A 57,671-nucleotide genomic window follows, 5' to 3' on the forward strand; every position below is an offset into this window, starting at 1 on the left:
CCTGCTCAAGACGCTCGTCACGGTGGCCCGGCTCGGCTCCTTCTCCGCGGCCGCGCTCGAACTCGGCTACACCCAGTCCGCGGTCTCGCAGCAGATCGCCGCGCTGGAGGGCGAGTTGGGCGCCCCGCTGCTGCACCGGCGGCCGGTCGGACCGACCGCGGCCGGGGAGCGGATGATCGAGCACGCCCGGCTGCTGCTGGAGCGGATGGACGCCGCGCGGGCCGACGTCCGGCGGCTCTCCCGGCCCGAGCGGCCCGAACTGCTGCTCGCGGTCTCCCCGTTGGGCATGGACGCCGCGGTCGCGCGGGCCCTCGCCCGGGTGCGGGAGGCGGAGCCGCGGGTACGGGTCAGGGTGCGGGTGCTGGCGCGGCGGGCGGTGGCCGTCGAGGTCGCGGCCGGGCGGTGCGCGGTCGGTGTCACCGACGGGTACGCCGCCCCCGGCGGGCCGCTGGCGCTGGGCGACCTCGGGTCGGTCCGGCAGGCCGGGGCGGGGGAGGAGCCGTGCGCGGTGCTGCTCCCGGCCGGGCACCCGCTGCGCCGCCGGACCGCCGTCGACCTCGTCCGGCTCGCCGACGCGGGCTGGCTGGACGCCTCCGGCATCGCCGCCCCGCTGGCCGACCTGCGGGCGCTGACCGGCGGCGCCTTCCCGGCCGCCGCCGGGTACGAGGGCCAGGACGCGGCCGCGCTGCTCGCCCTGTGCGCGGCGGGCCACGGCCTCGCAGTCCTGCCGCGCTCCCTGGCCGCGAGCGCGAGCGCGAGCGGTGGCGGTGGCGGTGGCGCGGGGACGGCGGAGGGCACGACGGCGCTCCCGGTGCGTGCGCCCCGGCTGGTGCACCGCCGCGAGGCGCTGTTCACCCCGGCGCTGGACGGCCCGGCCCGGACGTTCCTGGACGCGCTGCCGCGCGGGGCGTGAGGAGGCGGCCCCGTCCCCGCGGGTGGCGGGGACCGTGCCGGGCGGTTCCGCCGGGATGTCGGGGCGGGGCGTCGCCGTGCTCCGCCGCGGAGGGCGGGCGGGGGACGCGGAGGCCCCCGGCCACCGTCGCCGGGTTGGGGCCGGGGCGGTGGTCGGGGGCCGGGTGCGGGTCGGTCGGCCGGGCCGGGCGGCCCTCCCCCACAGGGGGCCGTCGGTCGGTCGGTCGGCTCGCGGGTGGTTCAGGGTGCGTCAGCAGGCGCCGAGGTCGTCCCAGACGCCCCACTGGCCGGTGGTGCCGGGCTGCTCGCCCTGGGTCCACCACTTGGCGCGCCAGTTGTGGCCGCCGTAGGAGACGGTGGCACCGCCGCTGTAGGCCGCGGTCGAGTTCCAGGCGGCGGCGGTGCAGGTGCCGGTGCCGCCGGTGCCGCCCGTGGTCCCGCCGGTGGTGCCACCGGTGGTGCCACCGGTCGTCCCGCCGGTCGTGCCACCCGTGGTGCCGCCGGTGGTCCCGCCCGTGGTCCCGCCGGTGCCGCCGATGTTGACGTCGATGCAGGAGTAGAACGCGTTCGCGGTGTCCGACACGTTCCACACCGCGAGGACCTTCTGGCGGCCGGTGAAGCTGCCGAAGTTCACGGTCTGGCTCAGGTCGGCCGGCGGCTGGGCGTTGTTGCCCGGGAACGTGGCGATCAGCTGGTTGCCGATGTAGTACTGCCAGTTCGAGGTGGAGTGCCGGGCGGTGAAGTGCCAGGTGAAGGTCTGGACGGAGGACACGTTGGTGACCTTCCAGCCCAGGTTGTCGTTGTCGAGCTCGGCGTACTCGGCGTGGCCGCCGGAGCAGCTGGTCAGGCCCTTGGGGCCCTCGACGCTCTGCGGCTCGTACTTGATCTGGCCGCAGCTGACCACGTTGTTGGCGCACTGGTCCTGGCGGCTCGCCGGGTTGGTGACCCAGCCGTGGGCACTGGCGGTGCCCGCGGTCATGGTCAGGCCGAGCAGCGGGGCGACCAGCGCGCCGACGGCGGCGGTCACCTTCCTCTTGGTCTGCATGTGGGGTGCCTTCCTGATGTGGGGGTTCAGGTCCGCCCGGGCCGTCCGGGCACGTCGGAGGCCGCCGTGGCGCGGTGGGGCGGACACGAGCGGTACTCCTCCGTACGACCGGTGCGACAGGTCGGGAGACGGCCATAGGTCTAGACCGGATACTTGAGGGAGACGATAGCGATGTCCCGGACGCGGTCAAGTGGTTGGACGAAATGTCCGGCTCGGTCGGGCGCAGTTCGCCGAAGATCTGACCGTACGTCACCGGACCTGCGCCGAAATGTGCGTGACGGTGACCGGAGCGGTGAACCCGACGCCCGGTGGACGCCGTGCCCACGATGCGGACCGCCCCCGGCCCCGACCGGCCGGGACGTGGTAGCTTCCGGCGCATGCCGCAGCGCGTCCTGCTCACCACCCGGGGTCACATCGACCTGCTCAGGGTGTGCTCCGCGGCCTGTCGCCGCGCCTGAGCGCCGCCGCCCCCTCCCCCCCCGCCCGTACGGGCACCGGGCACCGCGTCCGCCCGCCGGTACGTCCGCAGGCGGTGCCGTCGGTACGTCCGTGCCGCCGGGCCCGCCCCGCACCGGCCGCACCCGCCGTACGACCGCCCGCGCGGGGGCCCCGTCCCTATGTCCCGCCCCGGCCGCCCCCGCCCGGAGAAGAGGAGCCCCCGTGTCCGACCGCACCCCCGTGTCCGACCGCGCCCCCGCGTTCCACTGGTTCCTGCCCACCGGCGGTGACGGCCGCGACCCGGGCGGCGTCACCGCCGTGCAGGGCCGCACCGGCGCCGCGACCCGCAGGCCCGCCGACGTCGGCTACCTGGCGCAGGTGGCCCGGGCCGCCGAGCAGGCCGGGTTCGGCGCGCTGCTCGCGCCGGTCGGCCTCGGCTGCGCGGACCCGTGGATCCTCGCCTCCGCGCTGACCCAGCACACCGACCGGATCGGTTTCCTGGTCGCCTTCCGGGCCGGGTTCGCCAGCCCGACCCTGCTCGCCCAGCAGGCCGACGCCTTCCGGAGGTTCGCCGGGGGACGGCTGCGGCTGAACGTGGTCACCGGCGGCGACCCGGCCGAACAGCGGGCCTACGGCGACCACTTGGCGCACGACGAGCGCTACGCCCGCACCGACGAGGTGATGGCCGTGCTGCGCGACCTGCTGGAGGGCAGGCGGGTCGACCACCGCGGCGCGCACCTGCACCTGACGGACGCCCAGCTGGTCGACCCGGCGGTCGAGCACCCCGTCCCGCTGTACTTCGGCGGCGCCTCGCCCGCCGCCGAGCAGGTCGCCGCCCGCCGCGCCGACGTCCAACTGCTGTGGGGCGAACCGCCCGCGGCGATCGGCGAGCGGATCGAGCGGCTGCGCGCGATCGCCGCCGGGCAGGGCCGCACCCTGCGCTACGGGCTGCGGCTGCACGTGATCAGCCGGGACACCGCCGAACAGGCCTGGGCCGAGGCGGACCGGATCCTGGCGGGCATCGACCCGGCGGCCGTCCGGGCCAGCCAGGCCCGGTTCGCGGCCATGGACTCCACCGGTCAGGCCCGGATGACGGCCCTGCACGGCGGCGGCACCGCCGCGGCCCGCGAGCTGCTGGTGGCCCCGAACCTGTGGGCGGGCATCGGCCTGGTCCGGGAGGGCGCGGGCACCGCCCTGGTCGGCTCGCACGACGAGGTCGCGGCCCGGCTCGCCGAGTACCGGGCGCTGGGCGTCGGGGAGTTCGTCCTCTCCGGCTACCCGCACCTGGAGGAGGCGTACCGGGTCGGGGAGGAGGTCGTCCCGCGGGTGCGGGCCCTGCTCGCCGACCGCGCGGCGGGCTGAGCGGTCCCGGGCCGTCGGCCCGGGACCCTCCCGTTTCCGCGGAGGGAACCGGGAGGGGCGGGAAGGGAGTCGAAGAGGCAGGGGGAAACCGCAACGGGAATCCCGTTGATCAATTCCGCCGGGTGGCGCGGGGGCGGCCGGGAGGGGGGATCGTCGGGGTGCGTGTGCGTCCTTTCCGGGCAGTCGGCCGCGGCTCTCCGAATGTCCATTTCCGGCCCGCACTTTGTCGACACGGGCATGGAAGGGAGATGACCTTGGGTGGTACGTTGGGCCTGCCTGCGGCACTGCTCCGTCGCCGGAGCGCGTGGTGGGGGAATCGGGATCCAGTGCGGCCCTCGGCGCGCGGCGGCCCGACCGGCCGGTGGCGGAACCCTGCACCTGCACCTCGCACCTGTTCTGCCCGCAGTCGCCCCACCGAAGTGAGAACGCGGAACGGCACCCTCGGCGTCACCGAGCACCACTCATCCTGAACTCCTAGCTGCAACGGGGGACTTGCAGTGTCTGAACGGTGCATCGGAGCGGCGGCGAGGACCTCCGGCGCGGCCCCTCGGCCGAACCCCCCGCGGGCGGCGCGCCCGCGCCGGTGCGCGGACCCCTCCCCACTACCGTCGCCGGCCCGGTCGGCCGGCGGGACGGACTGAACCCACCGTTCCCGTCGGCCCGACTGGGTCGGCGTCCCCCTGCGCGGGCCCGCCGGGCGCGGCCCCGGGCACAGCTCCGACACACCTTCGATACGCCGCCGACACGTCGTCGACGCGGCTTCGATGCAGTCGGGTGCTGGACTTCGAGGGCCGCTTCGTCGGTCGATCGGGCGTTCTGCACCACTTCGCCCGTACGGGGCGGATAAGCTGCCGATGCGGCGCGGCAGTGCAAGTGCACGTGCGGATGCAGACGCAAGCGCGGGTATCTCGGGGGAGAGCGTGACGGGAAGAGGCCATCCAGCACCGGGTGCGGCCGGTGGGCGCGGCACCGACCGGCCGATCAGGGGCGGCTCCCGCGGGGACTTTGCCGAGGCTTGGGGGAGCCGGTCGGCGGACGGTCGACTCCCGGGCCCCGCGCGGACCGGGGCGGGCCCGACCCCGGTGCCGCGCCCGGCGGGACCGGGCCACCGATTACCCGGGCCGCGTCGGCACCGGGACCCTCGACCACAGGGGACCGCGTCGACGCCGGGCCCGCAGGGCCGGCCACGGGTCGGAGCGAGCGGCGGAACGCTCCTGGGGAACCGGCGCGGGGGCGCCGGACGGCACCGGGTTTCCCACCCATCCATTGGCAGACATTCTCTGAACCCAATGAGTAGGATCATGCTTTCGATCAATACGGGCGAGTATTCCAGACTCCTGCGAGAGCGCGGCCTGCGCCTTGTCCCAGGCCCCGCGAACGGACGGGCCGCGTGGTCCTTCGAACCCGAGCAGGCCCTGGAATTCCTCAAGGACCTCCTGCCCGGCACCGCCGCCGGGCCCGGACAGGTCGTTCTGGTCAGCGGCGGCATCGCCAGCGGCAAGACCCAGTTATTGCACGAATTCGGCCACGCGGCGGCCCAGTCGGGCGCGCTGACGCTCCACGCCACGGGGGCCGCCGACGAGCAGTACACCTTCGGCGTGATCGAGCAGTTACTCGCCTCCTCCAGGCGGTCGGCGGAGGCGGCGCAGCAGGTGGCCGCGCTGCACGGCCCGGCCGGCCGACGGCTGGAGGACTGGCAGGGCCTGCACAGCGCGATCGACCACGCCTCGGTGGTCCGCGGCGTGCGCCAGGTCCTGCTGGAGCTGGCCGAGGAGCAGCACACGGTCGTCCTCGTCGACGACCTGAACTTCGCCGACCGGCTCTCGCTGCAGATCCTGATGCAGCTCCAGCGGCGCATCAAGTCGTCCAGGCTGCTGATGGTCCTCACCGGACCCGACCGGCCCACCGGCGGCCCCCGCACCCAGTGGGTCGGCACCGGCCTCCACCCGCAGCACCACATCCGGCTCGCCCCGCTGGCCGAGTCCTCCATCCGCACCTGGGTGCACACCGCCCTCGGCGGCGCCCCGGCCCCGGCGGCCCCCGTGCTCAAGCCCGTGCACACCGCCGCCCCGGACGGCCCCGGCGACCGCGGTCCCGCCGACCTCATCCCCACCCAGGGCACCCGCGCCGGGGACAGCCGCGACGGCGGCCTGGACGGCAGCCCGACCGAGGCCGTGGTGTACGCCGTCGGGACCGGCTCCGGCCGCCGCCGGGTCGACCTGCCCGCCCGGATCCGCGAACTCAGCGGCGGCAACCCGCTGCTGGTCGAGGCGCTCGTCGACGACTGCACCGACCTCGACGGGGACGACCCCGACGCCCTCCCGGGCGCGGGCTACGCGCACGCCGTCTCCCTCCTCCTCGACCGGCGCGACCCGCTGCTGCCGATGGTCGCCGGAACCCTGGCGGTGCTCGACCGGTACGGCTCCCCGGACGCCGTCGCCGAACTCGCCGGGCTGGAGGCCGACTCCGCGGCCGAGGTCCTCGACACCCTGACCGGCGCCGGGCTGCTCGCCGACGGCGCCTTCCGCCACCCCGCGGCCGCGGCCGCCGCCCTCGGCTGCCTCTCCGCGGAGGTGCTCTCCGACCTGCACGTGCGGGCCGCCGAGCTGAAGTACCGGCGGGCGGCACCGGTCGGCGAGATCGCCCGGCACCTGGTCGCCTCGGCGGACGCGCCCGGCGACTGGGCGTTCCCGGTGCTGTGCGCGGCGGCCGACCACGCGATGCTCGGCGACGAGCTCGACTTCTCGCACCGCTGCCTCAAACTCGCCCTCGACCTGGCCGCCGGGCACGAGCAGCGCCGCGAGGTGCTCAGTCGGCTCGCCAGCGGCACCTTCCGGATCAACCCGCTGATCACCCAGTCCTACCTGTCGGCACTGCGCCAGGCCGCCGCGGAGGAGAGCGCGGAGCGGGCCGCCCGGGCCGCCGTCGCGGGCGCTCGCGGCAGCACCGCCCCGTCCGCCGCCGTCCCGTCCGCCTCCTACGGCGTCACCGGCACCGGTTCGGGCTCCGCGTCGGCCGTCCCCTCCGACGCGGGCCGGATCGAACAGGCGATGCTGGCCCGGATGGCGCTGTGGAACGGCGACGAGGCCGGGTTCGAGGAGGCCCTGGAGAGCCTGCGCAGCGGCCCCGAGGCGCTCGACCCGCAGACCGAGGCCGTGCTGATGCTCGCCCACCAGTGGTACTTCGGGCCGCCCCGCGGGCAGCGCGGCGACGACACCGACCTCGCCGACCTCGACCCGTGGATCGGCACCGCCCGCACCCTGTCCGGGATCTGGTCGCACGGCGGGCCGGCCAACGCCAGCGCCAAGCAGATCCTGCGCAACTGCCGGCTCTCCGACCTCACCTTCGAGGCGCTGCTCACCGCGATCACCGCCCTCGACCACGGAGGCAAGGCCGAACTCGCCGAGCAGTGGTGCGCCGTGCTGAGCAGCCGGGCGGTCGCCCACGGCGCGGTCACCTGGCAGGCGATGATCGACGGCGTCTGGTCCGGGATCAGCCTGCGGCGCGGGGACGTCCCCACCGCCGTCGCGCTGGCCGAGTCCTCGCTGCGGATGCAGAGCTGGGGGGTGCCGGTCGGCTACCCGCTGACCACGCTGCTCACCGCGCACACCGCGACCGGGGACTTCGACAAGGTCGAGGAGGCGCTGCGCCACCCCGTCCCGGACTCGGTCTTCAACACCGTCTGCGGCCTGCGCTACCTGCGGGCCCGGGCCCGCTACCACCTGGCCGCGGAACGGCCGCTGGCCGCGATCACCGACATCCACGACTGCCGCCGGATGATGATCCGCCGGGACCTCGACCTGCCGGTGCTGGTGCCGTGGCGCAGCGACCTGGCCGAGGCCTACCTGAAGATGGGCGACACCGCGCTGGCCCTGCGGCTAGCCCGGCAGCAGCTCGAACTCTCCGCCGAGTCGGACGCCTGCTCGCGCGGCGCCGCGCTGCTCGTGCTGGCCCGGGCCGGGGCGGGGGACGAGCACCAGGAACCCGCCAGCCAGGCCGTGGAGTGCCTCACCGCGGGCGGGGACCGGCTCGAACTGGCGCGGGCGCTGAAACTGCTCGGCCTGTCCGTCCCGCAGCAGCCGCAGCCCGCCGCGGCGTCCGACGTCGACCTCGACGACACCCGCCGCAGGCTCCAGGCCACGGCGCTGATCTCGGACGTCACGGCCGAGCCGGAGAGCGAGCAGGTCGACTCGGCGGCGCTGAGCGAGGCCGAACTGCGGGTGGCCCGGCTGGCGGTGCTCGGCTGGACCAACCGGCAGATCAGCAACGCCCTGTTCATCACCGTCAGCACCGTCGAGCAGCACCTCACCCGGATCTACAAGAAGCTCGGCATCCGGGGCCGCAGCGACCTGCCGGCCTCGCTCACCGTCTGACTCCCGCACCGTCCCCTGTCACCGCGCCCCCGGCCGTCCGGCCGGGGGCGCGGTGCGTGCGCCCCGCGCTCAGGAGGACTCCAGCTCCTCGTCGAGGATGCCGAACAGCTCCTCGGCGGTGACCGCGTCCAGGTCCTCGGCGGGCGCCGGGTCGGCCGGGGCGCCCGCGTCCGGGCCGGTCGCCGCGGCGGCCAGGGCGCGCAGGGCGGCGGTGGCCTCCGCGCGCTCCGGGTCGGTGAGCGCCCCGGACTCCAGCAGGGCCCGGACGGCCGCCAGGTGGTCGGCCAGCGCGGAGCCCGCCCGGGGCAGGTCCTCGCCGAGCCGGGCCGCCAGGGCGGAGACCGCCGGGTAGTCGAAGACCACGGTGGCGGGCAGCCGGTTGCCGGTGACGCCCTCCAGCCGGTTGCGCAGTTCGAGCGCGGTCAGCGAGTCGAGGCCGAGCTCCAGGAAGCCCTTCTCCGGGTCGACGGCCCCGGGGCGGTCGTGCCCGAGCACCGCCGCGGTGGCCTCCCGCACCAACTCGACCAGGGCGTCCTGCCGTTCGGAGCCGACCAGGGCGCCGATCCGCGCCCACGCGCCGCCCGCCGCGGCCGGCCCGTCCGCGCCGTCGCCGCCCGCCGCGGCCCCGGCCGCCGCCCGCGGGCGCACCGGCCCGCGGACCAGGGCGCGCAGCAGCGGCGGCACCTCGCCGGTGCGGACCGCGTCGGCGGCGAACGCCGGGAGGTCGAGCCGGACCGGCAGCAGGACCGGTTCGGCGCCGCGGACCGCCGCGTCGAACAGGGCCAGGCCCTCGTCGACGGCCAGCTCCAGCACGCCGCCCCGGGCCAGCCGGGCCCGGTCGGCCTCGCGCAGCGCGGCGCCCATGCCGCCGCCCGCCGCCGCGTCGGCCCACAGGCCCCAGGCCAGGCTGTGCGCGGTCCGGCCACCGGCGGACCGGTGGGTGGCCAGCGCGTCCAGGAAGGCGTTGGCGGCGGCGTAACTGCCCTGCCCGGCGGCGCCGAGGGTGCCGCTGACGGAGGAGAACAGCACGAACGCCGCCAGGTCGAGGCCGCGGGTCAGCTCGTGCAGGTTCCACGCCGCGTCGACCTTCGGGCGCAGCACGGCCGCCAGCCGCTCCGGGGTCAGCGAGCCGACCACGCCGTCGTCGACCACGCCCGCGGCGTGCACCACGCCGGTCAGCGGCCGGTCGGCGGGGACGGCGTCGAGCAGCCGCCGCAGCGCCTCCCGGTCGGCCGCGTCGCAGCTGACGACCGTCGCCTCGGCGCCCAACTCGGCGAGTTCGGCGGTCAGTTCGGCCGCACCGGGGGCGTCCGGGCCGCGGCGCCCGGTCAGCAGCAGGTGCCGGACGCCGTGGCCGGTGACCAGGTGCCGGGCCAGTGCGGCCCCGAGCGCGCCGGTGCCGCCGGTGACCAGGACGGTGCCGGACGGGTCCAGGCCGGGCCGCGGCGCCGGTTCGGGCCGGGCCCGCACCAGCCGCGGCACCAGCAGCGCGCCGCCGCGCACCGCGAGGTTCGGCTCGTCGCCGCGCAGCGCGTCGAGCAGGCCGGGCGGCAGGGCGGGCGGGGCGTCCGCGGGGCCGTCCTCCAGGTCGAGCAGGACGAAGCGGCCCGGGTACTCCTGCTGGACGGTGCGCAGCAGGCCCCACAGCGGGGCGTGCACCAGGTCGGTGACGCCCTCCCCTGGGGCGGCGGCGACCGCGCCCCGGGTCACCACGGCGATCCGGTGCCCGGCCGGGACCGGCTCGGCGGCCCAGCCCTGGACCAGGGCGAGCACCCGCTCCGCGGCGGTCCGGGCGGCGGCCGCGTCCTGCTCCTGCGGCGGTGCCCAGCACGGGACGAGGACCAGCGGCTCCTGCGCACCGGGCCCGGTCGACACGGTGTGCCCGGCCGCCGCCAGCGCCGGGCCGAGCCCGAGCCGGTCGGGGCCCGGCACGGCGCAGGCGGCGGCCCCTCCGCCCGCCGGGGCGGGCAACGGCACCCAGTCGAGGCGGAACAGCCGGTCGGCGCCGGCGGCCCGGTCGGCGGGGGCGGGCAGGGCGCGGAAGGCGAGCTCCGCGACGCTCAGCACGGCCCGGCCGTCCGGGTCGGTGGCGGTGAGGGCGGCGGCGTCGGGGCCGCGGAAGGAGACCCGCACCCGCAGGGCGGCGGCGCCCGCCGCGTGCAGCCGCACCCCCGTCCAGGAGAACGGGACCATGCCCCCCTCGGTCCGCGGACCGGCGTACCCGACGGCGTGCAGGACGGCGTCCAGCAGGGCCGGGTGCAGGCCGTAGGCGTCGGCCTCCGCCCGGGCCGGGTCGGGCAGGGCGACCTCGGCGTACAGGTCGTCGCCGTCGCTCCAGGCGGCGGTGAGGCCGCGGAAGGCCGGGCCGTAGGCGTAGCCCTGGGCGGCCAGGGACGGGTAGGCGCCGGAGACGTCCAGGGCGGTGGCCCCGGCCGGGGGCCAGGCGGGCGGGGGAGCGGCCGCCGGGTCGGCCGGGGCCGCGGCGAGGGTGCCGACCGCGTGCCTGGTCCAGGGCGCGTCCGCGTCCGCCGCCGGGCGGGAGTGCACGGCGACGGCGCGGCGCCCGGCCGCGTCCGGGCCGTCGACGGTGACCCGCAGGTCGGTGCCGTCGGGGGCGTCCAGCGGCAGCGGCGCCTCCAGGGTGAGTTCCTCCAGCAGCGGGCAGCCGACCTCGTCGCCGGCCCGGACGGCCAGCTCGACGAACCCGGTGCCGGGCAGCAGGACGGTGCCGTGCACGGCGTGGTCGGCCAGCCAGGGCCGGGAGGTCGCGGAGATCCGGCCGGTCAGCACGACCCCGCCGGTGCCGGGCAGCTCCACCACCGCGCCCAGCAGCGGGTGGGCGGCCGCGCCCTGCCCGGCCCCGGCCGCCGCCCCGGCGTCCTGCGCGGGGCGGCCCAGCCAGTAGGCGCGCCGCTCGAACCCGTACGTGGGCAGCTCGGCCCGGCGGGCGCCGCTGCCCGCGTAGTAGGCGGCCCAGTCGATCGGCGCGCCGTGGGCGTGCAGGGCGCCGAGGGCCGCGGCGACGGTGGCCTCCTCGGGGCGGCCCCGGCGCAGCAGCGGCACGGCCAGCACCTCGGCGGCCGCCGGGTCGGCGTCCAGGCACTGGCCGACCAGGGCGGTCAGCACGGCGTCCGGGCCGAGCTCCACGAAGCGGGTCACGCCCTGCTCGCGCAGCGCGGCGACGGCGTCGGCGAAGCGCACCGCCTCGCGCGCGTGCCGCACCCAGTACTCCGGGTCCTGGAGCTCGCCGGGTCCGACCAGGGCGCCGGTCAGGGTCGACACCACCGGGATCCGGGCGAGCCGGTACTCCAGGCCGCGGGCGACCCGCCGGAACCCGTCGAGCGCCGGCTCCATCAGCGCCGAGTGGAAGGCGTGCGAGACGGTCAGCTCCTTGGTCCGCCCGAAGCCCGCGGCGACCTTCGCCACCGCCTCGGCCTCGCCCGAGACCACCACCGCGCGCGGCCCGTTGACCGCAGCGACGTCGGCCCCCGGCACCAGCGCCGCCCGGACCTCGTCCTCGGTCGCCGCGACGGCGACCATGGCGCCGCCGGCGGGCAGCGCCTGCATCAGGCGGCCGCGGGCCGCGACCAGGGCGCAGGCGTCCTCCAGCGACCAGACGCCGGCCGCGTGCGCCGCGGCCAGCTCGCCGATCGAGTGCCCGGCGACGAAGTCCGGGCGCAGCCCCCAGGACTCGGCGAGGCGGAACAGCGCCACCTCGACGGCGAACAGCGCGGGCTGGGTCAGGCCCGTCGCGTCCAGCTCCGCGCCGCCCGCCGCGACCACCGCGCGCAGCGGCCGCTCCAGGTGCCGGTCCAGGACGGCGCACACCTCGTCGAAGGCGGCCGCGAACGCCGGGAAGGCCGCCGCCCCCGCGCCCATCCCGGCCCGCTGCGCGCCCTGCCCGGTGAACAGGAACGCGGTCGCCGCACCGGGCCGCACCACGCCGACCGGCACCGCCGGGGACGGGCGCCCCCCGGCGAGCGCCGCCAAGCCGTCCAGCAGTTCGCCGCGGTCCGCGCCCAGCACCACCGCGCGGTGCTCCAGCGCGGCCCGACCGGTGGCCAGCGAGAACCCGACGTCCACCGGCTCGGCCGCCGCACCGGGCCGCAGCAGCGCCGCGCGCAGCCGGGCGGCCTGCACCGGCAGCGCCTCGGCGCTGTGCGCCGACACCGGCCACAGCAGCGGCCCGGCCGGGGCGAGGACCTCCCGCGCGGGTTCCTCGGCCCGGAACTCCTCCAGCACCACGTGCGCGTTCGTCCCGCTGATCCCGAACGAGGACACGCCCGCCCGGCGCACCCGCTCCCCGGCCGGCCACGGCACCGGCTCCCGCAGCAGCTCGACCCGGCCCGCCGCCCAGTCCACCTGCGGGGACGGCTCGCCGCTGTGCAGGCTGCGCGGCAGCACCCCGTGCCGCATCGCCATCAGCATCTTGACCACGCCCGCGACCCCGGCCGCGGCCTGGGCGTGCCCCATGTTCGACTTCACCGACCCGAGCCACAGCGGCCGTCCGTCCTCCGGCCGCTCCTGCCCGTACGTGGCCAGCAGCGCCTGCGCCTCGATCGGGTCGCCGAGCCGGGTGCCGGTGCCGTGGCCGTCCACCGCGTCGACGTCCGCCGCGGACAGCCCGGCGTCGGCCAGCGCCGCCCGGATCACCCGCTGCTGGGACGGCCCGTTGGGCGCGGTGAAGCCGCTGGAGGCGCCGTCGGAGTTCACCGCGGTGCCGCGCACCAGGCCCAGGATCCGGCGCCCGTGGCGGACCGCGTCCGACAGCCGCTCCACCACCAGCACCCCGGCGCCCTCGGCCCAGCCCACGCCGTCGGCCGACGCCGCGTACGACTTGCAGCGCCCGTCCGCGGCCAGGCCGCGCTGCCGGGAGAACTCGACGAACGCCTCCGGCGTCGCCATCACCGTCACCCCGCCGACCAGGGCCAGCGCGCACTCGCCGCGGCGCAGCGCCTGCCCGGCCAGGTGCAGGCCCACCAGCGAGGACGAGCAGGCGGTGTCCACCGTCAGCGACGGGCCCTCCAGGCCCAGCGCGTAGGAGACCCGGCCGGAGACCACGCTCAGCTCGGTGCTGGTCAGCAGGTGGCCCCCCGCGTCGCCCGCGTCGGCGCCGCGCACCCCGTAGTCGGAGAAGCTGCACCCCGCGAACACGCCGGTGGCGCTGCCGCGCAGGCCGACCGGGTCGATGCCCGCGTCCTCCAGCGCCTCCCAGGAGCACTGCAGGAACAGCCGCTGCTGCGGGTCCATCGCCAGCGCCTCCCGGGGGGAGATGCCGAAGAACCCGGCGTCGAAGTGCGCCGCGTCCGCCACGAACCCGCCGGACTTCGCGTACGTCCGGCCCGGCTGCCCGGGCTCGGGGTGGTAGAGGCCCTCGACGTCCCAGCCGCGGTCGGCCGGGAACTCGCCGACCGCGTCGACGCCGCCGTCCACCAGCTCCCACAGCGCGTCGGCGCCGTCGACCCCGCCCGGGTAGCGGCAGCCGACGCCGACCACCGCGAGCGGCTCGGCCGCGGCGGCGGCCAACTGCTGGTTCTGCCGCCGCAGCCGCTTGGCCTCCTTGAGGGACGCCCGCAGCGCCTCTTCCAGACGTTCGGTGGAGCCGGTCACGTGCGGGCCTCGCAATCTTCAAGGGGGACGATCAACGGGAGGTGCCGTCGCTGAGCGCGAGGTCGATCAGGCTCTGGGTGTCCAGGTCGTCCAGGTCGTCCTCGTCCTCGTCGTCGTCCGGGGACGCGACGGCGACGGCGGCGGCAGCAGCGGGGGAGGCGGCGGCGGGCGCCGGGGCGCCGTCCGGCCCGACCAGGCCGAGCAGCGCCTCGTACACCCCGGCCGCGCGCAGCCGCTCCACCGGGATGGAGCCGAACGCCCGGCGCAGCGCCGCGAGTTCGTCCGGATCGGCGGCGGACGGACCGGCCGCGTCCGGGGCGGGCACGAAGCGCTCGCGCAGGTGGGCGGCCAGCTCCACCGGGTTCGGGTAGTCGAAGACCACCGTCGCCGGGAGCCGCAGGCCGCTGGCCGAGGCCAGCCGGTTGCGCAGCTCCACCGTGGTCAGCGAGTCGAAGCCCATGTCCTGGAACGGCTGGCGCGGACCGATCGCGGCCGCCCCCGCGTGCCCGAGCACGGTCGCGGCCAGGCCGCGCACCAGGTCCTCGAACACGCGCTGCGCACCGCCCGCGTCCAGGCCCGCCAGCCGGGCCGAGAGCACCGCCGGGCCGTCGTGGGACGCGGCCGCCGCCGGACGGGCCGCCCCGCCCCCGGACGGCGGACCGGCCAGGTCGTTCAGGATCGAGGGCAGCTCCTCGCCCTGCGCCCGCAGCGCCCCCCGGTCCAGGCTGATCGGCACCAGGACCGGCGTGCCCAGCTCCAGCGCCGTGTCGAACAGGGCGAGGCCGTCCTCGGTCGACAGGCCCAGCACACCGGCCCGCGCCATCCGGATCAGGTCGGTCTGCGGCAGCTCGCCGGACATCCCGCGCTCGGCCCACATGCCCCAGGCCAGCGACTGCCCGGCCAGGCCCGCGGCCCGCCGGTGCGCGGCCAGCGCGTCCAGGAAGGAGTTCGACGAGGCGTAGTTGGCCTGCCCCGGCGCGCCCCAGGTGCCGGCCGCCGAGGAGAACAGCACGAACGCCGCCAGGTCCAGGTCCTTCGTCAACTCGTGCAGGTGCCAGGCCACGTCGGCCTTCGGACGCAGCACGGTGTCCATCCGCTCCGGGGTCAGCGACCCCAGCACGCCGTCGTCCAGGACGCCCGCGCAGTGCACCACGCCGGTCAGCGGCCGGTCCGCGGGCACCGCGGCCAGCAGCCCCGCCAGCGCGGCCGGATCGGCCGCGTCGGCCGCCGCGAAGGCGACCCGGGCCCCCAGGCCGGTCAGCTCCGCGGCCAGTTCGGCCGCACCCGGCCCGACCGCGCCGCGCCGACTGACCAGCAGCAGGCTGTCGACGCCGTGCCCGGTGACCAGGTGACGGGCGATCAGACCGCCCAGCACGCCGGTGCCGCCGGTCAGCAGCACGGTGCCGGAGGACAGCTCCGGCCCGGCCGCCGGAGCCGGCCACACCGTCGGGTCGTCCGCGGCCCGGGCCAGCCGCGGCACCAGCACCCGGTCGCCGCGCAGCGCGACCTGGTGCTCGTCCAGCGCGAACGCGGCGGCCAGCGCCTCCGCGTCCTCGCCACCGGCCAGGTCGACGAGCATCGCCCGGCCCGGGTTCTCCACCTCGGCCGTGCGCACCAGGCCCCAGACGGCCGCGGCCGCCAGGTCGGTGACCGCCGGGTCGTCCGGCCCGGTCGCCATCGCGCCCCTGGTCACCACGACCAGCCGCGAACCGTCCAGCAGTTCCTCGTCCAGCCAGCCCTGCACCAGGGCCAGCATCCGGTGCACCGCCGCGTGCACCCCCGCGACGCCCGACCCGTCGCCCGCGGCGGGCAGGCACGGCACCACGACCAGCTCCGGCGACGGCGCCCCGGCCGCCAACGCGGCCCGCAGGGACGGCAGATCGGCGTGCACCGCACCCGCGCCCGACCGCTCCAGCGCCGCCGCCAGGCCCACGGCGTCCGCACCGACCACCGCCCAGCCGCGGCCCGTCCGCCCGGACGGCGCCGCCCCGGCCGGAACCCAGTTCAGGACCAGCAGCGAGTCGTCCGCGGACTCCTGCACCGGCTGCGGCGCCGGACGCACCGACAGCGACTGCGCCGAGAACACCGGCGACCCGGTGCCGTCCGCGCAGTGCACGCTCACCGCACCGCCCCCGGCCGGACGCACCCGCACCCGCAGCGCACCCGCGCCCCCGGCGTGCAGGGCCATCCCGCCCCACGAGAACGGCACCATCGGCGGCCCGTCCGCCGCCTCGGCGTCGCGCAGCGCACCCGCGTGCAGCGCCGAGTCGAGCAGCGCCGGGTGCACGGCGAACCCCTCCGCCCGCGCGCCCTCCGGCAGCGACACCTCCGCGAACAGCTCCTCGCCGCGCCGCCACGCCGCCCGCAGCCCGCGGAACACCGGGCCGTAGCGCAGCCCCGACGCGGCCAGCACCGGGTACACCTCGGAGACGTCCAGCTCCTGCGCGCCCTGCGGCGGCCACACCGCCAGGTCCGTGAACCCGTCGGCCCCGGCCGCCGCGAGCCGACCGCTCGCGTGCCGCAGCCACGCGTCCGAGGACGGCGCGTCGGCCGCCCGCGAGTACACCGCGACCTCCCGGCCGCCGTCCTCCTCGGCCGCGCCCACCCGCACCTGCACGGCCCGCGCCGAGGAGACCCGGCCCGGAACGTCCGCGCCGAACACCAGCGGGGCCTCCAGGACCAGTTCCTCCACCTGGCCGCAGCCCACCCGCGCCCCCGCCGTCAACGCCAGGTCGGCGAACGCGGTACCCGGCAGCAGCACCTGACCCGACACCACGTGGTCGACCAGCCACGGGAACGCGTCCAACGACACCCGCCCCGTGAACACCCACCCCTGCCCGTCCGCCAGCGCGGTCCCCGCCCCCAGGAAGGGGTGCGCGACCGCCTCCAGCCCCGTGCCGGTCACATCGCGCCCGGACTCGGAACGCAGCCAGTAGCGCTGCCGCTGGAAGGGGTAGGTGGGCAGGTCGGGGTGGGGGCCGGTGCCGGGGTAGAGGGCGTGCCAGTCGACGGGGGTGCCGTGGCTGTGGAGGGTGGCGAGGGCGGTGACGGCGGTGTGCGTCTCGGGGCGGTCGCGGCGCAGGGCCGGGACGAGGAGGTGGTCCTCGGTGCTGTGGGCGGCCGCCGCGGTCAGGACGGCGTCGGGGCCGAGTTCGAGGAAGCGGGTGGTGTTGAGGGTGGTGAGGGTGGTGATCGCGTCGGCGAAGCGGACGCTCTCGCGGACCTGGCGCACCCAGTAGTCGGGGGAGGTGAGTTCTTCGGCGACCTTGCCGGTGAGGGTCGAGACGACCGTCAAGGTCGGCTGGTGGTAGGTGAGTTGGGCGGCGATGGTGTGGAACTCGGCGAGCATCGGTTCCATCAGCGCGGAGTGGAAGGCGTGCGAGACGGTCAGTGCCTTGGTGCGCTCGAAGGCCGCCGCGACCTTCGCGACCGCTTCGGCCTCGCCCGAGACCACCACCGCCCGCGGCCCGTTGACGGCCGCGATGTCCACGCCCGGCACCAGCGCGGCGCGGACCTCGTCCTCCGCCGCCGCGATGGCGGTCATGGCGCCGCCGGTGGGCAGGGCCTGCATCAGGCGGGCGCGGGCGCCGACCAGGGTGCAGGCGTCCTCCAGCGACCACACCCCGGCTGCGTACGCCGCCGCGTACTCGCCGATGGAGTGCCCGGCCACCGCGTCGGGGCGCACGCCCCAGGAGGCGTAGAGCCGGTGCAGGGCGACCTCGACGGCGAACAGCGCGCACTGCGCGTAGCCGGTGAGGTTGAGCGCCTGCGCGTCGGACCACATGACGTCCTTGAGCGGACGCTCCAGGCCCTTGTCCAGCAGCGCGCACACCTCGTCCAACGCCGCCGCGAACACCGGGTACGCCCGGTACAGCTCCTGGCCCATGCCGAGGCGCTGCGAGCCCTGTCCGGTGAACAGGAACGCGGTGCGCCCGGGGGTGCTGACCTGTCCGGGCTCGTCGCCCTCGGCGATCGCCCGCAGGCCCGCCAGCAGCTCTCCGCGCTCGGTGCCGACGGCCACCGCCCGGTGCTCGAAGTGCGTGCGCGCCGTCGCCAACGCCCGCCCCACCGCAGCGGGTTCGCAGCCCTCGACCGCCTCCAGCAGCCGCTGCGCCTGCGCCCGCAACGCCTGCGCACTGCGCGCCGACACCGGCCAGGCGAGGACGCCGGACGGGGGCGGGGTGGTGTCGTCGGCGGCCAGGGGGGCGGCCTCCTCGACGATGACGTGCGCGTTGGTGCCGCTGAGGCCGAACGCGGAGACGGCGGCCCGCCGGACGCGTTCGCCCGCGGGCCACGGCACCTCCTCGGTGAGCAACTGCACACCACCACCGCTCCAGTCCACGTGCGTGGAGGGCGCGTCGACGTGCAGGGTGCGCGGCAGGACGCCGTGCTGCAGGGCCATCACCATCTTGATGACGCCCGCGACACCCGCCGCGGCCTGGGTGTGGCCGAAGTTGGACTTCACGGAGCCGAGCCACAGCGGCCGACCGTCCCCCGGCCGCTCGCGCCCGTAGGTGGCCAGCAGCGCCTGGGCCTCGATCGGGTCGCCCAGCGTGGTGCCGGTGCCGTGCGCCTCGACCGCGTCCACGTCCGCCGCGGACAGGCCCGCGTCCGCCAACGCGGCCCGGATGACCCGCTGTTGGGCAGGACCGTTGGGCACGGTGAAGCCGCTGGAGGCGCCGTCCTGGTTGACGGCGGAGCCGCGCAGCACCGCGAGCACGCGGTGGCCGTTGCGGCGGGCGTCGGAGAGGCGTTCCAGCAGCAGGACGCCGACGCCCTCCGAGCAGCCGACGCCGTCCGCGGTGTCCGCGAAGGCCTTGCAGCGGCCGTCGGGGGCCAGGCCGCGCTGCTCGCTGAAGTAGACGAACATGTCGGGCTCGGTCATCACCGTCACGCCGCCCGCGAGGGCGAGGGTGCACTCGCCGCGGCGCAGGGCCTGGGCGGCGAGGTGCAGGCCGACCAGCGAGGAGGAGCAGGCGGTGTCGACCGAGACCGCCGGGCCCTCCAGCCCCAGGGTGTAGGAGATCCGGCCGGAGATCAGGCTGCCGTCGCTGCTGCCGGGGCCGTAGTCGTGGTACATGACGCCCGCGTAGACGCCGGTGGCGCTGCCGCGCAGCGCGCCGGGGCGGATGCCGGCGCGCTCCAGGGCCTCCCAGGCGGCCTCGAGCAGGAGCCGCTGCTGCGGGTCCATGCCGAGGGCCTCGCGGGGGGAGATGCCGAAGAACTCGGCGTCGAACCCGTCCGCGCGGTCGACGAAGCCGCCGTCCAGTGAGTAGGTGGTGCCGGGGGTGTAGGGCGCGCCGGGGGCAGCGGAGCCGGGATCGTAGAGCCGCCCCAGGTCCCAGCCGCGGTCGGTGGGGAAGCCGCCGACGGCGTCGCCGCCGTCGGCGACCAGCCGCCACAGCTCCTCGGGGGAGGTGACGCCGCCGGGGAAGCGGCAGCCCATGCCGATGATCGCCACGGGTTCGCCCTGGGCGGCTGCGAGCCGGTCGTTCTCCCGGCGCAGCACCGCGTTGTCCGAGACCGCCTGGCGCAGGGCCGCGACGATCCGCTCGGTGGATTGGGACTCGCTCACGACTGCTCTTCCTGTCCGCCGTAGACCGACTTCATCAGTTCCTCGACGCTCATCTCGGCGATCTCCTGCCGGATCGACGCGTCCTCGGCGGCGGTGCCGCCGTCCGCCCGGTCGGCCGGGGCCGCGGGGGCGTCCGGGACCAGTTCGTCGAGCAGGTAGTCCGCGAGCGGCTGCGCCGTCGGGTAGTCGAAGACCAGCGTCGCGGGCAGGCGCAGCCCGGTCTCGGCGCCGATCCGGTTGCGCAGCTCGACGGCTGCCAGGGAGTCCAGGCCCAGGTCGGTGAAGCCCTTGTCGGGGTCGATCTGGGAGGCGTCCTCGTAGCCGAGGACGCCCGCCGTGTGGCGCAGGACCACCTCCAGGACGGCCGCCGTCCGCTGCTCGGGGGTCATCGCCGCCAGCCGCGCGTCCAGGGCCGCCACCGGGGCGGCGCCGGCCGCCGCGGCGGCCAGGGTGCGCCGGGCCGGGCCGCGCTGCAGGCCGCGCAGCAGGGCCGGGGGTTCGGGCAGCGCCTGCCCGGCCGGGGCCTGCGGGCGCGGGGTCAGCTTGATCGGGGCCAGGGCCGGGTCGGCGGTGCCGAGCGCGGCGTCGAACAGGGCCAGGCCCTCCTCGGCGGTCAGCTCGGCGACGCCGGAGCGGGCGAGCCGCTCCAGGTCGACCTGGTCCTCGCTGCCCTGCCACGGGCCCCAGGCCAGGGCCTTGGCGGGCAGGCCCTGGGCGGCGCGGTGCTCGGCGAGGGCGTCGAGGAACACGTTGGCCGCCGCGTAGTTGGCCTGTCCGGCGGTGAGGACGAGGCCGCCCGCCGAGGAGTAGAGCACGAAGGCTGCGAGGTCCAGCCCCTTGGTCAGCTCGTGCAGGTGCCAGGCGGCGTCGACCTTGGGCCGCAGGACGGCGTCGACCTGTTCGGCGGTCAGCGAGCCGAACACGGCGCTGTCCATCAGGCCCGCGGCGTGCACGACCGCGGTGAGCGGGTGCTCGGCCGGGACGGCGCCGAGCAGGGCGGCCAGCGCGTCCGGGTCGGCCGCGTCGCAGGCCGCGACCGTCGCCTCGGCGCCCGCCTCGGCGAGTTCGGCGACCAGCTCGGCGGCGCCGGGGGCGTCCGGGCCGCGGCGGCCGGTCAGCAGCAGGTGCCGCACCCCGTACCGCTCGGCCAGGTGCCGGGCCAGGTGGCCGCCGAGCAGACCGGTGCCGCCGGTGATCAGCACGGTGCCGTCCGGGTCCCACCCGGCCGGGTCGGCGGGGAGCGCCTCGGCCCGTTCCAGGCGCGGCAGCCAGACCGCGCCCGCGCGGACCGCGGCCTCCGGCTCGCCCGCGGCGAGGACCGCGGGCAGCGCCCGCAGCGACTCGGGCGTCCCGTCGGTGTCGACCAGGACGATCCGGCCGGGGTTCTCGGTCTGCGCGGAGCGGACCAGGCCCCACAGCGGCGCCTGCACCAGGTCGGGGCCCCCGCCGTCGGCCGGGGCGGTGACGGCGCGGGTGGTCAGCACGACCAGGCGGGCGTCCGCGTACCGCGGATCGGCCAGCCAGTCGGCGACCTGCGCCAGCGTCCGCCGGACCAGTGTCCGGGCCGCGTCCGGGACGGAACCGGAGTCGGTGCCCGCTTCGGCGCCGGGGGCGCAGGCCAGGACGGCGACCTCGGGGCGCTGCGCCCCGTCGGCGGGGAGCAGCGGGAACGGCAGGGCGGCTGCGCCGCCGAGCAGCGCCCAGCCCGCGGGGGCGGCCGCCGGGTCGGCGACGGGGCCGCGCTGCCAGCCGATCCGCAGCAGCGCGTCCCGGGCCGGGTCGGTGCCGCCGAGGCGGTCGGCGGTGACCGGGCGGACCACCAGCGAGTCGATCCGGCCCACCGGGGAGCCGGTCGGGTCGGCCAGCTCCAGGGCGGTGCCGCGGGCGCCGGGCCGGACCGTGACCCGCAGCGCGTTCGCGCCCGCCGCGTACAGCCGCACGCCCGTCCAGGCGAACGGGATGGTGGCCTCGCCGACGGCCTTCGGGCCGCCCTCGGTGAGGAAGTCCGTCGCGCCCAGGGCGGAGTCCAGCAGCGCCGGGTGGATGCCGAAGCCCGCGGTGTCGGTGCCCTCCGGGAGGGCGATCTCGGCGAAGACCTCGGCGGGGGCGCCGTCCGCGTCGCGGCGGCACCAGACCGCGCGCATCCCCTGGAACACCGGGCCGTAGCCGAAGCCGAGTTCGGCCAGGTCCGGGTAGACGCCGCCGATGTCCACCGGCTCCGCGCCGACGGGCGGCCACGGGTCGGTGCCGGGGGCGGGCGGTGCGGCCAGGTCGCCGCGGGCGAGGGTGCCCGCCGCGTGCTGGGTCCACGGCGCGCCGACGGCCGCCGCGTCCCGCGAGTACACGGCCAGCGTGCGCCGACCGCCCTGTTCGCCGCCGAGCACCACGCGGACGCTGGTGGCGGCGCCGTCCCGCAGGACCAGCGGGGCCTGCTGGGTCAGCTCCTCCAGCAGGTCGAAGCCGACCTCGTCCCCGGCCCGGACGGCGAGCTCCACGAACGCGGCGCCGGGCAGCAGCACGGTGTCCATCACCCGGTGGTCGCGCAGCCAGGGCTGCCGGGCGGTGGAGAGGGTGCCGGTGAGCACCACGCCGCCGGTGTCCGGGAGTTCGACCACGGCGCCCAGCAGCGGGTGCCCGGCGCGGTCGACGCCGACCGAGGTCGCGTCCCCCGCGGGGGCGGTGGCGTTGAGCCAGTACTCCTTGCGCTGGAAGGCGTAGGTCGGCAGCGCGACCTTGCGGGCGCCGCGGCCCGCGAACACGCCCTGCCAGTCCACCGGGACGCCGCGCACGTGCAGCCCGGCCAGGGCCTGCAGGACCGTCCGGGCCTCCTCGCCGGTGCGGCGCAGGGCGGGCAGCAGCACCTGGCCGTCGCCGGTGGCGTGCCCGGCCATGCCGGTCAGCACGGCGTCCGGGCCGAGCTCGAGGAACCGGGCGGTGCCGCTGGCGGTGAGGGTGGTGACGGCGTCGGCGAAGCGGACGCTCTCGCGGACGTGGCGCACCCAGTACTCCGGGGAGCCGAGCTCCTCGGCGGTGGCGAGCCGGCCGGTGAGGGTGGAGACCACCGCGGTGGTCGGCGCGCTGTAGGTGAGCCGGGCGGCGACCGCGCGGAACTCGTCCAGCATCGGCTCCATCAGGGCCGAGTGGAAGGCGTGCGAGACGGTCAGCGCCTTGGTGCGCCGGAAGCCCGCGGCGACCTTGGCAACCGCTTCGGCCTCGCCCGAGACCACCACCGCCTGCGGCCCGTTGACCGCCGCGACGTCGACGCCGGGGACGAGGGCCGCGCGGACCTCCTCCTCGGTGGCGGCGATCGCGGTCATGGCGCCGCCGGCGGGCAGGGCCTGCATCAGGCGGGCGCGGGCGCCGACCAGGGTGCAGGCGTCCTCCAGGGACCAGACCCCGGCGGTGTGGGCGGCGGCGAACTCGCCGATCGAGTGCCCGGCGACGTAGTCGGGCCGCACGCCCCAGGACTCGTAGAGCCGGTACAGGGCGACTTCCAGGGCGAACAGCGCGCACTGGGCGTAGCCGGTGAGGTTGAGCGCCTCGGCGTCCGACCACATCACGTCCTTGAGCGGACGCTCCAGGCCCTTGTCGAGGAAGGCGCACGCCTCGTCGAGCGCGGCGGCGAACACCGGGAAGGTCCGGTACAGCTCCTGGCCCATGCCCAGGCGCTGCGAGCCCTGGCCGGTGAACAGGAACGCCAGCCGCCCGGTCGAGCGGGCGGTCGCCTTGACCAGGCCCGCGGCCGCGCCGCCCGCGGCCAGGTCGGTCAGGGCGCGCACCGCCGCCGCGCGGTCCGCGGCCAGCACCACCGCGCGGTGGTCCAGGGCGGAGCGGGTGGTGGCCGCGGAGTAGGCCGCGTCCAGCAGCGAGGTCGAGTCGTCCAGCCGTGCGGCCAGCCGGGCGGCCTGCTCGCGCAGGGCGTCCGCGGTGCTGCCGGACACCGCCAGCGGGACCAGCGGCAGCTGCGGGGCGGACGCGGCGGCCCGCTCCGGCTGCGGGTGGCGCACCGGCGGGGCCTCCTCCACGATCACGTGGGCGTTGGTGCCGCTGATGCCGAACGAGGAGATGCCGGCCCGGCGCGGGCGGCCCTGCGCGGTCCACGGCCGGGCCTCGGTCAGCAGCTGCACGTTGCCGGTGCTCCAGTCCACGTGCGGGGACGGGGCGTCGACGTGGATGGTGCGCGGCAGCAGCTCGTGGCGCAGCGCCTGCACCACCTTGATCACGGCGGCGGCGCCGCCCGCGGCCTGCGCGTGGCCGATGTTGGACTTCACCGAACCCAGCCACAGCGGCCGGTCCCCGGGCCGGTCCTGGCCGTAGGTGGCCAGCAGCGCCTGGGCCTCGATCGGGTCGCCGAGCCGGGTGCCCGAGCCGTGCGCCTCGACCGCGTCCACGTCCGCCGGGGTGAGGGCCGCCGCGGCCAGCGCCGCCCGGATCACCCGCTCCTGGGACGGGCCGTTCGGGGCGGTCAGGCCGTTGGAGGCGCCGTCCTGGTTGACCGCGGAGGCGCGGACCACGGCCAGCACCTCGTGCCCGTTGCGGCGGGCGTCGGAGAGCCGCTCCAGCAGCAGCAGGCCCGCCCCCTCGGCCCAGCCGACGCCGTCGGCCGCCGCCGCGAAGGACTTCGAGCGGCCGTCGGGCGACAGCACGCCCTGGCGGCTGGAGTCGACGAACAGGTCGGTCGCGGACAGCACCGTGACACCGCCGGCCAGCGCCAGCGAGCACTCGCCGTTGCGCAGCGACTGGGTCGCCAGGTGCAGGCTGACCAGCGAGGAGGAGCAGGCCGTGTCGACCGTCAGGGACGGGCCCTCCAGACCGAACAGGTAGGAGATCCGGCCGGAGACCACCGCGCCGGAGCTGCCGTTGGCGAGGTAGCCCTCGACGTCTGCGGGCGCGTCCTTCAGGCGGCTGCCGTAGTCGTCGTACATGGCGCCCGCGAAGACGCCGGTCAGGGTGCCCTTGAGCGACCTCGGGTCGATCCCGGCGTGCTCGATGGTCTCCCAGGCGGTCTCCAGCAGCAGCCGCTGCTGCGGGTCCATGGCCATCGCCTCGCGCGGGCCGATGCCGAAGAACGCCGGGTCGAACATGGCGGCCTCGTGCAGGAACCCGCCCTCGTGGGCGTAGGTCTTGCCGCGCTTGCCCGGCACCGGGTCGTAGACGCCGTCGACGTCCCAGCCGCGGTTGGTCGGGAACGCGGTGACCGCGTCGACCTCGTCGACCAGCAGGCGCCACAGGTCCGCGGGGGAGGCGACGCCGCCCGCGTAGCGGCAGCCCATGCCGATGATCGCGATCGGCTCGTCGGAGCGGCCGCGGGCGGTGGTCGCGGACTTCGCCGCGGCGACCGGCTCGGCGCTCTCCAGCAGCCGGCCCATGATGAAGTCGGACACCGCCCGGGCGGTCGGGTAGTCGAAGACCATGGTCGCGGGCAGCGCCAGGCCGGTGGCGGCGTTCAGCGCGTTGCGCAGCTCCACCGCGGCCAGCGAGTCGAAGCCCAGCTCCTTGAACGCCCGGTCCCCGTCGATCGCCGAGGCGTCGGCGTGGCCGAGCACCGCGGCGATCTGCCCGGACACCAGCTCCAGCAGCACCCGCTCGCGCTCCGCCCCGGCCAGGCCGGCCAGACGCCGGGCCAGCGCCAGCCCGCCGCGGGCCGGGCCCGCGGTGCGCGCCGCGCGTCGCGCCGGGGCCGGGGCGAACGCGCGCAGCAGGGCGGGCAGTTCGTCGGCGCGGGTGCGCAGCACGGCCTGGTCCAGCCGCAGCGCGGCCAGCACCGCCGCCTCCGTGCCCAGCGCCCGGTCGAACAGGGCCAGGCCCTGGTCGGTCTCCAGCGCGGGCATGCCCTGGGCGGCCATCCGGCGCAGGTCCCCCTCGCCGAGCTCGCCGCCCAGGCCGGTGTTCAGGTTCCACAGCCCCCAGGCCAGCGCCGTGGCGGGCAGCCCGGCGGCGCGGCGGTGCTCGGCCAGCGCGTCCAGGAAGGTGTTCGCGGCCGCGTAGTTGGCCTGGCCGGAGGCCAGCACCAGGCCGCCCGCGGAGGAGAACAGCACGAACGCGGACAGCTCCAGACCCGCGGTCAGCTCGTGCAGGTGCCAGGCCGCGTCGACCTTCGGCGCCAGCACGGAGTGCAGCTGCTCGTCGGTCAGCGAGCCGACCAGGGCGCCGTCGGCGGTGCCCGCGGCGTGCACGACCGCGCTCAGCGGCCGGTCGGCGGGGACGGCGGCCAGCAGCGCCGCGACGGCGGCCCGGTCCGCGGTGTCGCAGGCCGCGACCGTCACCTCGGCGCCCAACGCGCCCAGCCGGTCCGCCAGTTCGGCGGCGCCGGGCGCGGCCGGGCCGCGGCGGCTGGTCAGCAGCAGGTGCCGCACGCCGTGCGCGGTGACCAGGTGCTCGGCGAGCAGGGCGCCGAGGCCGCCGGTGCCGCCGGTGACCAGGACGGTGCCGTCGCCCAGCGGCCGCTCGGCGGCCGCGGCGGGCGCCGCCTCCTCGACCAGGCGCGGCAGCAGGACGGCGCCGCCCCGGACGACCGCCTCCGGCTCCCCGGCGGCGAGCACCGCGGGCAGCAGGTCGAGCGCGCCGCCGTCCTGCGGGTCGGCGTCGGAGTCGACCAGGACGAACCGGCCCGGGCTCTCCGCCTCGGCGGCCCGGACCAGGCCGGGCACCGGGGCGTGGCCCAGGTCGCCGGTGCGGGTCAGCACCAGCAGGCGGGAGCCGCGCAGCCGCGGCTCGGCCAGCCAGCCCTGCAGCTCGGCCAGCACCAGGGCGGCCACCAGGTGGGCCCGCTCCGGCAGGTCGGCGCCGGTGGCGGCGGACTCGGCCGGGCAGCGCAGTACGGCGACGGCCGGGGCCGCGGCGCCCGCGTCCAGGGCGGCGACCAGGGCGGCGACGTCCCGGTGCGGGTCCGCGCCCGGGGCGTCCCCGGCACCGATCAACGCCCAGTCGGCGGGCAGCGGCGCCGCGGTGGCGGCGGGCAGCGGGGTCAGGTCGATCCGCAGCAGCGAGCCCTGCCCGGCCTGCGGCCCGGCGCCCAACGGCTGGGTGCCGGCCGGCCGGGAGACCAGCGAGGCGACCGAGGCGACCGGGTTGCCCTCGGCGTCGGCGACCTCGATGGCGGACAGCTCGTCGCCGTCCAGCCGGGTGATCAGCACCCGCAGCTCCCGGGCCCCGGCCGCGTGCAGGGTCACGCCGTTCCAGATGAACGGCAGCAGGGTCGCGCCCTGGCCGTCGTCCAGCAGGTCGGCGTGCATCGCGGCGTCGAGCAGCGCCGGGTGCAGGCCGAACGCGGCGCCGGTGGCGCCGATCTCCTCGGGCAGCGCGACCTCGGCGAACACCTCGTCGCCGCGCCGCCAGGCCGCCCGCAGGCCCTGGAAGGCCGGGCCGTAGCCGTAGCCGCGGGCGTTCAGCCGGGCGTAGGCGTCGGTGACGTCGAGCTCCTCGGCGCCCGGCGGCGGCCACTCGGCCAGGCCCGCGGGCTCGACGGCCCCGGCCCGGGTCAGCAGGCCGGAGGCGTGCTTGGTCCACGGGTGGTCGGGCAGGTCGTCGGGCCGCGAGTGCACCTCGAACCGGCGCCGCCCGTCCTGCTCGCCCTCCACCAGCACCTGCAGCGCGACGCCGCGGTGCGCCTGGTCGCCGCCGGGCAGGACCAGCGGCGCCTCCAGGGTCAGTTCCTCCAGCGTCCGGTGGCCGACCTGGTCGCCCGCCCGGATCGCCAGCTCCACGAAACCGGTGCCGGGCACCAGGATCGCGCCGTTGACCACGTGGTCGGCCAGCCAGGGCTGGCGGCGGGCGCTGATCCGGCCGGTCAGCACCACCGAGTCGGTGCCGGGCAGCGGCACCACCGCGCCCAGCATCGGGTGGTCGGCGGCCAGCTGGCCCACCGCGGAGACGTCCCCGGCCGGGACCGGGTCCAGCCAGAACCGGCGGTGCTGGAAGGCGTACGTCGGCAGGTCCAGGCCGCTCGGCGCGTCGCCCAGCAGCGCCGGCCAGCGCACCTCGGCGCCGCGGGCGTGCAGCAGGGCCAGCGCGGCCAGCAGCGCCGGGGCCTCCGGCCGGTCGCGGCGGCAGGACGGCACGAACACCGGCGCGGCCGCGCCCCCGGACGCCTCCGTGCAGCGGGCGCCCAGCGCGCTCAGCACCGCGTCGGGGCCGAGCTCGACGAAGGTGCGCACGCCGTCGGCGGCCATCGCCCGCACCGCGTCGGCGAACCGGACCGCCCCGCGGGCGTGGCGCACCCAGTAGTCGGCGGAGCACAGGTCGGCCCCGTCGGCGGGCGCACCGGTCACGGTGGAGACCACCGGGATCCGCGGCGCCCGGTACGCCACCGACTCGGCGACGGCGCGGAACTCCGCCAGCGCCGGGTCCATCAGCGGCGAGTGGAAGGCGTGGCTGACGTTCAGCCGGTGGGTCTCCGCGCCGCGCCCGCCGACCAGGCGCACCAGCGCCTCGACGGCCTCCGCGGCCCCGGAGACCACCACCGAGCGCGGTCCGTTCACCGCGGCCACGTCCACCGGCCCGACGCCCTCGGCGAGGCCCGCGAGCAGTTCGGCGGCCTCCTCCTCGGTGACGCCCAGCGCGGCCATCGCGCCGCCCGCGGGCAGCGCCTGCATCAGCGCGCCGCGGGCCGCGACCAGCCGGGCCGCGTCCGCCAGCGAGAGCACGCCCGCGGCCTGGGCCGCGGCCAGCTCGCCGATCGAGTGCCCGGCCAGCACGTCCGGGGTCACGCCCCAGGACTCCAGCAGCCGGAACAGCGCCAACTCGACCGCGAACAGCGCGGCCTGGGTGTACTCGGTGCGGTCGAGCAGGCCGTCGCCGTCGCCGTCGCCGAGGACCACCTCGCGCAGCGGCCGCCACCGCTCGGGCGCCCACGCCTCGCCGCCCGCCCGGGCCGCGTGCACGGCCCCGTCGACGGCCGCGGCCACCGCGTCGAACGCCGCCGCGTACGCCGGGAAGGCCGCGTGCAGCTCGCGCCCCATCCCGACCCGCTGCGCGCCCTGTCCGGAGAACAGGAAGCCGACCCGGCCCTCGCCCGCGGTGTCCAGCACCAGCTGGGTGCCCGTCCCGCCCGCGGCCAGCAGCTCCAGGCCGGCCAGCAGCTCCTGCCGGTCGCCCGCGAGCACCGCGCCGCGCTGCTCGAACGCCGAGCGGGACGCGGCCAGTGCGGCGGCCAGCGCGGGCAGCGGCAGCTCCGGGCGCTCCGCCAGGAAGCCCCGCAGCCGCTCGGCCTGCCCGCGCAGCGCCCCGGCGGTGCGGCCGGACAGCAGGAACGGCAGCACCTGCGGGTCGGCGGCGGGCGCCGGCTCGACCGGCTCGACCGGCTCGGCCGGTCCGGCCTGGTACTCGCCGACGATCACGTGCGCATTGGTGCCGCTGATGCCGAACGAGGAGACGCCCGCCCGGCGCGGACGGCCGTCCGCCGCCCAGTCGCGGGCCTCGGTCAGCAGCCGCACGTTCCCGGCGCTCCAGTCCACGTGCGGGGACGGCGCGTCCACGTGCAGGGTGCGCGGGAGGACGCCGTGGCGCAGCGCCATCACCATCTTGATGACGCCCGCGACGCCCGCCGCGGCCTGGGTGTGCCCCAGGTTGGACTTGACCGAGCCCAGCCACAGCGGCTGCTCGCGCTCCTGCCCGTACACCTCCAGCAGCGCCTGCGCCTCGATCGGGTCGCCCAGCGTGGTGCCGGTGCCGTGCGCCTCGACCGCGTCCACGTCCGCCGCGGACAGCCCGCCCGCGGCCAGCGCCTGCCGGATCACCCGCTGCTGGGCCAGCCCGTTCGGGGCGGTCAGGCCGTTGGAGGCGCCGTCGTGGTTGACGGCGCTGCCGTCGACCACGGCCAGCACCCGGTGCCCGAGCCGCTCGGCGTCGGACAGCCGCTCCAGCAGCAGCACGCCCGCGCCCTCGCCCCAGCCGGTGCCGTCCGCCGCCGCCGCGAAGGACTTGCAGCGCCCGTCCGCGGCCAGGCCGCGCTGGCGGCTGAAGTCGATGAAGGTGTCCGGGGTCGACATCACGGTGACGCCGCCCGCCAGGGCCAGCGCGCACTCGCCGCGGCGCAGCGCCTGGATCGCCCAGTGCATCGCCACCAGCGAGGAGGAGCAGGCGGTGTCGACCGTCACGGTCGGGCCCTCCAGGCCCAGCGCGTACGAGACCCGGCCGGACACCACGCTGGCCAGGCTGCCGTTGCCCAGGTAGCCCGCGGTCTCCTCGGAGACCGCGCCCCGGCCGGTGCCCCAGTCGTGGTACATCACGCCCGCGAACACACCGGTGTCGCTGCCGCGCAGCGACAGCGGGTCGATCCCGGCCCGCTCGATCGCCTCCCAGGAGACCTCCAGCAGCAGCCGCTGCTGCGGGTCCATGGCCTGCGCCTCGCGCGGGCTGATCTCGAAGAACTCGGCGTCGAACTCGGCCGCGTCGTGCAGGAACGCGCCCTCGCGGGTGTAGCTGCGGCCCGGACGGCCCGGCTCCGGGTCGTAGATGGACGCCTCGTCCCAGCCGCGGTCGGTCGGGAAGCCGCTGACCGCGTCCACCCCGTCGTGCACCAGCCGCCACAGCTCCTCGGGGGTGGCGACGCCGCCGGGGAAGCGGCAGCTCATCGCGACGATCGCGATCGGCTCGTCCTCGCGGACCGCCACCTGCGGGCGCACCGCGGCCGCGGTGGCGGCCGGGCCCGCCAGCTTCGCCAGGATGTGGTCGGCCAGCGCCCGCGGGTTCGGGTGGTCGAAGACCAGGGTCGCGGGCAGCCGCAGGCCGGTCGCCGCGTCCAGGCCGTTGCGCAGCTCCACCGCGGACAGCGAGTCGAAGCCCAGGTCGCTGAAGGCCCGGCGGACGCCGATCGCCTCCGGACCGGAGTGGCCCAGCACGGCCGCGGCCCGCGAGCGCACCAGCTCCAGCACCGCCCGCTCGCGCTCCGCCTCGGGCAGCGCGGCCAGGCCGCTGACCGCCCCGGCGGGCCGGGCCGCGGACGCGGCCGGGCCCCGGCGGCGGGCGTGCGGGCCCGCGACGTCCAGCAGCAGGGCGGGCAGCGCCTCGCCGCGGGCCGCCAGCGCGGCCCGGTCCACCCGGACCGGCACCAGCGACGGCCGGCCGGCGCCCAGCGCCCGGTCCAGCGCGGCCAGGCTCTCGGCGGCGGTCAGCGGGGCCAGGCCCAGCCGGGAGATCCGCCGCCGGTCGGCGTCGGACAGCGCCGCGCCCATGCCGTCCACGTCCGCCCACAGGCCCCAGGACAGCGCCAGGGCGGGCAGCTCCAGCGAGCGCCGGTACTCCGCCAGCGCGTCCAGGAAGGCGTTGGCGGCCGCGTAGTTGCCCTGGCCGCCGCCGTCGGCCAGCGCGGCGGACGAGGAGAACAGCAGGAACGCGGACAGCTCCAGGCCGCGGGTCAGCTCGTGCAGGTGCCAGGCCGCGTCCAGCTTGGGCCGCAGCACCGCCTCGACCTGCTCGGCGGTCAGCGCCCCGACCAGGCCGTCGGCGACGGTGCCCGCGGCGTGCGCCACGCCCGTCAGCGGGTGCGCCGGGTCGATCCCGGCCAGCAGCGCGGCCAGCGCCCGCGGGTCGGCCACGTCGCAGGCCGCCGCCTCGGCGTGCGCGCCCGACGCCGCCAGCTCGGCCAGCAGCTCGTCGGCGCCGGGGGTCGCCGGGCCGCGGCGGCCGACCAGCAGCAGGCGGCGCACGCCGTGCTCGGCCACCAGGTGCCGGGCCAGGGCCGCGCCCACGCCGCCGAGGCCGCCGGTGACCAGGAAGGTGCCGTCCGGGTCGATCGCGGAGGCCGTCCAGGCAGGGTCCGCGGCGGTCGCGGTCTCGGGCAGCCGGGTCAGCCGGGGTACCAGCAACGCCCCGTCCACCAGCCGCAGTTCGGGCTCCCCGGCGGCCGCCGCGGCGGCCAGCTCGGCGGCGCCCACCGGACGGTCGGCGCCGTCCAGGTCGAGCAGCACGAACCGGCCCGGGTGCTCGGCCTGCGCCGAGCGCACCAGACCGCGCACCGGCGCCGCGGCCAGGCCCGCCGCGGTGGACGGGACGGCGGCGCCGCGGGTCACCACGACCAGCTTCGAGGCGGCGAACCGCTCCTCGGCCAGCCAGTCGCGCAGCACGCCCAGCACCCGGTGCACGTCCTCGTGCGCGGCGCCGGGCAGCGCCCCCGCCGGGTCGGCGGGCAGCACCGGCAGCAGCACCACCGCGGGCGCGGCGCCCGCGCCGTCCGGCAGCGGGGAGGCCGGCAGCGGGGAGGCCAGCACCGGCAGGCTCAGGCCCCACGGGTCCGCGCCGCCCAGCACCGCGAGCCCGGCGCCGCCGGTCGCGGCCGCGGGCGGGGCGGGCTTCCAGACCACCTCGTACAGCGGCTCGCTGCGGGCGGCCCGCAGCGCGTCGGCCGCCACCGGCAGCGACCGGAACGCGGCGACCTCGGCGACCGGCGCGCCGGTGCCGTCGGCCAGCGCCAGCGCGACGCCGCCGCCGGGCAGCGAGTCGATCCGCACCCGGAGGGCGGCGGCCCCGGCCGCGGCCAGGCGCACGCCGCTCCAGGCGAAGGGCAGCCGGATCTCCTCCGGCTCCCGGGCCTCGCCCGGGGCGAAGTCGGTGGCGTGCAGGACGGCGTCCAGCAGCGCCGGGTGCAGGGCGAACCCGCCGCCGTCACCGGCGAGTTCGACCTCCGCGAAGACCACGCCGTCCGCGCCGCCGGCGCCCTCGGTGCGCCAGACCCGGCGCAGGCCGCGGAACAGCGGGCCGTAGCCGTAGCCCTGGTCGGCCAGCTCCTCGTACAGGCCGTCGACCGGCACCGGGCGGGCCCCGGCCGGGGGCCACGGGGCGAGGCCGGCGGGCGCGGCGTCCCCGGCGGCGACGGCCAGGGTGCCCGTGGCGTGCCGGGTCCAGTCCGCCTCCCCGTCCCACTCGCCGCGCGAGTACACCTCGACCGTGCGGCGCCCGTCCTGCTCGGCGCCGACCACGACCTGCAGCGCCAGCGCGCCGTCCTCCGGCACCGCCAGCGGCGCCTGCAGGGTCAGCTCCTCGACCAGCTCGCAGCCGACCCGGCCCGCCGCGTGCAGGGCCATCTCGACGAAGGCGGTGCCGGGCAGCAGCACCACCCCGGAGATCACGTGCTCGGCCAGCCACGGGTGCTCGTCCGGCGCGAGCCGCCCGGTCAGCACCAGCCCGGCCGACCCGGCCAGGCCCACCTCCGCCGACAGCAGCGGGTGCGCGGAGGCGGTCAGGCCGAAGCCCGCCGCGTCCCCGGCGCCGCGCGGTGCGGCCAGCCAGTAGTGCTCGCGCTGGAAGGCGTACGTGGGCAGCGCCACCGTGCGGGCGCCGCGGCCCGCGAACACGCCCGCCCAGTCGACCGCGACGCCGTGGGCGTGCAGCTCGGCCAGCGCGGACAGCACCGCCTCGACCTCCGCCCCGGTGCGGCGCAGCGCGGGCACGAAGGGCAGCTCGGTCTCGCCCGCGGCGGCCGCGCACTCCTCGGCCAGCGCGCTCAGCACCCGGTCCGGGCCCAGCTCCAGGCAGGCGCCGACGCCCAGCCCGAGCACGGTGGTGACGCCGTCGGCGAAGCGGACCGCGTGGCGGACCTGGTCCACCCAGTACCGCGGGTCGTTCAACTGCTCGGCGGTGGCGAGCTTCCCGGTCAGGTCGGAGACCACCGGGATCCGCGGCGGCGCGTACTCCACCACCTGCAGGACCTGCTCGAACTCCGCCAGCATCGGCTCCATCAGCGCCGAGTGGAAGGCGTGCGAGACCCGCAGCGCGGTGGTGCGCCGCCCCTCGGCGGCGAAGGCCGCGACGAGCTGCCCGACCTGCTCGGCCGGGCCGGAGACCACCACCGCGCCGGGGGCGTTCACCGCGGCGACGTCGACGCCCGGCAGCAGCGCGGCCCGCACCTCCGCCTCGGTCGCGGCCACCGCGGCCATCGCGCCGCCCTCCGGCAGCGCCTCCATCAGCGCGCCGCGGGAGGCCACCACCAGGCAGGCGTCGTCCAGCGACCAGACGCCCGCCACGTGCGCGGCGGCCAGCTCGCCGATCGAGTGGCCCAGCAGCACCGACGGCGTCACGCCCCAGGACTCGTACAGCCGGTAGAGCGCCACCTCCAGCGCGAACAGCGCGCACTGGGCGTACTGGGTCCGGTTCAGCGCCTCGGCGTCGGTGCCGAACCACACCTCGCGCAGCGGGCGCTCCAGTTGCAGGTCGAGCCGGTCGATCACCTCGTCCAGGGCCCGCGCGAACACCGGGAAGGCCCGGTACAGCTCGCGGCCCGCGCCCAGGCGCTGCGCGCCCTGGCCGGTGAACAGCACCGCCAGGCCGCCGGGCCGGGCGGAGCCGGTGCGCACCGCCACCCCGTCCGGGGCGGTGTCGGCGGCCAGCGCGGCCAGGCCGCGCAGGGCCTCCTCGCGGCTGCCCGCCAGCACCACCGCGCGGTGCTCCAGCGCGGCCCGGGTGGTGGCGAGCGAGAACGCGGTGTCGGTCAGGGCGGCGTCGGAGGCGGCCAGGAAGTCGGCCAGCCGCCCGGCCTGGGCGCGCAGCGCCCGCGGGGAGCGGGCGGAGACCGGCAGCAGCACCGGGGCGGCGTCGGCGGGCTCCGCGGCGGGCCCCCCGGCGGGCTCCTCGGCGGCGACGGCCGCCGGGGGCTGCTCGACGATCAGGTGCGCGTTGGTGCCGCTGACGCCGAAGGAGGAGACGCCGGCCCGCCGGGGCCGCTCGCCCGCGGGCCAGGGCCGCTCCTCGGTCAGCAGCCGGACGTTGCCCAGGCTCCAGTCCACGTGCGGGGTCGGCGCGTCCACGTGCAGGGTGCGCGGCAGCACGCCGTGCTCCATCGCCATCAGCACCTTGATCAGGCCCGCGGCGCCCGCCGCGGCCTGGGTGTGCCCGATGTTCGACTTGACCGAGCCGAGCCACAGCGGCTCCTCGCGGTCCCTGCCGTACGCGGCCAGCAGCGCGCCCGCCTCGATCGGGTCGCCGAGCCGGGTGCCGGTGCCGTGCGCCTCGACGGCGTCCACCTCGTCGGGGGCGAGCCGGGCGTCGGCCAGCGCCGCCCGGATCACCCGCTGCTGGGCGAGGCCGCTGGGCGCGGTCAGGCCGTTGGAGGCGCCGTCGGAGTTGATCGCCGAGCCGCGCACCACGCCGAGCACCCGGTGGCCGTTGCGCAGCGCGTCGGACAGCCGCTCCAGCACGAACACGCCGACGCCCTCGCCGAAGCCGGTGCCGTCGGCCGCGGCCGCGAACGGCTTGCACAGGCCGTCCTCGGCCAGGCCGCGCTGGCGGGCGAAGGAGGTGAACACGCCGGGGCCGCCCATCACGGCGACGCCGCCGGCCAGCGCCAGCGGGCAGTCGCCGCGGCGCAGCGCCTGCACCGCCAGGTGCAGGGCGACCAGCGAGCCGGAGCAGGCGGTGTCCACGGTCAGGGTGGGGCCCTGCAGGCCGAGGGCGTAGGCGACCCGGCCGGAGACCACGCTCGGCGCGTTGCCGGTCAGCAGGTAGCCGTCCATCCCGTCCGGGGCCTCGTGCAGGCGCGGCCCGTACTCCTGGGCCTCGGCGCCGATGAACACGCCGGTGCGGGTGGCGCGCAGCGAGGCCGGGTCGATCGCGGCCCGCTCCAGGGCCTCCCAGGCGGTCTCCAGCACCAGCCGCTGCTGCGGGTCCATCGCGGACGCCTCGCGCGGGGAGATGCCGAAGAACTCGGCGTCGAACTCGCCCGCGTCCGGCAGGAACCCGCCGACCCGGACGTAGCTGGTGCCGGGCGTGCCCGGGTCCGGGTCGTAGAGCGCCGCCAGGTCCCAGCCGCGGTCGGTGGGGAAGGGGGATACGGTGTGCCGACCGTCGGCGACCAGCTGCCACAGCTGCTCGGGGGAGCTGACCCCGCCGGGGTAGCGGCAGCCCACGCCGACGATCGCGACCGGCTCGTCGGCGTCCGCGGCGGCGGGCCGCCCGGGCTCCGGCTCGGGCTCCGGCTCGGCGTCGCCGACCAGGCCGGAGCGGATCAGCCGGGCCAGCGCGCCGACCGTCGGGTGGTCGAAGACCACCGTGACCGGCAGGTCGAGGCCGGTGTCCGCGACGAGCCGCGTCTGCAGCTCGACCGCGGCCAGCGAGTCGAAACCGAGCTCGCTGAGGGGAGTTCCGGGATCCACCGTCCCGGGCGCGTCGGGCACGAAGGCGCCCAGTACCGCCACCACCCGCTCCCGCACGAAGCCGAGCAGGAAGCCGTAGGACGTGTCGTCGAACAAGATGGGCATTGCCGAAACTCCCCTAATCAGGAACAGGAACCGATCACCAACCGACCGGCATGGAAACCGGTCCCCGCACGATCACGCCGAACTGCCACTGCACGGACTCCCGGCCACCGGGCAGGTGCAGGTCCGGGAAACGCTCCAGGAGGGCGGCCATCGACTCCTGCAGCTCCAGGCGGGCCAGCGCCGCCCCGATGCAGTGGTGCGGGCCGTGCCCGAACGCCATGTGCGGGTTCACCTGGCGGGTGATGTCGAGCTGTTCGGGGTCCTCGAACACCTCGGGGTCGCGGTTGGCCGCGGCCAGGGCGGGCATCACCGGGTCGCCGGCCCGCACCACCACGTCGCCGAAGCGGACGTCCTCGGTGGCGTACCGGGCGAACATCGCCGCCGTGTTGACCGGCACGTAGCGCAGCAGCTCCTCGACCGCGGAGGGCAGCAGCTCCGGCCGGGAGCGCAGCAGCGCCAACTGGTCGGGGAAGTCGGCGAGCAGGGTGAAGAAGAAGCTGGGCAGGCCGGAGGAGACGGTCTCCACGCCGCCGGTCAGCAGCCCGGGTCCGGCGATCGCGATCAGCTCGTCTTCGGTCAGCTTGTCGCCGTCGTCGCGGGCGTAGACCAGGGCGCCGAGCAGGTCGTCGGTCGGCTCCTCGCGGCGCTTGGCGATCAGCGCGGACATGTACTCGCCGAGCTCGCCGCCGATCTCCTCCAGCACGTAGCCGTTCATGGTGGAGTCGTTGGTCAGGCCCTCGGTCCACTTGCGGAAGGTCTGGTGGTCGGAGAACGGCACCCCGAGCAGGTCGCAGATCACCGACACCGGCAGCGGCCGCGCCATGTCCTCGACCAGGTCGGCCGGTTGGCCCTTCTCCACCATCGCGTCGATCAGGCGGGCGCAGCGGAACCTGATGTCGGCGCGCATCTGCTCGACCCGGCGGGCGGTGAACGCCTTGTTGACGAGCTTGCGCAGCCGGGTGTGGTCCGGCGGGTCCATGCCCATGATGCCGTCGCCGGTCAGCTCCTTGCGCAGCCGCGGCTGGTCCAGGCCCTGCGCCATCTCGCGGCTGAACCGCGGGTCGGCCATCACCAGCTTGACGTCGGCGTAGCGGGTGGCCAGCCAGGCCGGCTCGCCGTAGGGCAGCCGCACCCAGCTCATCGGCTCCTCGGCGCGCAGCTTGGCGTACATCGGGGAGACGTCGACTTCCGTCATGTCGAACGGGTAGTCGCGGATCTGGCGGTCGGACGTCATGCCGGTTTCCCTTCCAGGATCTCGTGCTCTGCCGCGCCGACCGGCCGGTCGGCGCCACGGTCGAGGGCGACCGCGTCGAACCTGTCCTGCACGTGGCACAGGGCCTTCGTCAGGTCGCCGGAGGTGATCCGGCGCCCGGGGCGCACCGGGGCGATGCCCTGCAGCGGCACGCCGCCCAGCTCCGCCCAGCACAGCCGGCCGGCCTCGTCCAGGTAGCTGCGGCTGCGCCCGGCGTTGTCCGGGTGCAGGCAGTACGGGACGTCCAGCAGGCCGCGCTTGAAGGCGCCGACCAGGGCGCCGCCGACGCCCCCGCTGCCGACGCCGTCGAGGACCGCCGCGACCAGCGCCGCCGCCTCCCGGTACACCTGGCTGTCGGTGCCGTCGGCGGGCGCCGCGGGCGGCGCGTCCGGCCCGGCCAGCTGCCGCCGGCGGTCCCGGGCGACCGCGGCCGCGTACTCCAGGGCGTCCACGTTGTGCTGCACGGTGGGGATCCGGCTGGACTCCACCGAGGTCTTGACGATCAGCCGCTCCGAGCCGGTGTCCACGGCCAGCCGGGCCGCCGCCGCCAGCAGGGCGTTCGCGCCCGCGACCGTCCGCGGGTACACGCCCATGTACGCGTAGACCACCACGTGCCAGTCGGCGTCCGGCAGCAGCTGCCCGGCCAGCGCCCGCAGCGCCCGGATCGCCTCGGCGTCCTGCTCGGCGTCGGTCTGCTGGGCGTAGCTCAGCGACAGTGAGCGGATGCCCAGGCCGTGGAAGAACACCGCCTCCAGCACGCTGATCGCCACCAGCTGGCTGGGCGGGCACAGTTGGCCCAGCATGCAGCCGCCGAAGGTCTCCAGGTGCGGCCGGACGCCGCGCTCGGCGGCGTACTCGGCGGCCAGCTCGCAGGACGCCTCCCAGTTGCGGACCGACTCGTCCAGCGGGGTGCGCCCGTAGGGCAGGCAGTAGGAGACCGGGCCGCCCTCGGTGGCGTGCAGCCCGGCGTCCAGCAGCGCGCCGAAGATGTGCAGCGGACGGGCCGAGCCGTGCCGCACCTGCACCGGGAAGCCCCGCTCGGCCAGGCCCGCGACCACGCCGCGGGTCACCGCCGCCGGGTAGGTGACGATCGGGTAGCCGTTGAGGCCGACGCCGTCGCGCAGCGCCGCCCGGACCGACTCCAGGTCGCCGGTCCGGGTGTAGCTGTCCAGGGTGATGGTGCCGACGGTGTCGGCGTCGGCCCGCTCGACGGCCTCCAGCCCGGCCCGCATCAGCGCCGGGTCGGCCATGCCCATCCGCGGCTGCACCACCAGGGCGCCGCGCGCGTGGACCTCGCGCACGTGGTCACCGAAGTTCATGGGCCTGCCGCTCGGAGAGGCGGCCGAGCAGGCCGGTGAACGCCGCGATGCCCTCCGGCCGGTCGTCGAACACGGCGTCGAACCCGGCGCCGAGCAGCTCCTCGATGTGCTCGGCGCTCTCGCCGCCGGTGATGCCGAGCTTGCCGCCGATCAGCACCGGCAGCCCGGCCAGGTCGGCGTCCGCGCGCAGCCGCCGGATCACCCGCAGGCCCTCGTGGTAGCCGTGCCCGTTGACGCTGGAGAGCACCAGCAGCGCCGGGCCGCGCTCGCGGCACTCCGCCAGCAGCATCTCGTCGGGCACCGTCGCGCCGAGGTTGACCACCTCGAAGCCGAGCTCCTCGATCAGCAGCTGCAGGAAGACCAGGTTCCAGGTGTGCGCGTCGGAGGCCATGCTGCTGACCACCACCGTGCCGCGCGGCGGCACCGGCCCGGCGGAGCGCTGCGCGGGCAGCGGCGCGGCCGGCCGGGCCACCGTCCCCGCGCCGCCGGCCGTCCCGTTCGTCGGGCCGCTCACCGGTCCGCCTCCGCCGCTTCGGGAGCCTCGGTGCGGACCAGCTCCAGCCGGGTCGCCGAGACCACCTCGCCGCCGCGCACCAGCACCTCCACCGGGGCCGGGCGGCTGAGGAATCCCAGCAGGCTCGCACTGACCCCGTACGCGCCGACGTTCGGCACCACCACCACGTCGCCGGGCGCCAGCTCCGGCAGGTGCACGTCCCGGCCCAGCGAGTCGCCCGGGGTGCACAGCGGCCCGACCAGGCTGGCCCGCTGCTCCGGCTCCGCGCCGTCGAGCTGCACCGCGGCCGGCAGCAGCCGGCCCAGGCCGGACAGCCCGCCCAGGGTGTTGATCCCGGCGTCCAGGATCACGAAGCGGTTGCCGCGGCTGTCCTTGACGTTGACCACGCCGCTGACCAGGAAGCCGCTGCCGCCGACCAGGTAGCGGCCCGACTCCACCGCCAACTGCGGCGCGCCCGCCCGCCACCCGGGCAGGTGCAGGTCGAGGATCCGCTCCAGCTCGGCCGCCAGCTTCGGGTACGCGGCGCGCTCGCCCGGCACCGCGTACGGGGAGGAGAAGCCGCCGCCGATGTCCAGCAGCTCCAGCGGCAGGCCCACCTCCTCGGCCAGCTGCACCGCGGAGAGCACCGTCCGCTCGAACTCGCCGATCAGCCCGGCCTCGTCGACCGCGTTGCTCATCGTGAAGAAGTGCGCGCCGACCACCTCGGTGCCCGGCACCGAGGTCAGCAGCGGCATCAGCTCCGGCAGGGTCTCGCTGTCGATGCCGAACTGCGAGGGCTTGCCCATCATCCGGATGCCGGTGTTCGCGGCCTTCGTCCCGGCGCTGTTGACCCGCAGCAGGCAGCGGGCCACCGCGCCCAGGCGCAGCGCGGCCCGGCCGACGTGCTGCAGGTCGGTGTACGACTCCACCGAGAAGATCCGCACCCCGCGGCCGATCGCGTACTCCAGTTCGGACGCGGTCTTGCCGGGCCCGGTGTACAGGCACTCGGCGGCGGTGTACCCGGCCGCCAGCGCGGAGTCCAGCTCGCCCGGCGAGCTGATCTCGGCCCGGCACGGGCGGGTGCCGCCCACGGCGCCCTCGCGCAGGGCGCGGGCCAGTGCGGGGTGCGGGTTGGCCTTGAACGCGTAGTACAGCTCGATGCCCTCGGGCACCGCGTCGGCCAGTGCCCGGTGGCCCTCGTCGAGCAGGTCCAGGTCGTAGACGTACAGCGGGGTGCCGTAGCGGGCGGCCAGCTCCCGGTAGCGGTCGGTCGGGCGGTTCACCGGGCGTCTCCCGCGGTCGTGGCGGCCGTGCGGGTCGGGGCGGTGGGGGCGGTCGCGGGGGTGGCCGGGGCGGCGGCCGGGGCGGTCTCGGCGTCGAGCAGCCGGGCCAGTTCGGCGGTGGCGTTCTTGCCGTGCGCGGTCAGCGGGAGGCGCTCCAGCACCCGGCACTGCGAGGGGACCTTCTGCGGCTCCAGGCGGCGGGCCAGCTCGCGCAGCACGGTGTGCGGCGGCAGGTCGGCCTCGACGAACAGGCACAGGTCGCGGGCGTCGGTGGGCGGCACCACGGCGGCGGCGTGCACCCCGGGGACGTCCAGCGCGGCGGCCTCGATCTCCAGGGTGCTCATCCGGATGCCCTTGCGCTTGAACATGTCGTCCCGGCGGCCCTCGAAGTACAGGTAGCCGTCCTCGTCGAGGCTGCCGTAGTCGCCGGTGTGCAGGCGCAGCGCGCCGGTGACCGGGTCGGGCCGGAAGGCGCGGGCGGTCAGCTCGGGCGCCCGCCAGTAGCCGGGCATCACGTGCGGGCCGGCCGCGACGATCTCGCCGACCTGCCCGGGGCCGAGCTCGGTGCCGTCCTCGTCCAGGATCAGCACCCGGGTGCCGGGCAGCGGCAGGCCGACCGAGTCGGGACGGTGCTCGTCCAGCTCCGGCGGCATCACGGTGATCCGCTTGCACTCGGTCTGGCCGAACTGGCGCACCACCCGGGCCCCGTCGAAGTGCTTGCGGAGCTTCTCGATGGTGGCCTGCGGCAGCGCCGCCCCGGTGTTGGTGAACATCCGCACCCGGTTCGGCTCCTCGGTCAGCGTCTCCCGCTCGGCCAGGGTCGCGATCATCGAGGCCAGCGAGGGCACGATCGGCACCACGGTGGCGCCGGTGCTGCGGATCAGGCCCAGCAGCCGCAGGTCCGACTCGGCGCCCGCCAGCACGATCTCGGAGCGGCCGTGGCAGGACAGCAGCACCTTGTACAGGCCGTAGTCCCAGGAGACCGGGAAGCGGCAGAACACCACGTCGTCGTCCCGGTAGCCGAGCACCTGGCCGATCGACATGGTGGCGAAGGCGATCTGCGCGTGCGGCTCGACCACACCCTTGGGGGCGGCGGTGCTGCCGGAGGTGTAGACCAGCACGGCGACGTCCTGCGGGGAGACCGCGGTCGGCTCGGCGAGCGCGCCCCCGGCGGCGGAGCGCTCGATCCCGGCCCAGGTGTCGGCGGCGTCGGCGCCGGTCAGCACCAGCACCGGCTCGGCGTTCGCGACGACGCCGTTCAGGTGGTACTGCTTCATGCCCGGGTTGAGCGGCACGAAGACCGCGCCGCGCCGCGAGACGCCGAACATCAGGGCGACCAGCTCGCGGGTGGTCTCCCACTGCACGACGACCCGGTCGCCGTGCCGCACGCCGCGCTGCTGCAGCCAGTGCTCGGCGGCGCGGCTGTAGCGGGCCAGCTCCCGGTAGGTCCACCGGCCGGTCGCGTCCCGGACGGCGGGCGCGTCGGGGGCGAGGGCTTCGGCCTCGTCCAGGAAGGAATGGACAAGCATGGTGCGGGTCAGATGACCGAGGGTGTCCACAGGCTTGCTCCAAGCCACGAGAAGGAGACGCGACGAGGCAGTGTCGCGAGGGAATTCGCAGGGGTCGCGCTGGTCCGCTCCGAGAAACTAACGGCCGCTCAGGCGGGAATCACACCCCTTAAGGTCCCCTAGCCCGGGGCCGGAGACCGCCCCGACGTGCTGCTGAGGGGTCGGGCGGGGGCGGGGTGGGGCCCGCCGTGCGAGGGCCGTGCGGGTCGTGCGGGGGCGGGTCGGGATCTGCCGTGCGGGACCGTGCGGGACCGTGCGGGTCGTGCGGGGCGGGTCGGCCGGGGTTCAGGCCACCGCGCCGCGGCGGCGCGGCTGCAGGGCGAGCCGCGGCGTGGCGGCCAGCACCTCGAAGTTGGCGGTGGTGCGGGCGACCCGGCCGAACAGGCTGTCCGGGCCCGCCATGCACACCGTGCCCACGCCCCGCTCCAGCAGGGTGTCGACCACGTCGGTCCACCGCATCGGCCGCACGAAGCTGTCCAGCAGCATGGTGCGCACCTGCTCGCCGGTGTGCAGGACCGCGCCGTCCTGGTCGGCGACCACCGGCAGCCGCGGGTCGGCGAACTCCAGCTTGCCGATCACCTCGTCCTCGGCCCGGCGGCGCAGCGCCCCGAACGCGGCCGAGTGCATGGGCGGTCGCATCGTGTACAGCGAGAAGCCGCCCAGCGCACGCAGCCGCTCCAGCAGCCAGTCCAGGTTGCGCTCACGCAGCGACACCATGAAGAAGTTGTCGTCGATGTAGCAGGAGATCTCGTGCCACTCGCCGCGGGCGGTGAGCTCGGCCAGCACCTCGTCCAGCTGCTCGCGCGGGGTGCGGGTGAAGGAGTGCGTCACCACGTCCTGGAACTCGGTGGCGAAGAACTCGTCCTGCAGGGCGGCCAGTTCGGCCGTCATCCAGACCGCGTCCTCGACCTCCAGGGCGCCGCAGTACGCGGCGAGCGTCTTCTCGCCGAAGCTCGGCCCCGCGCACAGGTCGGCCCGCACGCCGAGCTCCTGCTCCGCCCACTGCGCCAGCGCCAGGCAGTTCACCAGGAAGCCGACCTGCGCGGCGGTGCTGTAGTCGGAGTCGTCCCGGCGCATGCTCTCCAGCAGCGGGTGGCCGAGCCGCCTGCCCGCCGCGGCCGCCAGGCGGCGGGCGAACGGGTTGACGGCCATGAACCGGCCGACGTCGGCGAACTTGCTGGGGGCCATGCCGGGGAAGACCATCGCCTGCCCCGTCCGCGCCCCGCCCGTGGTCCCGGTGGTGCTCATCGTTTCCCCCTGTTCGTGCCGGTCGGTCGTTCGGCCGGCGGCCGGTCGTGCCGGGTCATGCGAGGCCCTTGAGGAACTCGAGCAGGACCGCCAGGAAGCGCTCGGGCTCCTCCAGGTTCGGCACGTGGCTCGACTCCTCGAAGACCTCCCAGCGCACGTCGGGGATCAGCTCGGAGTACGGCTGCACGGTCACCGGCGTGGCCTCGTCGTACCGGCCGGTGACCAGGAGCGTCGGGACGTCGACGTCGGGCAGGCAGTCCACCACCGACCAGTCCCTGAGCGTCCCGGTGACGTGGAACTCGCTCGGGCCGTTCATCACCGAGTAGACCGTGGTGTCCTCGGACATCTCCAGGAACGAGGCCCGGTAGTCGCGCGGCCACGGCACCACCCGGCACACGTGCCGGTCGTAGAAGACCCGCACCGCCTTGTAGTACTCGTGGGAGGCGGTGGTGCCGGCCTCCTCGTGGCGGCGCAGCGTCTCGTCCACCCCCGGCGGCAGCGCGGCCCGCAGCACCGCCATCTCCTGCCGCCACAGCGGGTAGGACGCCGGGGAGTCGGCGATCACCAGGCCGCGCAGGCCCGGCGGCTGCCGCGACGCGTGCCGGGCGCCCAGCAGGCCGCCCCAGGAGTGGCCGAACAGCACGTAGTCCTCGTCCGCGCCCAGCGAGCGCAGCAGGTTGTCCAGCTCCGCCTCGAACAGCTCGGGCACCCAGAAGTCCGCGCCCTTCTCCGGCAGGTGGGTGGAGCCGCCGTTGCCGAGCTGGTCGTAGTGCAGCACCGGCCAGCCGGAGCGGGCCAGTTCGGCCAGGTTCGCCAGGTAGTGGTGGGTGCTGCCGGGGCCGCCGTGCGCCACCACGACGACCGGACGCCCGGCGCCGGGCGTGCCCGTCATCCGGTACCAGGTCCGGTGCTCCCCGAAGGGGACCGTGCCCTCGGCGACGTCCATCCCGAATCACCTCACTGCCAGTCAGCGGCCCGTCCGCCCCCCATGTCTAGCCCCGCCCCCCGCCCCGGAACCAGCCCCTTAGGGGGCCCCACCGGCCCTCCGGGACCCGCACCCGCCCCGCGGCCGAACCCCCCTACGGGGGCCGGGGCGGGGCGCCCGGACGCGCGAAGGCCCCTCCGGCGCGGGGGCGGAGGGGCCTTCGGGGGAGGGGCTCAGGAGGAGGACGGGTCGGTGTCGTTGAGGTAGGCCAGGACGGCCAGGACGCGGCGGTTGTCGTCGTCGTGGGGGAGGAGGTCGAGCTTGTTGAAGATGTTGTTGATGTGCTTGCAGACGGCCTTCTCGGTGATGGTCAGGCGGCCGCCGATGCCCGCGTTGGTCCGTCCTTCGGCCATCAGGCCGAGGACCTCCTGTTCGCGCGGGGTGAGGTTCTGCAGCGCCTTGTTCTGGGAGTGGCGGGACAGCAGCTGGTTGACCACCACCGGGTCCAGCACGGTGCCGCCCGCGGCGACGGTGCGCACCGCGTCGACGAACCGGGTCACGTCCGAGACCCGGTCCTTGAGCAGGTAGCCGAGGCCGCCGCCGCTGGCCGCCAGCAGTTCCTTCGCGTACAGCTGCTCGACGTGCTGGGAGAGCACCAGCACCGGCAGGTCCGGGGTGTGGCGGCGGGCGTCGAGGGCCGCGCGCAGGCCCTCGTCGGTGTGGGTCGGGGGGAGCCGGACGTCGACCACCGCGACGTCCGGCTTGTGCACGGCCAGCGCCTGCACCAGGGACGGGCCGTTGTCGACCGCCTCGACCACCTCCAGGCCGTAGGCGGTCAGGAGCCGGATCAACCCGTCCCGCAGCAGGGTCAGGTCCTCGGCGATGACAACGCGCATGGCAGCTCCATGGTGATGATGGTCGGTCCCCCGGCGGGGCTCGTGACGACGAGCACTCCGTCGAAGGCTGCCAGGCGACGCTCCACCCCCGCCAGTCCGCCGCCGGGCGAGGCCGAGGCGCCGCCCATGCCGTCGTCGCCGACGATGGCGACCAGCCGGCCGTCCTCGTGGCCCAGCTGCACCCAGGCGCGGCCCGCGCCGCTGTGCTTGGCGGCGTTGGTGAGCGCCTCGGCGACCGCGAAGTACATCGCGGACTCCACCGGCGCCTCGGGGCGGCCCGGCAGTTCGATCCGCACGTCGACCGGGAACGGCATGGTCAGCGCCAGCGCCCGCACCGCCCCGTCCAGGCCGCGTTCGGCCAGCACCGGCGGGTGGATGCCGCGCACCAGGTCGCGCAGGTCGGACAGGGCCTGGCCGCTGTGCTCGCGGGCCTCCATCATCAGCTGGGTGGCGGCCTCCGGGTCGTGTTTGATCAGCTGTTCGGCCAGGCCGATGTTCATGCCCAGGGCGACCAGCCGGGCCTGCGCGCCGTCGTGCAGGTCGCGCTCGATCCGGCGCAGCTCGGCCGCCGAGGCGTCCACCACCTGGGTCCGGGAGTCGGTCAACGAGTCGACGCGGGCGGTCAGTTGGCCGCGGCCGGGGGAGAGCAGCGCCGCGCAGAACAGCGCGTGCGCCTTGACGAACAGCGGGGCCCCGAACACCGCGACGGCCAGGCACAGCGCGCCCAGCGGGATGTTCAGGGTCCAGTACAGGTGGTGGGCGCTGGTGAGGGCCACCAGGAACGGCGCCACCAGCAGGCCGCCCAGCCCGTTGACCAGCAGCGCCGCGGGCAGCACCCCGAGCAGCGCGCCGACCGGCACGTTGACCAGCAGCCACAGTAGGTCGCGCCAGGTCGCCGGGTCCTTCAGCAGCTCCCGGCAGAGCTCGACCCGGCCGATCAGACCCGGCGCGGTGCGCGGCAGCGGCCGGTACGGGGAGGCGATCGGCACCCCGGACCACTCGCGGGCCCAGCGCCGCTCGGTGTCGGCGAACGCCCGCGCGCCCTTCAGCAGCGTCGGCGCGGCCAGCACGCCCAGGCCCAGCGGGAGGAGGACGATCGACAGCAGCGAGCCGACCAGCAGCGGCACCCCCGCGAACTGCGAGGCCAGCGCCTGCACCAGCCCGCGGCCGCAGGCCGTCAGCATCCGGGCGACCCGGCGCCCGGCCCGGGAGCCGCTCATGACTGCCCCGCCGGGGCCTGGACGGCGGGTCGTCCGCCGGCCGTGCGTACTCGGGTCACCGTGGTCTCCTCGTGCTCGTGCCTGTCCACGGAGCCCAGTCTTCCGGCCCCGGCGGCCGCTTGTCAGGGGAGTAAACACCCCAGTCGGGCACCGGCCCCCCACCCCCCGCGGGCCGCCGTCCGCCGGGCCGCCCCGTGCTCTGGGGTGCCCCTAAGGGGCTGGCCCGGCCACCGGCGAGTCGCTAGACATGGGGGCGGAGGGTCGGTGCGGGGCGGGGGCTAGGCCTCCGCCCGGATCCGGGACAGGGTCTTCCAGAGCGTCTCGGGCGTCTCGAACGTCGCCAGTGACAGGGCCTCGTCCTGGAACCTGACCTCGTAGGCGTCCTCCAGCACGGAAAGCAGGTCGACCGTCGCCAGCGAGTCGAGGCCGAAATCCCGCAACGGGGCGTCGGCGACGAGTTCCTCGTCGGCGGGCAGGTACGGCAGAAAACGGCGCACGGATTCTTCGAATCTCTCATCCCACATGCCGGCGACCTTACCGACGGCGCCAGTTCGGGTCGATGAGTACGAACCCCTATTTCATTCCCGGCCACCGGAGGCGACATGGAATTCCCCACCGAGAACACCCTCCCGCTGCGGTTCCTGCGCGGCCTGGCCGCCTCCCCGGACGGCGTGGCGGTGCGCCACGGCGACACCGTGCTGACCTACCGGCAGCTGCACGAGCGGGCCCTGCTGTGGGCCGGCGCCCTGGTCGCCGAACGGGCCCGCACCGTCGGCGTGCTGGCCCGCAAGGGCCCCGAGGCGTACACCGCGATCCTGGCCGCGCTGTTCGCCGGGGCCGCCGTGGTGCCGCTGCGCCCGGACTTCCCGGCCGCCCGGCTGGCGCAGATGGCGGACGCGGCGGGCGTGCAGGTGCTGGTCGCCGACCGGGAGGCGGTGCCCGCGCTGGCGGAGGTCCGCGGCGGCCGGGCGGTGCTGCTGGTCGGCCCGGAGGGCGCCGTGCAGGCCGACGAACTGCCGTACGCCACGCTGAAGACCGACCCGGCGGCGGCGCTGGCCGCGCCCCGGCCGACCGCCCCGGACGACCTGGCGTACGTGCTGTTCACCTCGGGTTCGACCGGCCGCCCCAAAGGCGTCCGGCTCACCCACGGCGCATTCGCGCATTACTTCTCGCTGCTGGACGCGCGCTACGACTTCGGCCCCGCCGACGTGTTCTCCCAGGTATTCGACCTGAACTTCGACTGCTCGGTGTTCGACCTGTTCTGCGCCTGGGGCGCGGGCGCCGAATTCCTCACCCTGCCGCCGCAGGCGTTCCGGGCGCTGCCGGAGTTCCTGGCCGAGCACGGCGTGACCGTCTGGTTCTCCACCCCGAGCGCGATCGCCCTGGTGCGCCGCACCGGCGGCCTGGCCCCGGGCGCGCTGCCCGGGCTGCGCTGGAGCTTCTTCGCCGGGGAGGCGCTGACCTGCCGGGACGTCGAGGACTGGCGGGCGGCCGCGCCCGCGGCCACCGTCGAGAACCTGTACGGCCCGACCGAGCTGACCGTCACCATCGCCGCCTACCGCTGGTCCGACACCGGGACGCCCGCGGTCGCGGTCAACGGCGTGGTGCCGATCGGCGCCGTCCACGCCGGGCACCAGGTGCTGCTGCTCGACCCGGACGGGCAGCCCGCCGAGGAGGTCGGCGAACTCTGCATCGCCGGACCGCAGTTGACCCCCGGCTACCTGGACCCGGGCGACGGTGCGGGCCGCTTCCTGGAGCGCGACGGGCTGACCTACTACCGCACCGGCGACCGGGCCCGCCGGATCGGCCCGGACGGCACCGACCTGGCGTACCTGGGGCGGCTGGACTCGCAGATCCAGGTGCAGGGCTGGCGGATCGAGCCCGCCGAGGTCGAGCACGCGCTGCGCGCCCTCGGGGTGCGCGACGCGGTGGTGGTCGGCGCCCCGACCCCGGCCGGGACGGTGCTGGTGGCGTACTACACCGGGGAGGCGGTGCCCGCGGTCGACCTGGTGCGCGGGCTGCGCGAACTCGTCCCGGCCGGGGCGATCCCGCGGCGCTTCCTGCCGGTCGAGGAGTTCCCGCTGTCGCCCAACCGGAAGGTCGACCGGGGCGCGCTCACCGCCCGGGCCGCCGAGCTCCAGGGCCTGTGACGCGGTGCCCGCGGCACGACGGGGAGGGGCCCCGGGAAGCGTGTGGCTTCCCGGGGCCCCTCCCCGTCCCGCGTCCGCCGCGCCCGCGGGCTGCTGCTCGGCCCACGGACGCCGGGGGTCAGATCGCGGCGGCCAGCGCCTCCAGCGGGCGCTCGCGCAGCGTCTTGCGGGTGGCGCCGATGTTCGCCGCGAAGGTCAGCACCACCACGATCGCGACCACCACCAGGTAGATCTGCGGGCCCGCGTCCGGGATCGCCTCGTCCGACAGGGCCAGGCTGAACGGGATGATCGAGGCCAGCGCCGCGACGGTGCCCGCGACCAGGCCGGTGACCACCGTGATCACGCTCTCGAAGGTGACCGTGCGGACGACCTGCCCGGGGGTGGAGCCGATCAGCCGCTGCTGGCCGAACTCGCGGCGGCGGTAGACCGTCGCGGTGACCGCCAGGTTGATCAGCACGATCGCCGCGAAGACCGCGATGGTGGAGACGATCACGAAGTTCAGGGTCTCGACGTTCTTGTCGTCCTGGGAGCGCACCAGCCGGCCCGAGGAGACCGCGTCGTTCTGGATGACCTGCATGTACAGCGACCCGGCGGCCATCCCGACGAACAGGATGATCGGCATCAGGACGCCCGCCATCCGGCCCGAGCGCTGCCGGATGTTGGCCTGGGCCAGGTAGGCGGGGGTGCCGCCGAAGCCGCGGACCACGCCGCCGACCAGCGCGCTGGCGATCCGCAGCAGGATCGGCGAGAGCAGCGCCAGGCCGATCGAGACGTGGATGCAGGCCTCGCCCGCGATCGACATGGTCAGGTAGCCGCGGTCCTTGAGCACGGTCGGGACCAGCACGCCCGCGTCGGTGCCCAGCAGCAGGAAGAAGATGCCGAAGCCGATCCGCTTCTTGGTCATCTTGGTGGTGCCCGCCGCGCTGGTGACCAGCGCCTCGCGGGTGCTGACGGTGGAGGCCCGGCGGCCGGTGACGTACGCGGCGATCGCCGCGGCCAGGAAGGTCACGCCCAGGCCCATGCTCAGCGCCATCAGGCCGAACTCGTAGTCGGTGCCCTTGGCGACCTGGTGGTTGGAGACCAGGGTCTCCACCACCGCGTTGCCCGCCAGGTAGCCGACCGGCACCGCCAGGACGGCGGCCAGCAGGGTGACCACCGCGGTCTCGCCGATGATCATGCGGGTGATCTGGCCCGGGACCGCGCCCGCCGACTTCAGCAGCGCGATCTCGTTGCTGCGCTGGCGCACCGTCAGGTTGAGGGTGGCCGCGATGCCGAAGGCCACGATCAGCACGCCCCAGCCGTCCACCACGTAGCACATGGTGGTCAGGGTCTTCTTGTCCTGGGCGGAGACGCCGTCGGCCGTGCCGGTGTCGAACAGCGAGGAGAAGGCCATCAGGATGGTGGCGCCGAGGAACACGTTCAGGAAGGTCGCGGCGAAGCTGCCCTTGCGCAGTCGCAGCGAGCTGAGGGCGAGGCGGAACATGGATCAGGACTCCGATCGGGCGTGGCGGCGGGCGACTTCCTCACCCAGGCGGGCCATCTCCTCGGCGACGGTGGCCGGGTTGGGGCGGGCCATCTCGTCGACGATCTGACCGTCGACCAGGAAGAGCACCAGGTCGGCGTGCGAGGCGGCGATCGGGTCGTGGGTCACCATGATCACGGTCTGCCCGAACTCGCGCACCGCCTGGTCGAACAGGTCGAGCACCTCGGCGGCCCGGTGGGTGTCGAGCGCACCGGTCGGCTCGTCCGCGAAGATGATCTTCGGGTTGGAGACCAGCGCCCGGGCGATCGCCACCCGCTGCTGCTCGCCGCCGGACAGCTGCGCCGGGTGGTGGTCCAGCCGGTGCAGCAGGTCCACCCGCTCCACCACGGCCTCCAGCCGCTGCCGGTCCACCCGCTTGCCCTCCAACCGGGACGGCAGGGTGATGTTCTGCCGGACCGTCAGCGAGGGCAGCAGGTTGAACTGCTGGAAGACGAAACCGATCCGGCCGCGGCGGAACCTGGTCAGCTCGGTCTCGTTGCCGAAGGTCATCTGCTGCCCGGCGATGTACACCTCGCCGCTGCTCGGCTGGTCGAGCCCCGACGCGCAGTGCAGCAGGGTGCTCTTGCCCGAGCCCGACGGGCCCATGATCGCGGTGAAGGTACCGGGAGCCAGTGAGAGGTTCACGCTCTTCAGTGCGGTGACCGGAACGCCGGTCGTGCCGTAGACCTTGCTGACCGAGGCCAGTCGGAGTACGTCCCCCGCCACCGGACGGCCGTGGGCGCCTGCTCGGTTCATCATTCCTCATCTCGTCGGGCGCAGTTCCTGCTGCTCACGAGCATTCCGCGCGGCGCCCGCCGCGTCAGGGGTGGAAACTCCCCGACCCGGGTAGGGAAAACACCCCCCTGCCCCGCCCGCCCCGCCCCGACCCGCCCCAGCAGGGCCGACGCCCCCGCACCCCGGCCCCCGCACCCGCCGATAGGGGTTGAAGCCCCCGGATGAGACTGCCACATTCGAGGCACTATGACGACGACCGTACCGACCCAGAACGGGGCCCGAGAACTGGGCGCCTGGATCCGCCGCTTCCGGCCGGCCGAGGACGCCGCCGTCCGGCTCGTCTGCCTCCCGCACGCCGGCGGGGCCGCGACCTACTACTTCCCGGTGGCCAAGGCCCTGGCCCCCGAACTCGACGTGCTCGCCGTGCAGTACCCCGGCCGCCAGGACCGGCGCACCGAACCCGTCATCGAGGACGTGCGCGTCCTCGCCGACCGGATCACCGCCGAGCTGCTCCCCTGGACCGACCGGCCGCTGGCGCTGTTCGGCCACAGCATGGGCGCCCTGGTCGGCTACGAGGTCGCCCGCCGCCTGGAGGCCGCGGGCACCGCCCCGCTCGGCCTGTTCGCCTCCGGCCGGCGCGCCCCGTCCACCGTCCGCGAGGAGGGCGTCCACCGGCGCGACGACCAGGGCATCGTCAGCGCCCTGCGGGAGCTCAGCGGCACCGGCGACGAGGTGCTCGACGACGCCGACCTGCTCGGCATGGTCCTCACCGCGGTGCGCGGCGACTACAAGGCCGTCGAGACCTACCGGGACGACGCCGGACCGGTGCTGAACTGCCCCGTCGAGGTGCTCACCGGCGACAGCGACGCCATGACCAGCCCCGAGGAGAACCGGGCCTGGGAGCGTCACACCACCGGCGAGTGCCGGGTCACCGAGTTCCCCGGCGGGCACTTCTACCTGGTCGACCAGGCGCCCGCCGTGCTCGCCACGGTCCGGGAGCGGACCCGCGCCTGGGCCGCGGCCGCACCGCAGCGCCCCTGATGGGCCGTCAGCACCCGGCGGTCCGCGGGGGAGCGCGGTGACCGGCCACCTCGCGGACGGCCACCCGCGGATCTGGGCGGTCAGCGACCTGCACGTCGCCCACCCCGCCAACCGCGCCGTCGTCGACCGGCTGCGGCCCGCCCACCCCGGCGACTGGCTGCTCGTCGCCGGTGACGTCGGCGAACTGTACGCCGACGTCACCGCCGCCCTCGACCTGCTGGCCGCCCGCTTCGCCAAGGTGGTCTGGACCCCGGGCAACCACGAACTGTGGACCCACCCGCACGACCCGGTCACCCTGCGCGGCGAGCACCGCTACCACCGCCTCGTCGAGCACTGCCGCAGCCGCGGCATCGCCACCCCGGAGGACCCGTACCCGGTCTGGACCGGGCCCGGCGGACCCGTCGTGGTCGCCCCGCTGTTCGTGCTCTACGACTACACCTTCCGGCCCCCCGGCACCCGCACCGCCGCCGAGGCGCTGGCCGTCGCCGAGGCCGCCGGGATCGTCTGCACCGACCAGTTCCTGCTGCACCCCGACCCGTACCCCAGCCGCGAGGACTGGTGCCGGGCCCGGGTCGCCCGCACCGAGGAACGGCTCGCCGCGCTGCCCGCGGACCTGCCGACCGTGCTGGTCAACCACTACCCGCTGGTGCGCGAGCCCACCGAGGTGCTGCGGCACCCCGAGTTCGCCCAGTGGTGCGGCACCGAGGCCACCGCCGACTGGCACCGGCGCCACCGGGCCGTCGACGCCGTCTACGGCCACCTGCACATCCCGCGCCGCACCGTGTACGACGGCGTGCGCTTCACCGAGGTCTCGCTCGGCTACCCGCGCGAGCGCAGCCACCGCCCGCCCGCCGAACCGCTGCAGCAGATCGTGCCCGCACCGGTGCCCACCTGGGGAGGACGACTGTGATCGAGCGCATCCTGCCGGCCGCCGCGGTCGCCGTGCACACCGGCGACGACGCCGACGACGGCTACCCGCAGGAGGCCGCCCTGGTCGCCCGGGCCGTCCCCAAGCGGCAGCGCGAGTTCGCCGCCGCCCGCTGGTGCGCCCGCCGCGCGCTGGCCGGGATCGGCCACCCCGCCGGGCCGATCCTGACCGGCCCGCACAACGAACCGCTCTGGCCGGACGGCGTCGTCGGCAGCCTCACCCACTGCGAGGGCTACCGCGCCGCCGCGGTCGCCCGGGCCGGGGAGATCGCCTCGCTCGGGATCGACGCCGAACCCCACCTCGCCCTCCCCGAGGGCGTGCTGGAGGCCGTCACCCGGCCCGAGGAGCTGCCCGCCCTCGCCGAACTGCGGGCCGCGCACCCCGCCGTGCACTGGGGCAAGGTGCTGTTCAGCGCCAAGGAGTCCGTCTACAAGGCCTGGTTCCCGCTCCAGCGGCGGAAGTTGGGCTTCCAGGACGCGGCCCTGCGGTTCGACCCGCAGGAGCGCGCCTTCCGCGTCGCCCCGTCCCCGGTCCGGCCGGTGGACGGCGGCGAGCTGCTGACCAGGATGCGCGGCCGCTTCCTGGTCGACGGCCCACTGGTCGTCACCTCCGTCGTCGTCGAGGACTGAGGACCCCGGCCCCTGCCCGGTCCCCCGCGCGGCGGGGGAGCGGAGCAGGGGTGCGCAGGGGTGGCCGGGACAGGGGTGGCCCGAGGGCCCGGCGGGACGACCGCCGGGGGCCGGGGCGCACCCCCGTGAGGACGCGAATCGTCGCAGGCGGGGCCGGATGCCGCCGCCGCGCGACACCCCCGCACGGCACCGCGAGGGCGCCCGCTCAGGGGCCCGGCCCGGGGTCGGCTAGGGGTAGGGAGACGCCTTTCGGCGCTCCTACTGTGAGCCACGTGCTGTGAGCCACGTGCACCAGGTCCGCCGATACGTGATTGAAGGGTGAGGGCACCATGGAAAAGCCCGAAGAGAAGCTGCTCCACGCCCTCCGGGTCTCCCTCAAGGAGACCGAGCGTCTGCGCGAGCAGAACCGCAAGCTGGCGGACGGCCCGCGCGAACCGATCGCGATCATCGGCATGGCCTGCCGCTTCCCCGGCGAGGCGGCCACGCCCGAGCAGTTCTGGCAGCTGCTCGCCGACGGCACCGACGCGGTCGGCCCGTTCCCCACCGACCGCGGCTGGGACCTGGAGCGCTTCTACGACCCGACCGGGGAGCGGCCCGGCAGCAGCTACGTCAACGAGGGCGGCTTCCTGCACGACGCCCCCGAGTTCGACGCCGACTTCTTCGGCGTCTCCCCGCGCGACGCCCTGCTGATCGACCCCCAGCAGCGGATCCTGCTGGAGACCTCCTGGGAGGCGTTCGAGCGGGCCGGGATCGTCCCGCAGTCGGTCAAGGGCAGCCAGGTCGGCGTGTTCAACGGCGTGATGTACCACGACTACCCGGGCGGCTTCGGCTCCTCCGGCGTCGTCTCCGGCCGGGTGTCCTACCACTTCGGCCTGGAGGGCCCGGCCGTCACCGTCGACACCGCCTGCTCCTCCTCCCTGGTCACCCTGCACATGGCCGTCCAGTCGCTGCGCCAGGGCGAGTGCTCGCTCGCCCTGGCCGGCGGCGTCAGCGTCATGTCCACCCCCCGGATCTTCGCCGAGTTCAGCGCCGGGCGCGGCATGGCCTCCGACGGCCGCTGCCACTCCTTCGCCCAGGCCGCCGACGGCACCGGCTGGTCCGAGGGCGCGGGCGTGCTCCTGCTGGAACGCCTCTCCGACGCCCGCCGCAACGGCCACCCCGTCTGGGCGGTCGTCCGCGGCACCGCCGTCAACCAGGACGGCGCCTCCAACGGCATGACCGCCCCCAACGGCCCCGCCCAGCAGCGCGTGATCCGCGCCGCCCTCGCCAACGCCCGCCTCTCCGCCGACCAGGTCGACGCCCTGGAGGCGCACGGCACCGCCACCACCCTCGGCGACCCGATCGAGGCCCAGGCCCTGATGGCCACCTACGGCCAGGGCCGCCCCGAGGACCGCCCGCTGTGGCTGGGCTCGGTCAAGTCCAACCTCAGCCACACCCAGGCCGCGGCCGGGGTCGCGGGCGTCATCAAGATGGTGATGGCGCTGCGCCACGGCGTGCTCCCGCAGACCCTGCACGTGGACGAGCCCACCCGGCACGTCGACTGGACCGCGGGCAACGTCCGGCTGCTCACCGAACGCCGCGACTGGCCGGAGACCGGCCGGCCCCGCCGCGCCGCCGTCTCCGCCTTCGGCCTCAGCGGCACCAACGCGCACGTGATCCTGGAGCAGTACGAGGAGCCCGCCGCCGAGCCCGCCGCCGAGTCCGCCGCCGAGTCCGTCGCCGAACCCGCCGAGGCTGCCGGCGGGGCGGTCGCCTGGCCGCTCTCCGGCCGCACCCCGCAGGCGCTGCGGGCGCAGGCGCAGCGGCTGCTGGAGGCCGTCGAGGGGTGCGAACCCGCTGCGGTGGGGCGGGCGTTGGCGACGGCGCGCACGCACTTCGAGCACCGGGCGGTGGTCGTCGGCACCGAGCGCGGAGAACTGCTGGCGGGCCTGCGGGCGATCGCCGGGGGCGAGGAGGCCGGGCAGCTCGTCACCGGCCGCGGCGTGCCCGGGCGCACCGCGTTCCTGTTCACCGGACAGGGCTCGCAGCGCCTCGGGATGGGGCAGGAGCTGTACCGGGCGTACCCGGTGTTCGCGGCGGCGTTGGACGAGGTGTGCGCGCTGCTGGACAAGGGGTTGGAGCGTCCGCTCAAGGACGTCATGTGGTCGGACGCGGAGGCGCTCAACCTCACCGGCTACGCGCAGTGCGCGCTGTTCGCCCTCGAGGTCGCCCTGCACCGGCTGTACGAGTCCTGGGGCGTGCTGCCGGACGCGGTGGCCGGGCACTCGATCGGCGAGTTCGCGGCGGCGTACGCGGCGGGGGTGTGGTCGCTGGAGGACGCTTGCACCCTGGTCGGTGCGCGGGCGCGGCTGATGCAGGCGCTGCCCACGGGTGGCGCCATGGTCGCCGTCGCGGCGGCGGAGGACGAGGTCCGCGCCGCGCTGGTGCCGGGCGTGGACATCGCGGCGGTCAACGGGCCGCGGGCGGTGGTGGTCTCGGGCGAGGCCGAGGCGGTCGCCAAGGTCGCGGCGGGCTTCGAGCGCACCAAGGCGCTGACCGTCTCGCACGCCTTCCACTCCGCGCTGATGGAGCCGATGCTCGCCGAGTTCCGCGCCGTGGCCGCCCGACTGACCTACCGCGCACCGCACTCGACGGTCGTCTCGACCCTGACGGGCAAGGCCGTCGAGGAGGAGCTGACCTCCCCCGACTACTGGGTGCGCCAGGTCCGCGAGAGCGTCCGCTTCGCCGACGCGGTCGCCACCCTGACCGCGAGCGGCATCTCCCGGTTCGTGGAGCTCGGTCCCGACGCGGTGCTGACCGCGACGGCCGCCCAGAGCACCGAGGACCACCTGCTGGTGGCGACCCTGCGCCGCGACCGCCCCGAGCAGCACTCCGCCGTCACCGCGCTGGCCGCCCTGCACGCCCACGGCACCCCGGTCGACTGGCAGGCCGTCCACCCGGGCACCGGCCCCCTCGCCGACCTGCCCACCTACGCCTTCCAGCGGCAGCGCTACTGGCTGGAGCCGTCCGCCAACGACGGCGACCCGTCCGCGCTGGGCCTGGAGGCCGTCGGCCACCCGCTGCTGGGCGCGGCCACCGTGCTGGCCGACTCGGAGGGCGTGGTGCTGCTGGGCCGCCTGTCGGCCGGGACCCACACCTGGCTGGCCGACCACCGGGTCGGCGGCCGGACGCTGCTGCCCGGCACGGCCTTCGTCGAGCTGGCGCTGCGGGCCGGTGAGCGGGTCGGCTGCACGGCCGTGCGCGAACTGACGCTGCGGACCCCGCTGGTGCTGAACGGGCAGGAGGGCGTCCGGATCCAGGTCGGCCTCGGCAATCCGGACGAGGACGGGGCCCGCCCGGTCACCGTCCACTCGCAGCCCGACGCCGAGTTCGCCGAGGAGCCCTGGACCCTGCACGCCGAGGGCCTGCTCGCGCCGACCGCCACCGCCGCCCCCTTCGACCTCGCCGCCTGGCCGCCGAAGGGCGCGCAGCCCGTCGACCTGGACGGCATGTACGAGGAGCTGGCCGCCGCGGGCGGCCTGGCCTACGGGCCGGTGTTCCGGGGGCTGCGGGCCGCCTGGCGCCTGGACGGGGAGGTGTACGCCGAGGCCGCGCTGCCCGAGCGGGCCCGGCACCAGGCGGTCGACTTCGGTCTGCACCCGGCGGTGTTCGACGCCGTGCTGCACGCGATCGGCCTGCTCGACGGCGACGGCGACGGCGACGGCGACGGTGGTGACGGCTCCGCCGCGCTCCCGTACGCCTGGTCCGACGTCGAGCTGTTCGCCGCGGGCGCGGACGCCGTCCGGGTGCGGATCGCCCGGGTCGGCGCGCCGGGCGCCGACGGCGCCCGGACGGTCGCGCTGCAGCTCGCCGACCCGACCGGGCAGCCGGTCGGCTCGGTCGGCGCGCTGACCCTGCGGACCCTCGCCCCGGGCGCCGCCGACGGCGCCGCCCGCCCCGAACTGCTCCACCGGGTCGAGTGGACCCGGCGCACCGCCCCCGGGCCGGCGCCGGACGCCGCCGCGCAGGTCGCCCCGCTCGACGGCCTCGCCGCGGACGGGCCGGTGCCGCCCGTCCTGGTGCTGCCGGTCGACGGCGGCCCGGACGCGGACGCCGCGAGGGCGACGCTGCACGGGGTGCTCGCCCGGGTGCAGTCCTGGCTCGCCGAGGAGCGCTTCGACGCCGCCCGCCTGGTGCTGCTCACCCGCGGCGCGGTCGCCCTGCCCGGCGAGGAGCCCGCCGACCTGGCGGGCGCCGCCGTGCACGGCATGGTCCGCTCCGCGCAGGCCGAGTACCCGGGCCGCCTGTTCCTGGTCGACGCCGCCGCCGGGCAGGACGTCACCGCCCTGCTGCCCGGCATCGTGGCCGCCGAGCTGGCCGAGAGCGCCGTCCGCGGCACCGAGCTGTGGACCCCGCGCCTGGTGCGCGCCGCGGCCGCCCCCGAGGCCGGGCACCGGCCCTGGGCCGTCGCCGCGGCGCACCCCGGACAGGTGCTGGTCTCCGGTGGCACCGGCGCCCTCGGCGCCCTGCTGGCCCGCCACCTCGTCCAGCGGCACGGCATCCGCCGCCTGCTGCTGGTCAGCCGCAGCGGCGCCGACGCGCCGGGCGCCGAGCAGCTGGTCGCCGAGCTGGGCGCGCTGGGCGCCGACGCCGAGGTCGCCGCCTGCGACCTGGCCGACCGCGGGGCCGTCCGGGCGCTGCTCGCCGAGCGGGAGATCGCCGCCGTCGTGCACACCGCGGGCGTCCTGCGCGACGGCACCTTCGCCGGGCAGAGCGCCGAGCGCTTCGACGCCGTGCTGGCCGCCAAGGCCGACGCCGCCTGGCACCTGCACGAGTTGACCAAGTGCCACGAACCGGCCGCGTTCGTGCTGTTCTCCTCCGCGGCCGGTGTGCTCGGCGCCCCCGGGCAGGCCAACTACGCCGCCGCCAACAGCTTCCTGGACGCGCTCGCCGCGCAGCGCGCCGCCGACGGCCTGCC

The 57,671-nt window shown here is 76.5% G+C and carries 22 protein-coding genes and 2 pseudogenes (2 of these 24 cut by a window edge); 8 read left to right on the forward strand and 16 right to left on the reverse strand.

Features of this window, described 5'->3' with window-relative positions:
• Positions 1-913, forward strand: partial view of a LysR family transcriptional regulator gene (locus QSK52_RS21800; RefSeq protein WP_285737807.1) — the 3' portion only. The gene continues 11 nt to the left of window position 1, outside the view; only the last 913 of its 924 coding nucleotides appear in the window; its start codon lies beyond the left edge, outside the window; it ends in the stop codon at positions 911-913.
• 249 nt (positions 914-1,162) lie between these two features.
• Here the strand turns inward: QSK52_RS21800 and QSK52_RS21805 are convergent, their stop codons facing one another.
• A complete protein-coding gene (locus QSK52_RS21805) occupies positions 1,163-1,957 on the reverse strand; it encodes a lytic polysaccharide monooxygenase (RefSeq protein WP_285737808.1) in 795 nt (264 codons plus the stop codon).
• A gap of 660 nt (positions 1,958-2,617) precedes the next feature.
• On the opposite strand from QSK52_RS21805, the gene QSK52_RS21810 reads away from it, so the two are divergent.
• Together QSK52_RS21810 and QSK52_RS21815 are read left to right on the forward strand one after the other, a co-directional pair.
• Complete coding sequence (locus tag QSK52_RS21810; protein ID WP_435053315.1) at positions 2,618-3,757, forward strand: LLM class flavin-dependent oxidoreductase; 1,140 nt, start codon at positions 2,618-2,620, stop codon at positions 3,755-3,757.
• A 1,301-nt stretch (positions 3,758-5,058) separates the two neighbouring features.
• Entirely contained in the window at positions 5,059-8,130 is a 3,072-nt protein-coding gene (locus QSK52_RS21815; RefSeq protein ID WP_285737809.1) for a helix-turn-helix transcriptional regulator, read from the forward strand.
• Between the two features lie 69 nt (positions 8,131-8,199).
• Here the strand turns inward: QSK52_RS21815 and QSK52_RS21820 are convergent.
• The 13 genes and pseudogenes from QSK52_RS21820 to QSK52_RS21880 all read right to left on the reverse strand — a co-directional run.
• Positions 8,200-13,710, reverse strand: a pseudogene (locus QSK52_RS21820) (type I polyketide synthase); the annotation flags it as partial.
• A gap of 61 nt (positions 13,711-13,771) precedes the next feature.
• Positions 13,772-19,219: pseudogene (locus QSK52_RS21825) on the reverse strand (type I polyketide synthase); the annotation flags it as partial.
• Between the two features lie 92 nt (positions 19,220-19,311).
• Positions 19,312-35,457, reverse strand: a complete 16,146-nt coding sequence (locus QSK52_RS21830) for a type I polyketide synthase (protein ID WP_435053318.1) — start codon at positions 35,455-35,457, stop codon at positions 19,312-19,314.
• Positions 35,458-35,539: 82 nt separating this feature from the next.
• On the reverse strand, positions 35,540-36,739 hold the full coding sequence (locus tag QSK52_RS21835) for a cytochrome P450 (RefSeq protein ID WP_285737813.1): 1,200 nt from the start codon (positions 36,737-36,739) through the stop codon (positions 35,540-35,542).
• Positions 36,736-38,076: a methylaspartate mutase gene (locus tag QSK52_RS21840; protein WP_285737814.1), complete on the reverse strand. Its 1,341-nt coding sequence runs from the start codon at positions 38,074-38,076 to the stop codon at positions 36,736-36,738. The genes QSK52_RS21835 and QSK52_RS21840 overlap by 4 nt, the downstream gene beginning before the upstream one ends.
• A complete protein-coding gene (locus tag QSK52_RS21845) occupies positions 38,063-38,467 on the reverse strand; it encodes a cobalamin B12-binding domain-containing protein (protein WP_285737873.1) in 405 nt (134 codons plus the stop codon). The genes QSK52_RS21840 and QSK52_RS21845 overlap by 14 nt, the downstream gene beginning before the upstream one ends.
• A gap of 119 nt (positions 38,468-38,586) precedes the next feature.
• Complete coding sequence (locus QSK52_RS21850) at positions 38,587-39,852, reverse strand: type III PLP-dependent enzyme (protein ID WP_285737815.1); 1,266 nt, start codon at positions 39,850-39,852, stop codon at positions 38,587-38,589.
• A complete protein-coding gene (locus tag QSK52_RS21855; protein ID WP_285737816.1) occupies positions 39,849-41,381 on the reverse strand; it encodes an AMP-binding protein in 1,533 nt (510 codons plus the stop codon). The genes QSK52_RS21850 and QSK52_RS21855 overlap by 4 nt, the downstream gene beginning before the upstream one ends.
• A gap of 324 nt (positions 41,382-41,705) precedes the next feature.
• Positions 41,706-42,668: an ACP S-malonyltransferase gene (locus tag QSK52_RS21860; RefSeq protein WP_285737817.1), complete on the reverse strand. Its 963-nt coding sequence runs from the start codon at positions 42,666-42,668 to the stop codon at positions 41,706-41,708.
• A gap of 55 nt (positions 42,669-42,723) precedes the next feature.
• Positions 42,724-43,614, reverse strand: a complete 891-nt coding sequence (locus tag QSK52_RS21865) for a proline iminopeptidase-family hydrolase (RefSeq protein ID WP_285737818.1) — start codon at positions 43,612-43,614, stop codon at positions 42,724-42,726.
• A 212-nt stretch (positions 43,615-43,826) separates the two neighbouring features.
• Positions 43,827-44,489, reverse strand: coding sequence for a response regulator (locus QSK52_RS21870; RefSeq protein ID WP_285737819.1), 663 nt, complete (start codon positions 44,487-44,489; stop codon positions 43,827-43,829).
• A complete protein-coding gene (locus QSK52_RS21875; RefSeq protein WP_285737820.1) occupies positions 44,462-45,709 on the reverse strand; it encodes a sensor histidine kinase in 1,248 nt (415 codons plus the stop codon). The genes QSK52_RS21870 and QSK52_RS21875 overlap by 28 nt, the downstream gene beginning before the upstream one ends.
• A gap of 278 nt (positions 45,710-45,987) precedes the next feature.
• The gene (locus QSK52_RS21880) at positions 45,988-46,206 is read right to left on the reverse strand and encodes a phosphopantetheine-binding protein (RefSeq protein ID WP_435053316.1); all 219 of its coding nucleotides are present in this window, start codon (positions 46,204-46,206) and stop codon (positions 45,988-45,990) included.
• A gap of 105 nt (positions 46,207-46,311) precedes the next feature.
• Between QSK52_RS21880 and QSK52_RS21885 the strand changes: the two genes are divergently transcribed.
• A complete protein-coding gene (locus QSK52_RS21885) occupies positions 46,312-47,859 on the forward strand; it encodes an AMP-binding protein (RefSeq protein WP_285737821.1) in 1,548 nt (515 codons plus the stop codon).
• Between the two features lie 118 nt (positions 47,860-47,977).
• Here QSK52_RS21885 and QSK52_RS21890 read toward each other — a convergent pair whose 3' ends face one another.
• Both QSK52_RS21890 and QSK52_RS21895 read right to left on the reverse strand, forming a co-directional pair.
• The gene (locus tag QSK52_RS21890; protein WP_285737822.1) at positions 47,978-49,342 is read right to left on the reverse strand and encodes an ABC transporter permease; all 1,365 of its coding nucleotides are present in this window, start codon (positions 49,340-49,342) and stop codon (positions 47,978-47,980) included.
• A gap of 3 nt (positions 49,343-49,345) precedes the next feature.
• Positions 49,346-50,137, reverse strand: a complete 792-nt coding sequence (locus QSK52_RS21895; protein WP_285737823.1) for an ABC transporter ATP-binding protein — start codon at positions 50,135-50,137, stop codon at positions 49,346-49,348.
• A 225-nt stretch (positions 50,138-50,362) separates the two neighbouring features.
• Between QSK52_RS21895 and QSK52_RS21900 the strand changes: the two genes are divergently transcribed.
• The 4 genes from QSK52_RS21900 to QSK52_RS21915 all read left to right on the forward strand — a co-directional run.
• Positions 50,363-51,157 carry a thioesterase II family protein gene (locus QSK52_RS21900; protein WP_285737824.1) on the forward strand — a complete coding sequence of 265 codons (795 nt, stop codon included), beginning with the start codon at positions 50,363-50,365 and terminating at the stop codon, positions 51,155-51,157.
• A 37-nt stretch (positions 51,158-51,194) separates the two neighbouring features.
• Complete coding sequence (locus QSK52_RS21905) at positions 51,195-52,067, forward strand: metallophosphoesterase family protein (protein ID WP_285737825.1); 873 nt, start codon at positions 51,195-51,197, stop codon at positions 52,065-52,067.
• Entirely contained in the window at positions 52,064-52,714 is a 651-nt protein-coding gene (locus QSK52_RS21910; protein ID WP_285737826.1) for a 4'-phosphopantetheinyl transferase family protein, read from the forward strand. The genes QSK52_RS21905 and QSK52_RS21910 overlap by 4 nt, the downstream gene beginning before the upstream one ends.
• Positions 52,715-53,043: 329 nt before the next feature.
• Positions 53,044-57,671 carry the start of a type I polyketide synthase gene (locus QSK52_RS21915; RefSeq protein WP_285737827.1) on the forward strand. 6,694 nt of this gene lie beyond the right edge of the window, so 4,628 of the gene's 11,322 nt are visible here — the first part of the coding sequence; the start codon lies at positions 53,044-53,046; the stop codon falls past the right edge of the window.

Origin of the sequence: Kitasatospora phosalacinea (genome assembly GCF_030268885.1) — a bacterium.
Lineage (GTDB): Bacteria > Actinomycetota > Actinomycetes > Streptomycetales > Streptomycetaceae > Kitasatospora > Kitasatospora phosalacinea_C.

Coding starts and splice junctions, on each gene's coding strand:
- QSK52_RS21805 (WP_285737808.1), bottom strand. CDS start 1,957: ATGCAGACCAAGAGGAAGGTGACCGCCGCCGTCGGCGCGCTGGTCGCC.
- QSK52_RS21815 (WP_285737809.1), top strand. CDS start 5,059: ATGCTTTCGATCAATACGGGCGAGTATTCCAGACTCCTGCGAGAGCGC.
- QSK52_RS21835 (WP_285737813.1), bottom strand. CDS start 36,739: ATGACGTCCGACCGCCAGATCCGCGACTACCCGTTCGACATGACGGAA.
- QSK52_RS21840 (WP_285737814.1), bottom strand. CDS start 38,076: ATGAACTTCGGTGACCACGTGCGCGAGGTCCACGCGCGCGGCGCCCTG.
- QSK52_RS21845 (WP_285737873.1), bottom strand. CDS start 38,467: ATGGCCTCCGACGCGCACACCTGGAACCTGGTCTTCCTGCAGCTGCTG.
- QSK52_RS21855 (WP_285737816.1), bottom strand. CDS start 41,381: ATGCTTGTCCATTCCTTCCTGGACGAGGCCGAAGCCCTCGCCCCCGAC.
- QSK52_RS21860 (WP_285737817.1), bottom strand. CDS start 42,668: ATGAGCACCACCGGGACCACGGGCGGGGCGCGGACGGGGCAGGCGATG.
- QSK52_RS21865 (WP_285737818.1), bottom strand. CDS start 43,614: ATGGACGTCGCCGAGGGCACGGTCCCCTTCGGGGAGCACCGGACCTGG.
- QSK52_RS21870 (WP_285737819.1), bottom strand. CDS start 44,489: ATGCGCGTTGTCATCGCCGAGGACCTGACCCTGCTGCGGGACGGGTTG.
- QSK52_RS21875 (WP_285737820.1), bottom strand. CDS start 45,709: ATGAGCGGCTCCCGGGCCGGGCGCCGGGTCGCCCGGATGCTGACGGCC.
- QSK52_RS21885 (WP_285737821.1), top strand. CDS start 46,312: ATGGAATTCCCCACCGAGAACACCCTCCCGCTGCGGTTCCTGCGCGGC.
- QSK52_RS21890 (WP_285737822.1), bottom strand. CDS start 49,342: ATGTTCCGCCTCGCCCTCAGCTCGCTGCGACTGCGCAAGGGCAGCTTC.
- QSK52_RS21895 (WP_285737823.1), bottom strand. CDS start 50,137: ATGAACCGAGCAGGCGCCCACGGCCGTCCGGTGGCGGGGGACGTACTC.
- QSK52_RS21900 (WP_285737824.1), top strand. CDS start 50,363: ATGACGACGACCGTACCGACCCAGAACGGGGCCCGAGAACTGGGCGCC.